This is a genomic window from Streptomyces klenkii (assembly GCF_003626645.1).
Lineage (GTDB): Bacteria > Actinomycetota > Actinomycetes > Streptomycetales > Streptomycetaceae > Streptomyces > Streptomyces klenkii.
On record NZ_RBAM01000003.1, the window covers coordinates 343,576 to 400,201 of the forward strand.

Annotated in this window: 50 protein-coding genes and 1 pseudogene (2 of these 51 running past the window's edge); 34 read left to right on the plus strand and 17 right to left on the minus strand. The window is 73.1% G+C overall.

Going from position 1 to position 56,626, the window contains the following annotated elements; translation table 11 throughout:
• Window positions 1-384, plus strand: the 3' end of a protein-coding gene (nadA, locus tag D7231_RS08260) for a quinolinate synthase NadA (RefSeq protein ID WP_120754286.1). 804 nt of this gene lie to the left of the window's left edge; 384 of the gene's 1,188 nt are visible here — the last part of the coding sequence; its start codon lies off the left edge, out of view; its stop codon occupies window positions 382-384.
• Window positions 385-432: 48 nt separating this feature from the next.
• On the opposite strand, the gene D7231_RS08265 is transcribed toward nadA, so the two are convergent.
• Both D7231_RS08265 and D7231_RS08270 read right to left on the minus strand, forming a co-directional pair.
• Window positions 433-1,128 carry a response regulator gene (locus D7231_RS08265; RefSeq protein WP_120754287.1) on the minus strand — a complete coding sequence of 232 codons (696 nt, stop codon included), beginning with the start codon at window positions 1,126-1,128 and terminating at the stop codon, window positions 433-435.
• A 21-nt stretch (window positions 1,129-1,149) separates the two neighbouring features.
• A complete protein-coding gene (locus D7231_RS08270) occupies window positions 1,150-2,367 on the minus strand; it encodes a bifunctional adenosylcobinamide kinase/adenosylcobinamide-phosphate guanylyltransferase (RefSeq protein WP_194960969.1) in 1,218 nt (405 codons plus the stop codon).
• Between the two features lie 139 nt (window positions 2,368-2,506).
• On the opposite strand from D7231_RS08270, the gene D7231_RS08275 reads away from it, so the two are divergent.
• A complete protein-coding gene (locus tag D7231_RS08275) occupies window positions 2,507-2,716 on the plus strand; it encodes a hypothetical protein (protein WP_120754288.1) in 210 nt (69 codons plus the stop codon).
• A gap of 55 nt (window positions 2,717-2,771) precedes the next feature.
• Here the strand turns inward: D7231_RS08275 and D7231_RS08280 are convergent, their stop codons facing one another.
• From D7231_RS08280 to D7231_RS08290, 3 genes are all read right to left on the minus strand, one after another.
• On the minus strand, window positions 2,772-3,839 hold the full coding sequence (locus D7231_RS08280) for a S1C family serine protease (RefSeq protein ID WP_120754289.1): 1,068 nt from the start codon (window positions 3,837-3,839) through the stop codon (window positions 2,772-2,774).
• 288 nt (window positions 3,840-4,127) lie between these two features.
• Window positions 4,128-4,838: a class I SAM-dependent methyltransferase gene (locus D7231_RS08285; RefSeq protein WP_120754290.1), complete on the minus strand. Its 711-nt coding sequence runs from the start codon at window positions 4,836-4,838 to the stop codon at window positions 4,128-4,130.
• Window positions 4,839-4,924: 86 nt separating this feature from the next.
• The gene (locus tag D7231_RS08290) at window positions 4,925-5,551 is read right to left on the minus strand and encodes a DUF3043 domain-containing protein (RefSeq protein WP_120754603.1); all 627 of its coding nucleotides are present in this window, start codon (window positions 5,549-5,551) and stop codon (window positions 4,925-4,927) included.
• A 289-nt stretch (window positions 5,552-5,840) separates the two neighbouring features.
• Here D7231_RS08290 and D7231_RS08295 point away from each other — a divergent pair, with 289 nt between their 5' ends.
• From D7231_RS08295 to D7231_RS36445, 6 genes are all read left to right on the plus strand, one after another.
• On the plus strand, window positions 5,841-6,641 hold the full coding sequence (locus D7231_RS08295; protein ID WP_120754291.1) for a PspA/IM30 family protein: 801 nt from the start codon (window positions 5,841-5,843) through the stop codon (window positions 6,639-6,641).
• Between the two features lie 57 nt (window positions 6,642-6,698).
• Window positions 6,699-6,977, plus strand: coding sequence for a PspA-associated protein PspAA (gene pspAA, locus D7231_RS08300; protein ID WP_120754604.1), 279 nt, complete (start codon window positions 6,699-6,701; stop codon window positions 6,975-6,977).
• 100 nt (window positions 6,978-7,077) lie between these two features.
• Window positions 7,078-8,304 (plus strand): sensor histidine kinase, encoded by a 1,227-nt coding sequence (locus D7231_RS08305; protein ID WP_120754292.1) that lies wholly within the window; start codon window positions 7,078-7,080, stop codon window positions 8,302-8,304.
• 361 nt (window positions 8,305-8,665) lie between these two features.
• Window positions 8,666-9,712 carry a nicotinate-nucleotide--dimethylbenzimidazole phosphoribosyltransferase gene (locus D7231_RS08310; RefSeq protein ID WP_120754293.1) on the plus strand — a complete coding sequence of 349 codons (1,047 nt, stop codon included), beginning with the start codon at window positions 8,666-8,668 and terminating at the stop codon, window positions 9,710-9,712.
• 75 nt (window positions 9,713-9,787) lie between these two features.
• Window positions 9,788-11,554, plus strand: coding sequence for a phosphatidylglycerol lysyltransferase domain-containing protein (locus tag D7231_RS08315; RefSeq protein WP_120754294.1), 1,767 nt, complete (start codon window positions 9,788-9,790; stop codon window positions 11,552-11,554).
• Window positions 11,551-12,288: a hypothetical protein gene (locus tag D7231_RS36445; protein ID WP_158673727.1), complete on the plus strand. Its 738-nt coding sequence runs from the start codon at window positions 11,551-11,553 to the stop codon at window positions 12,286-12,288. The genes D7231_RS08315 and D7231_RS36445 overlap by 4 nt, the downstream gene beginning before the upstream one ends.
• Here the strand turns inward: D7231_RS36445 and D7231_RS08325 are convergent.
• Complete coding sequence (locus D7231_RS08325) at window positions 12,255-12,992, minus strand: hypothetical protein (RefSeq protein WP_120754295.1); 738 nt, start codon at window positions 12,990-12,992, stop codon at window positions 12,255-12,257. The genes D7231_RS36445 and D7231_RS08325 overlap by 34 nt on opposite strands.
• Window positions 12,993-13,066: 74 nt before the next feature.
• Between D7231_RS08325 and D7231_RS08330 the strand changes: the two genes are divergently transcribed.
• From D7231_RS08330 to D7231_RS08360, 6 genes are all read left to right on the plus strand, one after another.
• Window positions 13,067-13,864 (plus strand): adenosylcobinamide-GDP ribazoletransferase, encoded by a 798-nt coding sequence (locus D7231_RS08330; RefSeq protein WP_120754296.1) that lies wholly within the window; start codon window positions 13,067-13,069, stop codon window positions 13,862-13,864.
• A 175-nt stretch (window positions 13,865-14,039) separates the two neighbouring features.
• Window positions 14,040-15,569 (plus strand): leucyl aminopeptidase, encoded by a 1,530-nt coding sequence (locus D7231_RS08335; RefSeq protein WP_120754297.1) that lies wholly within the window; start codon window positions 14,040-14,042, stop codon window positions 15,567-15,569.
• A 318-nt stretch (window positions 15,570-15,887) separates the two neighbouring features.
• A complete protein-coding gene (gene lpdA / locus D7231_RS08340; RefSeq protein ID WP_194960971.1) occupies window positions 15,888-17,276 on the plus strand; it encodes a dihydrolipoyl dehydrogenase in 1,389 nt (462 codons plus the stop codon).
• A 49-nt stretch (window positions 17,277-17,325) separates the two neighbouring features.
• Window positions 17,326-19,113, plus strand: coding sequence for a 2-oxoglutarate dehydrogenase, E2 component, dihydrolipoamide succinyltransferase (sucB, locus tag D7231_RS08345; protein WP_120754299.1), 1,788 nt, complete (start codon window positions 17,326-17,328; stop codon window positions 19,111-19,113).
• 230 nt (window positions 19,114-19,343) lie between these two features.
• Window positions 19,344-19,967 (plus strand): GntR family transcriptional regulator, encoded by a 624-nt coding sequence (locus tag D7231_RS08355; protein WP_120754300.1) that lies wholly within the window; start codon window positions 19,344-19,346, stop codon window positions 19,965-19,967.
• Between the two features lie 192 nt (window positions 19,968-20,159).
• The gene (locus D7231_RS08360; RefSeq protein ID WP_120754301.1) at window positions 20,160-21,125 is read left to right on the plus strand and encodes a helix-turn-helix transcriptional regulator; all 966 of its coding nucleotides are present in this window, start codon (window positions 20,160-20,162) and stop codon (window positions 21,123-21,125) included.
• 53 nt (window positions 21,126-21,178) lie between these two features.
• Here D7231_RS08360 and D7231_RS08365 read toward each other — a convergent pair whose 3' ends face one another.
• Window positions 21,179-22,120, minus strand: coding sequence for an SDR family oxidoreductase (locus D7231_RS08365; protein WP_120754302.1), 942 nt, complete (start codon window positions 22,118-22,120; stop codon window positions 21,179-21,181).
• Window positions 22,121-22,290: 170 nt separating this feature from the next.
• On the opposite strand from D7231_RS08365, the gene D7231_RS08370 reads away from it, so the two are divergent.
• Entirely contained in the window at window positions 22,291-22,809 is a 519-nt protein-coding gene (locus D7231_RS08370) for a DUF4240 domain-containing protein (RefSeq protein ID WP_120754303.1), read from the plus strand.
• A 23-nt stretch (window positions 22,810-22,832) separates the two neighbouring features.
• On the opposite strand, the gene D7231_RS08375 is transcribed toward D7231_RS08370, so the two are convergent.
• Window positions 22,833-23,327 carry a GNAT family N-acetyltransferase gene (locus D7231_RS08375; RefSeq protein WP_120754304.1) on the minus strand — a complete coding sequence of 165 codons (495 nt, stop codon included), beginning with the start codon at window positions 23,325-23,327 and terminating at the stop codon, window positions 22,833-22,835.
• Between the two features lie 63 nt (window positions 23,328-23,390).
• Here D7231_RS08375 and D7231_RS08380 point away from each other — a divergent pair, with 63 nt between their 5' ends.
• Together D7231_RS08380 and D7231_RS08385 are read left to right on the plus strand one after the other, a co-directional pair.
• Entirely contained in the window at window positions 23,391-24,299 is a 909-nt protein-coding gene (locus tag D7231_RS08380) for a TIGR01777 family oxidoreductase (RefSeq protein WP_120754305.1), read from the plus strand.
• Between the two features lie 173 nt (window positions 24,300-24,472).
• Window positions 24,473-25,825, plus strand: coding sequence for an NAD(P)/FAD-dependent oxidoreductase (locus tag D7231_RS08385; protein ID WP_120754306.1), 1,353 nt, complete (start codon window positions 24,473-24,475; stop codon window positions 25,823-25,825).
• A 166-nt stretch (window positions 25,826-25,991) separates the two neighbouring features.
• On the opposite strand, the gene D7231_RS08390 is transcribed toward D7231_RS08385, so the two are convergent.
• Window positions 25,992-27,431, minus strand: coding sequence for an NsdA family TPR-like regulatory protein (locus D7231_RS08390; protein WP_120754605.1), 1,440 nt, complete (start codon window positions 27,429-27,431; stop codon window positions 25,992-25,994).
• Window positions 27,432-27,694: 263 nt separating this feature from the next.
• Between D7231_RS08390 and lipB the strand changes: the two genes are divergently transcribed.
• The 4 genes from lipB (at window position 27,695) to D7231_RS08410 (ending at window position 30,845) form a co-directional block, all read left to right on the plus strand.
• Window positions 27,695-28,531 (plus strand): lipoyl(octanoyl) transferase LipB, encoded by an 837-nt coding sequence (gene lipB, locus D7231_RS08395; protein ID WP_120754307.1) that lies wholly within the window; start codon window positions 27,695-27,697, stop codon window positions 28,529-28,531.
• Window positions 28,532-28,670: 139 nt separating this feature from the next.
• Window positions 28,671-29,636, plus strand: a complete 966-nt coding sequence (lipA, locus tag D7231_RS08400; RefSeq protein WP_120754308.1) for a lipoyl synthase — start codon at window positions 28,671-28,673, stop codon at window positions 29,634-29,636.
• A 248-nt stretch (window positions 29,637-29,884) separates the two neighbouring features.
• Window positions 29,885-30,145: an SCO2195 family GlnR-regulated protein gene (locus D7231_RS08405; protein ID WP_120754309.1), complete on the plus strand. Its 261-nt coding sequence runs from the start codon at window positions 29,885-29,887 to the stop codon at window positions 30,143-30,145.
• 10 nt (window positions 30,146-30,155) lie between these two features.
• On the plus strand, window positions 30,156-30,845 hold the full coding sequence (locus tag D7231_RS08410; protein WP_120754310.1) for a DUF4191 domain-containing protein: 690 nt from the start codon (window positions 30,156-30,158) through the stop codon (window positions 30,843-30,845).
• A gap of 102 nt (window positions 30,846-30,947) precedes the next feature.
• Here D7231_RS08410 and D7231_RS08415 read toward each other — a convergent pair whose 3' ends face one another.
• Entirely contained in the window at window positions 30,948-31,415 is a 468-nt protein-coding gene (locus D7231_RS08415) for an RDD family protein (protein ID WP_120754311.1), read from the minus strand.
• Between the two features lie 221 nt (window positions 31,416-31,636).
• On the opposite strand from D7231_RS08415, the gene glnA reads away from it, so the two are divergent.
• Entirely contained in the window at window positions 31,637-33,046 is a 1,410-nt protein-coding gene (gene glnA, locus D7231_RS08420) for a type I glutamate--ammonia ligase (RefSeq protein WP_120754312.1), read from the plus strand.
• 62 nt (window positions 33,047-33,108) lie between these two features.
• Here glnA and D7231_RS08425 read toward each other — a convergent pair whose 3' ends face one another.
• The 3 genes from D7231_RS08425 to D7231_RS08435 form a co-directional block, all read right to left on the minus strand.
• Window positions 33,109-34,017 (minus strand): DUF8017 domain-containing protein, encoded by a 909-nt coding sequence (locus D7231_RS08425; RefSeq protein WP_120754313.1) that lies wholly within the window; start codon window positions 34,015-34,017, stop codon window positions 33,109-33,111.
• A gap of 16 nt (window positions 34,018-34,033) precedes the next feature.
• Window positions 34,034-34,789, minus strand: coding sequence for an SDR family oxidoreductase (locus tag D7231_RS08430; RefSeq protein ID WP_120754314.1), 756 nt, complete (start codon window positions 34,787-34,789; stop codon window positions 34,034-34,036).
• A 133-nt stretch (window positions 34,790-34,922) separates the two neighbouring features.
• Window positions 34,923-35,204: a hypothetical protein gene (locus tag D7231_RS08435; RefSeq protein ID WP_120754315.1), complete on the minus strand. Its 282-nt coding sequence runs from the start codon at window positions 35,202-35,204 to the stop codon at window positions 34,923-34,925.
• Between the two features lie 121 nt (window positions 35,205-35,325).
• On the opposite strand from D7231_RS08435, the gene D7231_RS08440 reads away from it, so the two are divergent.
• Both D7231_RS08440 and D7231_RS08445 read left to right on the plus strand, forming a co-directional pair.
• On the plus strand, window positions 35,326-35,700 hold the full coding sequence (locus D7231_RS08440; RefSeq protein WP_120754606.1) for an arsenate reductase family protein: 375 nt from the start codon (window positions 35,326-35,328) through the stop codon (window positions 35,698-35,700).
• A 97-nt stretch (window positions 35,701-35,797) separates the two neighbouring features.
• Complete coding sequence (locus D7231_RS08445) at window positions 35,798-37,651, plus strand: glycoside hydrolase family 15 protein (RefSeq protein ID WP_120754316.1); 1,854 nt, start codon at window positions 35,798-35,800, stop codon at window positions 37,649-37,651.
• A gap of 47 nt (window positions 37,652-37,698) precedes the next feature.
• Here D7231_RS08445 and D7231_RS08450 read toward each other — a convergent pair whose 3' ends face one another.
• Window positions 37,699-38,451 carry an SDR family NAD(P)-dependent oxidoreductase gene (locus D7231_RS08450; protein ID WP_120754317.1) on the minus strand — a complete coding sequence of 251 codons (753 nt, stop codon included), beginning with the start codon at window positions 38,449-38,451 and terminating at the stop codon, window positions 37,699-37,701.
• A 34-nt stretch (window positions 38,452-38,485) separates the two neighbouring features.
• Window positions 38,486-39,112 (minus strand): HAD-IA family hydrolase, encoded by a 627-nt coding sequence (locus tag D7231_RS08455; RefSeq protein ID WP_120754318.1) that lies wholly within the window; start codon window positions 39,110-39,112, stop codon window positions 38,486-38,488.
• Between the two features lie 183 nt (window positions 39,113-39,295).
• Between D7231_RS08455 and sph the strand changes: the two genes are divergently transcribed.
• The 9 genes from sph (at window position 39,296) to D7231_RS08500 (ending at window position 51,755) form a co-directional block, all read left to right on the plus strand.
• Window positions 39,296-40,273 carry a sphingomyelin phosphodiesterase gene (gene sph / locus D7231_RS08460; RefSeq protein ID WP_120754319.1) on the plus strand — a complete coding sequence of 326 codons (978 nt, stop codon included), beginning with the start codon at window positions 39,296-39,298 and terminating at the stop codon, window positions 40,271-40,273.
• Window positions 40,274-40,356: 83 nt separating this feature from the next.
• Window positions 40,357-41,319 (plus strand): DUF6891 domain-containing protein, encoded by a 963-nt coding sequence (locus tag D7231_RS08465; protein WP_120754320.1) that lies wholly within the window; start codon window positions 40,357-40,359, stop codon window positions 41,317-41,319.
• A 388-nt stretch (window positions 41,320-41,707) separates the two neighbouring features.
• Window positions 41,708-42,316, plus strand: coding sequence for a winged helix-turn-helix domain-containing protein (locus D7231_RS08470; RefSeq protein ID WP_120754321.1), 609 nt, complete (start codon window positions 41,708-41,710; stop codon window positions 42,314-42,316).
• Between the two features lie 183 nt (window positions 42,317-42,499).
• Complete coding sequence (locus D7231_RS08475) at window positions 42,500-43,807, plus strand: sensor histidine kinase (protein ID WP_120754322.1); 1,308 nt, start codon at window positions 42,500-42,502, stop codon at window positions 43,805-43,807.
• A 154-nt stretch (window positions 43,808-43,961) separates the two neighbouring features.
• Window positions 43,962-44,609 carry a response regulator transcription factor gene (locus tag D7231_RS08480; RefSeq protein WP_120754607.1) on the plus strand — a complete coding sequence of 216 codons (648 nt, stop codon included), beginning with the start codon at window positions 43,962-43,964 and terminating at the stop codon, window positions 44,607-44,609.
• Window positions 44,610-44,796: 187 nt separating this feature from the next.
• Window positions 44,797-47,952, plus strand: coding sequence for an alpha-N-acetylglucosaminidase (locus tag D7231_RS08485; RefSeq protein WP_120754323.1), 3,156 nt, complete (start codon window positions 44,797-44,799; stop codon window positions 47,950-47,952).
• A 168-nt stretch (window positions 47,953-48,120) separates the two neighbouring features.
• Window positions 48,121-48,927: a tyrosine-protein phosphatase gene (locus D7231_RS08490; RefSeq protein ID WP_120754324.1), complete on the plus strand. Its 807-nt coding sequence runs from the start codon at window positions 48,121-48,123 to the stop codon at window positions 48,925-48,927.
• Window positions 48,928-49,025: 98 nt separating this feature from the next.
• Window positions 49,026-50,969 (plus strand): hypothetical protein, encoded by a 1,944-nt coding sequence (locus D7231_RS08495; RefSeq protein ID WP_120754325.1) that lies wholly within the window; start codon window positions 49,026-49,028, stop codon window positions 50,967-50,969.
• A gap of 84 nt (window positions 50,970-51,053) precedes the next feature.
• A complete protein-coding gene (locus D7231_RS08500; protein ID WP_120754326.1) occupies window positions 51,054-51,755 on the plus strand; it encodes a TetR/AcrR family transcriptional regulator in 702 nt (233 codons plus the stop codon).
• Between the two features lie 22 nt (window positions 51,756-51,777).
• On the opposite strand, the gene pulA is transcribed toward D7231_RS08500, so the two are convergent.
• Window positions 51,778-54,351: a pullulanase-type alpha-1,6-glucosidase gene (gene pulA, locus D7231_RS08505; protein ID WP_338419826.1), complete on the minus strand. Its 2,574-nt coding sequence runs from the start codon at window positions 54,349-54,351 to the stop codon at window positions 51,778-51,780.
• Between the two features lie 43 nt (window positions 54,352-54,394).
• A pseudogene (locus D7231_RS08510) lies at window positions 54,395-55,771 on the minus strand (alpha-amylase); the annotation flags it as partial.
• Window positions 55,772-56,051: 280 nt separating this feature from the next.
• Here D7231_RS08510 and D7231_RS08515 point away from each other — a divergent pair.
• Window positions 56,052-56,626: the 5' portion of an extracellular solute-binding protein gene (locus D7231_RS08515; RefSeq protein ID WP_120754329.1), read on the plus strand. It continues 727 nt past the right edge of the window; the window shows 575 of its 1,302 coding nt (coding positions 1-575); it begins with the start codon at window positions 56,052-56,054; its stop codon lies beyond the right edge, outside the window.

Below are 56,626 nucleotides of genomic sequence, written 5' to 3' on the forward strand. Positions count from 1 at the left end.
GTGCGCGAGCGCATCCCGGGCGTCAACGTCCTGGTGCACCCCGAGTGCCGGCACGAGGTCGTGGCCGCCGCCGACTACGTCGGCTCCACGGAGTACATCATCAAGACCCTGGAGGCGGCCCCGGCCGGCTCCAAGTGGGCCATCGGCACGGAGCTGAACCTGGTCCGGCGCCTGGCGAATCGATTCGCCGGTGAGGGTAAGGAGATCGTCTTCCTCGACAAGACGGTGTGCTTCTGCTCGACCATGAACCGGATCGACCTGCCGCACCTGGTGTGGGCCCTGGAGTCCCTGGCGGACGGCAAGGTGGTCAACCGGATCGAGGTCGACCCGGAGGTGGCGGCGTTCTCGAAGCTGGCGCTGGAGCGGATGCTGGCGCTGCCGTAGCCGCAGCCGTGCCGGGGCCCGCGCGGGCGGGCCCCGCTCCCCGGGCGGCTAGTCCGTCCTCGGCCGGACCAGGCCCGACTCGTAGGCGATGACCACGAGTTGGGCCCGGTCCCGCGCCCCCAGCTTCGCCATCGCACGGTTGACGTGCGTCTTGACGGTCAGCGGGCTGACCTCCAGCCGCTCGCCGATCTCGTCGTTGGACAGCCCGCCCGCGACGTGCACCAGCACCTCCCGCTCCCGCCCCGTGAGCGCGTCCAGCCTGGCCGGCGGGCCGCCCTCCGGCCGCGCGGACTCCCCCGGCTGGGCCAGGAACCGCGCGATGAGCCCCTTCGTCGCCGCGGGCGACAGCAGCGCCTCCCCCGCCCGCGCCACCCGGATCGCGGCCAGCAGTTCCTCCGGCTCGGCGCCCTTGCCGAGGAAGCCCGAGGCGCCCGCCCGGAGCGACTGCACCACGTACTCGTCGACCTCGAAGGTCGTCAGCATCACCACGCGCACGTCCGCGAGGGCCGGGTCCGAGCAGATCGCCCGGGTCGCGGCCAGGCCGTCCATGCCGGGCATGCGGATGTCCATCAGGACCACGTGCGGGGCGTGCCGCCGGGCCAGGTCCAGGGCCTCCGCGCCGTCGGCGGCCTCCCCCACGACGGTCATGTCCGGCTCCGAGTTCACCAGGACGCGGAACGCGCTGCGCAGGAGGGCCTGGTCGTCGGCGAGCAGGACGCGGATGGGGCGGTCGGGATCAGCCATGGGACGTAAGCGTACGGAGCGTCAGCGCAGCGCGAGGGCCTGCCCCGCGACCACCAGCAGGACGTGCTCGCACTCCACGGCGACCCTCGTGTTCAGCCGGCCCAGCTCGTCGCGGAAGCGGCGGCCCGACGCCGTCGCGGGCACGACGCCCGAGCCCACCTCGTTGCTCACCAGCACCACCGTGCGCCGCGTGGCCCGCACGGCCGCCACCAGCTCCGCCACGCGCACGGCCAGGGCGTCCTTGCCGCCGTCGGCCCACGACTCGTCGTCCCACGCGCCGACGGAGTCCATCGCGTCGGTGAGCCACAGCGACAGGCAGTCCAGCAGCAGCGGCGGGCCGTCGGCGGCCAGCAGGGGTACGAGGTCGGTGGTCTCCGCCGTGCGCCAGGAGCCGGGCCTGCGCTCGCGGTGCAGGGCCACCCGCGCCGCCCAGTCGGCGTCCCCCGGGCGGGTGCCGCCCGTGGCCACGTAGAGCACGTCGGGGAAGGACTCCAGGCGCCGCTCGGCCTCCACGGACTTGCCCGAGCGGGCGCCGCCCAGCACCAGGGTGCGCCGGGGCAGGTCCGGCACCGCGTGGTAGTCGCCGACGACGAGCGTGGTGCCGTCGGGCACGGTGCGGGCGCCGGCCGCGGCGAGCTGCCGGTGCAGCTCGCGGCCGGGCGGCACGTCGTGGTCGAGGTGGACGGCGATCACGTCCGTCGTGGCCGTGATCGCGCCCGCGGCCCGCAGCCGGGCGAGGGCGTCCGGCCGGCCGACGGCGTCGAGCAGCACCATGTCGTAACGGACGGCCGGGGCGGCCCCGTGGCCCGGGCCGTTGTTCAGGCCGGCGGGGGCCGCGCCCGGCGGGAGGTAGAGCAGGCGCTCGCCGTCCGCGGCGGTCACCTCGTAGCCCGTGCCGGGGGCGTCCAGGGCGACCGCGCGGATCCGGTGGCCGCTGATCACGGCCAGTTCGCGGCCGTCGGGCACCCGGCCGGGCGCGGGCAGGCCCGCCGGGAACTCGACGGCGGGCCCGTCGTGCGGGTGGGAGAGCAGGACCTGCCGGACGCCGGCGATGGACCGGCCCGCGCGGGCGGCGGCGAACGCCGGGCCGGGGGTGAGGTCCAGCAGCAGCGCCCCGTCGACGAGGACCGCGGTCGCGGCCCGCGCCTCGTCGCCCACGGCGGTGGCACAGGAGGCGCAGGGGCAGTCGGGGCGCGGCAGCCCGTCGGGGGCTCCGGTGCCGAGCAGTGTCAGTTCCACGCACTGATCGTCTCGCGTCCGCGGGCCGTGAGCGCGCGGGGCTCACCCTTTCTCGCCGCCGACGGCCCGTTAGGCTGCGCGGCACAGCACGTATGCAGGACCCATCCGGCAGTTTCTCTGTGCGACTCAGGAGGCGGACATGGCGTGGACGTGGCGGTTCGAGGCGGCCGACGGGACCGAGGTGGCTCCGGCGGTGGAGCCGGAGGAGTTCACCACGCAGGGGGACGCCGAGTCGTGGATCGGCGAGGTGTGGAAGGAGTTGCTGGACGGCGGTGCCGAGAAGGTGACGCTGTTCGAGGACGAGTCGGAGATCTACGTGATGAGCCTGCGGGCGGCGGCCGAGGCCTGACGCGTACCAACTGCCTGCCGTCCCGTGCGGGGCGGCAGGCGGTTCCGTCCCGGTGTCACATCTCGCCGAGGGTGACCGTCGTGGTGCGGGCGGCGCCGTTGCGGTCGTAGGACACGTCGGTTCTGTCGCCGGGCCTGAGGCCCGCGAGCGCCTCGGACAGGGACTGCATGGTGGTGATGTCGGTCGTGCCGACGCGGGTGAGGACGTCCCCGGCCCGCAGCCCGGCCCGGTCGGCGGGCCCGTTCTGGTTCACGGAGACGACCTCGACGCCCGCGGGGGTGAAGTCGGGGCCGACGATGGTGCGTGCGGTGATGCCCAGTGCGGCGCGGCCGGAGTCGGTGACGCGGCCGCTCTTGACGATCTGCCCGGCGACCGTGCGGACGGTCGCGGCGGGGATGGCGAAGCCGATGCCGGGGGCGGCGCCCTGGCCGAGCTCCGGGTCGGTGGCGGCGAGCGTGGGAATGCCGATGATCTGGCCCGCGAGGTTGACGAGCGCGCCGCCGCTGTTGCCCGGGTTGATCGCGGCGGACGTCTGCACCATGTTCGCGATGGTGGCGCCCGTACCGCCGCCGGTACGGCCCTCGCTGACCGTGCGGCCGACGGCGGAGACGATGCCCTGAGTCACGCTGCTGGACAGGCCGAGCGGGTTGCCCATGGCGAGCACGATCTGGCCGACCTCGACCTTCGTGGAGTCGCCGAAGGTGGCGGGCTTGAGGGTCTTGGGGACGTCGTCGAGCCGGACGACGGCGAGGTCCTGCTCGGGGTAGCTGGAGACGAGCCGGGCGCCGACGGCTCCGCCGCCGGTGGCCAGGGTGACCTTGAAGGACTGCGCGGAGCCGACGACGTGGGCGTTGGTGACGATGTTGCCCTTGTCGTCGTAGACGACGCCGGAGCCGAGGCTGTCGCCCGCGGTGATCTGCACGACGGAGGGCAGGACGTCCTTGACGACCTTCTCGTAGGCGGCTTGCAGGTCTCCGGCGGAGCCGGGGACGGTGGGGGCGCCGGACGCGGCGCGTTCCTTCTGCGAAGGGCGGGGCGAGGTGGTGGAACAGCCGGCGGTCAGTGCCGCGGCGCAGACGACGGCGGTCACGAGAAGCGCGACGCGGGCGCGTGAGCCATCCATGTCTCGGAGTATCGCCCGCGGGCGCCACCGTGTCCCGGCCGATCCTACGAATGGGTGGTAGGGGGGTTCGCTCCCCGGGGCGGTTCGGCACCGCCGGTCACGCCGGTGGGGGTGACTCGCTGTCGCGGCGGAGAAATGTTGCGCGGCAACGACCGGGCGCGGGCCCCGGCAGGTCAAGGGGCGGCGCCGCGCCCCTTGAATCCGCCGCGGCGGCGATCAACCCCCACCGGGGAACCCGGCGGTGCCGGGCCGAGCCGCACCCGTACGCAACGCGCCCCGGGCGGAGCCCTAGCCGCCCCTGACGCCGCACAGGTGCAGCAGCGCCGCCACCGCGCGATACGGATCCGTACGCCCCGCTCGCTCCTCCGCGAGGAGAAGGCGGTCCAGGGCCGCGCCGGCCGGGGCGGGGCCGCCGTCGGGCACCAGGTCGGTGAAGACCCGCACCCCGTACCAGCCGTGCAGCGGCGCCCCGATGCCGGCGAGCGTGCCGCTGAGCGTCTCCAGGCGGTCGGCGCGGACCTCCAGGCCGATCCGGTTGACGTACGCGGGCGAGTCGAACGCGGCGAGCGCCGTGTCCCAGTCCCCGGCGAGGCCCGGCCGCATGGCCAGGGCGTCGGCGTTGCGCACGAGCAAAGAGAGCAGCCCGCCGGGCGCGAGCACGCGGGCGAGCCCGGCGAGCATCGGATCCGGCTCGGGCACGTACATCAGGACGCCGTGGCAGAGCACGATGTCGAAGGAGCCCGGCGTGAAGTGGGCGCCGGTCTCACGGCCGTCGCCCTCGATGAGCCGCACCCGCTCGCGGATGCCCTCCGGCTCGGCGGCCAGCGCCTCGCGGAGGGCGCCGAGCATCACGGGATCGGACTCCAGGCCGGTCACCTCGTGCCCGGCGCGGGCCAGCCGCAGCGCCTGCGTGCCCTGGCCGGGGCCGACGTCGAGGATGCGCAGCCGCCGCCCCACGGGGTAGCGGGCGCTTATCTGCTCGTCGAGCTGGCGGGCCACCAGCTCCTGACGGACGGTGTTCCGTAAGCCCCCGAGGCCCCGCAGCCAGCCCTCCGCGCCGGCGCCGAAGCCGGGAGCGAAGGCGCTCAGGACTTCTCCCCGCGCGGCTTCTCCCCGCGCTTGACCTGCGGCTTGGGCAGACGCAGGCGACGCATCTGGAGCGTGCGCATCAGGGCGTAGGCCACGGCACCGCGGGTGTTCTCGTCAGGGAAGCGCTGCTTGAGGACGCGCTTGAGGGAGATCCCGGTGATCAGGGAGTTGATCACGATCAGGGCGATCACGATCATCCACGCGAGCAGCACGTACGTCTGGAACGCGCCGCGGTTGACCATGCTGAGGATCAGGATCACCACGGCGAGCGGCAGGAAGAACTCGGCGACCGAGTACCGCGAGTCCACGAAGTCGCGGGCGAAGCGGCGGACGGGGCCCTTGTCGCGCACGGGCAGGTAGCGCTCGTCGCCGTTGGCGAGGGCCTCGCGCTGCTTGGCCATGTCGACGCGGCGGGTCTCGCGGGCGCGCTTGGCCGCCTCCTTGCGGTTGGCGGGCGTCGACGCCATCGCACGGCGCTGCGTATTGGCCTCGCTGCGCTTGGGGGTCGGGCGGCCCTTGGGGGCCTGCGGGTCACGGGGCTGCTGGGACGTCTCGGGCCTGCCCGCGGTCACCTTGGCGGCGGCGGCCTGCTCATCCTTGGAAGTGGAACGGCTTCGGAACACGAAACCCAAGGGTACGGGGTACGGCAAGGGGGGCGCGGTCCGCGGCGGGGAACGATCCGGCAACGGCGGCCGTTTCCCTGGTTGTTCCCCGGTTCTCCCCGGGGCGATCCCCAGGTCGTTCCCCGGGCCGGCGTCTACTCCCTGCGCCGGAGGGCGGCGGCCTCGTGATCGTCCTGGAGGAGGAGCGCATCCGCGCCCGAACAGTGCGGTAATGGAAGCAGGGCCCGTACTGTGGGGTCTGCAAGGTGTGCTGGAGCCGTAGTCCGTCAGAAGGGGGCGCGCGAGGCCCATGAGCGGTGTCATGAAGCGTATGGGAATGATTTTCCGCGCGAAGGCCAACAAGGCCCTGGACCGGGCCGAGGATCCGCGCGAGACCCTCGACTACTCGTACCAGAAGCAGCTGGAGCTGCTCCAGAAGGTGCGCCGCGGCGTCGCGGACGTCGCCACGTCCCGCAAGCGCCTCGAGCTCCAGCTCAACCAGCTCCAGGGCCAGTCCTCCAAGCTGGAGGACCAGGGCCGCAAGGCCCTCGCGCTCGGCCGCGAGGACCTGGCCCGCGAGGCCCTCTCCCGCCGTGCGGCCCTCCAGCAGCAGGTCAGCGACCTGGAGACGCAGCACCAGACCCTCCAGGGCGAGGAGGAGAAGCTCACCCTCGCGGCGCAGCGCCTCCAGGCCAAGGTCGACGCCTTCCGTACGAAGAAGGAGACGATCAAGGCGACGTACACCGCCGCCCAGGCCCAGACCCGGATCGGCGAGGCCTTCTCCGGCATCTCCGAGGAGATGGGCGACGTCGGCATGGCCATCCAGCGCGCCGAGGACAAGACGGCGCAGCTCCAGGCTCGGGCCGGCGCCATCGACGAGCTCCTCGCCTCCGGCGCGCTCGACGACCCCACGGGCATGGCCAAGGACGACCTCACCGCCGAGCTGGACCGCCTCTCCGGCGGCTCGGACGTGGAGCTGGAGCTCCAGCGGATGAAGGCGGAGCTGGCCGGCGGCAGCGCTCCGAAGCAGGCCATCGAGGGCGGCAACGGCGCCGGCGGCCAGGCCGCGCAGCGCTCCGAGCAGGAGCGGCCCCGCTTCGACAAGCAGTAGTTTCGCGGTGTGAGCACCGCTCACCCCGGCACCGACCCGACCGAGGGAGAGACCGTCATGATCGTACGGATCATGGGGGAAGGGCAGTGGAAGCTCGCCGACAGCCACTTCGCGGAGCTCAACAAGCTCGACGACGAGCTGCTCGAAGAGATGGAGGGCGGTGACGAGTCCGGCTTCCGGCGCACCCTCGGGTCGCTGCTCGAGGCCGTGCGCCGGCTGGGCACGCCGCTGCCCGACGACGCCCTGGAGCCGTCCGAGCTGATCCTGCCCGCTCCCGACGCCACGCTCGACGAGGTCCGGGAGATGCTCAGCGACGACGGTCTCATCCCCGGCTGACCGGCCGGGCCCGCTCCGCCCGCCACCGGTGACTCCAGCACCCGCCGCGCCCCCGTCCCCCGTCCGGGAGACGGGGGCGCGGCCACGAGACGGGATCCCGATGAGCTCCCTCGCCGTCCCCGGCATAGCCCGCCCGCACCGGTGGCTGCGGGCGCACCCGCTCGCCGCCGACACGCTGCTGGCCCTCTTCGCGTACGGGGTCGTCGTGATCGGCTCGTACGCGGGCCGCGGCCACGCCTCGCCCGCGCCCGGGCCGGGCTTCCTGCTGCTCTCCGCGCTCGCCTGCGGGGCGCTGGCGGTGCGGCGGTCCTTCCCGCGGACGGTCCTCGGCGTGACGTCGGCGCTGACCCTGGCCGAGATCGTCGTCCACCGGGGCGGCCAGCCGCGCACGCAGATCGCCATGGCCGTCGTCGTCGCGCTCTACACGATCGCCTCGCGCACCGAGCGGCCGGCGGCGTGGCGGTTCGCCCTGGCCACGGTCGCGGTGCTCACCTGCGCCGTCATGCTCTTCGGGATGCCGCCCTGGTACTCCCCCGAGAACCTCGGGCTCTTCACCTGGACCGCGCTGGCCGGCGCCCTGGGGGACGCCGTCCGCAGCCGGCGGGCCTACGTCGCGGCGATCGAGGAGCGGGCGGTACGGGCCGAGCGGACGCGGGAGGAGGAGGCGCGGCGGCGGGTGGCGGAGGAGCGGCTGCGGATCGCGCGCGAGCTGCACGATGTCGTCGCGCACCACATCGCGCTGGTCAACGTCCAGGCCGGGGTCGCCTCGCACATCATGGACAGCCGCCCCGACCAGGCCAAGCAGGCCCTCGCGCACGTACGGGAGGCCAGCCGCTCGGCGCTGTCGGAGCTGCGGGCGACGGTCGGGCTGCTGCGGCAGTACGGCGACCCCGAGGCGCCGACGGAACCGGCGCCGGGGCTGGGCGTCCTCGGCCGGCTCGTCGACGGGTTCGCCCGGGCCGGGCTGAAGGTGTCCGTCACGGGCGCGCCCGGGGAGGCGCTGCCGGCCGCGGTCGACCTGGCGGCCTACCGCGTGGTGCAGGAGGCCCTGACGAACGTGCACAAGCACGCGGGGGCGGGGGCGCGGGCGGAGGTCACCCTGAACCGGGGCGCCGACGCGCTGACGGTGACCGTCGTGGACGACGGCGCGGGGTGCGCGCCGCCGGCCGGTGCCCCGGCCGGCGGACACGGCCTGCTCGGCATGCGCGAACGCGTCACGGCCCTGGGCGGCACGTGCGAGGCCGCTCCCCGCGAGGACGGCCCCACGGGCTTCCGCGTCCACGCAACGCTCCCCCTACGGGGGCCGCTGGGCCCTGACGGGGCATGACCCACCGAGGCCGCTCAGACCGGCCGGTCAAGGGCGCCCACGCCCTTGAACCCGCCGCCGCGGTGCGAAGCCCCCACCGGACGTAACCGGCGGTGCCGGACGGGCCTTCGCCCCGGGGTCGATCGGCACCGCCGAATCCCCCGGCGGGGGCTGAGCGCCGCTGCGGCGGAGGGATTGTTGCCGGGCGGCATCCGATCGAACCGCTCACACCGGACGTAACCGGCGATGCCGGACGCCGGCCGATCGGGACCGCTCACACCGGCCCGTCAAGGGCGACCGCGCCCTTGGCCCCGCTCGCCCGCCGCAGGCTTCCCCGTGCCGTCCAGGTCTAGCCGGGCCCCGGCCGGGTAGGCTCCGGCGGATGAGCGGTCTGAATCTTGATGACTTCGCCACGCTGATCGAGCGCCCGGACCCGGGCGTCCGGCGGGACGCGGAGGAGCGGCGGGAGCGCCTCGGGCTGCGGCCCGCCGCGCTGGGGCGGCTGGACGAGCTCGCCGAGTGGCTCGCGGCCGCGCAGGGGGCCGTGCCGGTCAAGCCGGTGGAGCAGGTCACGGCGCTGGTGTTCGCGGGCGACCACGGCGTGGCGAAGCTGGGCGTGTCCGGCGGCCCGGAGGAGGGCGCGGCGGAGCTGGTCAAAAGGGCTCTCGCGGGCGAGAGCGCGGGCGCCGTCCTCGCCCGCCGCGCCGGCGCGCGCCTCCGCATCGTCGACATGGCCGTCGACTGCGACCCCGCCGAGCTGCCGGAGGAAGTGACCCGCCACCGCGTCCGGCGCGGTTCCGGCCGTCTCGACATCGAGGACGCGCTGACGGCCGAGGAGGCGGAGGCCGCGTTCCGTACGGGCATGGCGATCGCCGACGAGGAGGCGGACTCGGGCACCGACCTGGTGGTCCTGGGCGACCTGAGCGTGGGCGGCACCACCGCCGCGGGCACGCTGATCGGCGCGCTGTGCGGCACGGACGCCTCGGTGGTGACGGGCCGCGGCGGCTTCGGCATCGACGACCTGGCGTGGATGCGCAAGTGCGCGGCGATACGCGACGGCCTGCGCCGGGCCCGCCCGGTCCTGGGCGACCAGCTGGAGCTGCTGGCGGCGACGGGCGGCGCGGATCTGGCCGCCGCCACGGGCTTCCTGCTCCAGAGCGCGGTCCGCCGGACCCCGGTGATCCTCGACGGAGTCGTCTCCGCGGCGTGCGCGCTGGTCGCGCAGCGGGTCGCGTTCCGCGCCCCGGACTGGTGGCTGGCGGGTCAGGCCAGCGGCGACCCGGCGCAGGCGAAGGCGCTCGACCGGATGGCGCTCAACCCTTTGCTCGATCATGGCGTCACTGTGGGCGAAGGGACGGGGGCGCTGCTCGCTCTGCCACTGGTGCAGGCGGCCGCGGCCCTGGCGGCGGAACTTCCCGAGCGCGGCTGACCTCCCCGGCGGCCGGCGTGGGGGGAGCACGGAAACGGAACCCGTCGCAGACAGTGCCCTGAACGGTTGTCTTTCATGGGAGAAGTCCGCTTGACTCCGGATGAGGTCGCGCCGGGCGGCCAGAGGCCACGGCGCGCCGCCGCTTTCGCCGTGTGGTACCTGCGCTGCGTCACGTTCGTCAATCTGCTCAGCGCGGTGTGGGTGTCGTTCGGCGCGGGCATCCGGCACCACAACGAGGACGAGTTCTTCACGCCGTACTTGCTGACGGCGGGCTTCGCGTCGGCGCTGTGGTCGTTCGTGATGGCGGTGACGCTGCGCCGGCGCAAGCGCGCCTCCTGGATCCTGAACCTGGTGCTGTCCGGGCTGTTCCTGGTGTTCATGGCGACGCTCATGTTCGACCCGGAGTTCAACGAGCATGCGCTGAACTGGTTCTCGCTGGTGGCCACCGGCCTCTTCGTGGCCGCGCTGCTGGCGGGCCGCACGGAGTTCTACGCCAAGGGCGACCGGTCGAACCCGAAGCTGGCGGCGATCGTCGCGGTGGTGGGCCTGCTGGTCACCTCGCTGACGGCGGCCCTGCTGGTGCGGGCGGCGAACGACGCCCCGGACGAGTTCCGGGCGTCGTTCTTCGACCGCTGGCACTACGGCTTCATGCGGCTGATCTCGCTCCAGGTCGACGAGAGCGCCTATCCGGGCCTCAGCGTCCCGGGCTGGGTGGACGTCACGATCAACGCGATGAGCACGCTCCTGCTGCTGCTCGTGGTGTACGCGGCGTTCCGGGCCCGGCGCGCCACCGACCCGCTCACCGCCGGCGACGAGGAGAGGCTGCGCGCCCTGCTCGACCGGCACGGCGACCGCGACTCGCTGGGCTATTTCGCGCTGCGCCGCGAGAAGAGCGTGATCTGGTCGCCCAGCGGCAAGGCGGCGGTGACGTACCGCGTGGTGGGCGGGGTCTCGCTGGCCTCCGGCGATCCGATCGGCGACCCCGAGGCCTGGCCGGGTGCGATAGAGCCGTGGCTGGCGGAGGCGCGCGAGCACGGCTGGATCCCGGCGGTGATGGGGGCGAGCGAGGAGGGCGGCACGATCTACGCGCGCCACGGCCTGGACGCCCTGGAGCTCGGCGACGAGGCGATCGTGGACACCGCGGAGTTCACCCTCGACGGCCGCGCCATGCGCACGGTCCGGCAGGCGTACAACCGCGTCAAGCGCGCGGGCTACACGGTGCGGATCCGGCGCCACGAGGACATCCCCGACGACGAGATGGCGCGGCTGCTGACGCGCGCCGACGACTGGCGCGACGGGGCGACCGAGCGCGGCTTCTCGATGGCGCTCGGCCGGCTCGGCGACGCCCTCGACGGCCGCTGCGTGATGCTGGAGTGCCATGACGGCGAGGGCGAGCTGCGGGCGCTGCTGAGCTTCGTGCCGTGGGGGCCCAAGGGGCTGTCGCTGGATCTGATGCGGCGCGACCGCGACTCCGAGAACGGCCTGATGGAGTTCATGGTCATCGAGCTGTTGCAGCAGGCGAAGGGGCTCGGCATCACCCAGGTGTCGCTGAACTTCGCGATGTTCCGGTCGGTCTTCGAGCGCGGCTCGCGGCTGGGCGCGGGGCCGGTGCTGCGGGCGTGGCGCTCGCTGCTGAGCTTCTTCTCCCGGTGGTGGCAGATCGAGTCGCTGTACCGAGCAAATGCGAAGTACCGCCCCATCTGGGAGCCTCGTTTCATGCTGTTCGAGAAGAGCAGCGATCTGCTGCGGATCGGCATCGCGAGCGCACGCGCCGAGGGCTTCCTGGAGGCCCCCGGCCTGCCCAAGTGGCTCAACCGCAAGCACCTGGAGAGCCGGCGATGAACCGGGCGGCGCTGCGTCGCGCCGCGCGCACCGAGTGGGGCCCGCTGGCCGGGACCGTCCGGCGGACGCTCGTACGCAAGGGGATCCGGGCGATCCCGATGACGCTCGCGGCCGTCGCGCTGACGGCCGTCTTCCAGATCGTCCAGAACCAGTCGTGGGGCTTCGAGCCGGTGCAGAAGATCGGCTCGGTGCAGGCGCAGCTGACCTGGTGGGTCGCCCTTCTGCGGACGCCGCTGTCGTTGTTCGTCCCGGCGCTGGACCTGCCGGTGTGGGGCGCGCTGGCGCAGGTCCTGCTGGTCTTCGGCATCGCGGAGATCTGCCTGGGCCGGTGGCGCACGCTGGCCATCTCGTACGTGGCGACGCTCGCCGGGACGATGTACGCGCGGCTGGCGATCCACATCGGGCCGGACTCGGTGTTCGGGCTGCCGGCCGAGGCCGCGAAGGTCGTGGACACCGGCCCGTCGGCGGCCGTCGTGGGGCTGGCGGTCTTCGTCACCTGGCGCTACCGGGCCTGGTGCACCTGCGCCGTGGTCGTCGTGGCGATGGTGACGGAAGCGCTGCTCAAGCCGAATCTGGCGGGCAAGGAGCACATCGCGGCCGTGGCCGCGGTGCTGGTGGTGTGCGCGGTGGACGAGGTGCGGCGAAGACGGCGCGCGGCCCGCGCGGACGGGGGCGTTCCGCCGTGCGGGCGCGGTCACGGTCAGCGGTCGGGGGCGCCGGCCAGCAGATCGTGAATCCTGTTGCGGACCGCTTCCCAGCGCGCGTCGTGCCGGTAGGCGCGCACGCGGGCCCGGCGGCGGGCGCGCGGGCGGTGGCGGTAGAAGCGCCGGGCCCACGGTGAGCCGGGGCGGGCCAGGCGGACGGCCCCGACGAGGGCCACGAACGGCACCACCGCGCCGAGCAGGGCGATCCGCGGCTTGCCCTTGGCCAGGGCGAACAGCGCGATCAGGAAGTTGATCAGGACGTTGACGACCACGAGGCCGCGGTCGTGCAGCTCCTCCGGGGTCAGCTCGTTCACCCCGAACGGCAGGAATCCGGCCAGGACGAGGCCGACGAGGGCCGCCGTCAGGACGACGATCTCCACGCTCTTGCGGCCCTGCTCCGTCCAGTAGACGTCGTCCAGGTGCAGGACGAGTGCGAACTCGTCGAGGACGAGGCCCGCGCCCGTGCCGAACAGGACGGCCGCCGCCATGGCCCCGAAGCCGTGCCGGCCCGAGGCGACGGCCCCGAAGCCGCCGATCACCGTGAGCACGACGCCCGGCACGACGTGGTGGACGTGCAGCCCGCCCGGGCTGATGTTGCGGAAGGGGCCCCGGCCCGCGCGGATCAGGCGGGTGATGACGCGGGTCACGAGGAAGGTCAGGACGAACGCGCTCAGGGCGAGCAGCAGGGGCAGCTTGCCCGGTTCGACGATGTTGCGGCTCAACCACTGGCCCATGACGCTCGCACCCGCTCCCGATCGGCCCTCACCGGCAACCTACTGCCCGTGGGTGGCCGGATAGTGTGCCCGCGATGACCGACACGACACCCGGGCGCGCCACTGCCGGCGACGCCCTCCGCTTCGCCTTCGGCACGCTCACCGTGCTGCCCGTCCGCCTCACGCGCTGGGACCGCGCCGCGGCGCGCGGCGGCATGCTCGCGGCGCCGCTGGCTGGGCTGGCGGTGGGAGCGGCTTCCGCGGCGGCCGGCCTGCTCCTCCTGGCCCTGGGCTCGGGCCCGCTGCCGGCGGCGGTGGCGGCGGTCGCCGTACCGGCGGTCCTCACCCGCGGCCTGCACCTGGACGGGCTGGCGGACGTCGCCGACGGGCTGGGCAGCGGGAAGCCGGCGGACGACGCGCTGCGCATCATGAAGCAGTCGGACATCGGGCCGTTCGGCGTCGTCACGCTCCTCCTCGTCCTGCTGGCGCAGGTGGCGGCGCTGTCCGGGGCGTACGCGGCGTCGCCGCTGCGGGGCGCGCTCGCGGCGCTCACGGCGGCCGTGACCGCCCGCTGCGCCATGACGCTCGCGTGCCGCCCGTCCGTGCCGGCGGCCCGGCCGGAGGGGCTGGGGGCCGCTGTGGCGGGCGCGGTACCGGCCGGCGGTGCGGCGGCCGTGGCGCTGGTGGTTCCGGCCTCCTGTGCTGCCTGGGGCGCCTTCCTGGGCCCGTACGGGGCGGCCCACGCGGCCGCTGCGGCCGCTGCGGGCCTCCTGTGCGCGGAACTCCTCCTGCGGCGCTGCGTACGCCGCTTCGGCGGCGTGACGGGAGACGTCTTCGGCGCCCTCGCGGAAACGGCGGCGACGGCGGCGCTGGTGGCCCTGACCCTGGGCTAGGCGGGCACCGGCGGCCGGGCCGTCCGCCGGGCCGCGTCGCCGGCCCGGCCGAAACCGGCCAAGTCGACACGACACCGCCAAAGCCCCCGGCAGAGGCACCGCATACGATGCCCGGGGTGCGGCCGGCCCACCCGCTCGGCCGAGGAAACTCAACGGAAGTAGGGACCCCACCACCGTGTCTGCTCTGACTCTCAGCACTTCCAGTGCGGCGACGCTGCGCGCGGACGCCATCGTCGTCGGCGTGGCGAAGGGCCCGAAGGGCCCCGTCGTCGCCCCCGGCGCCGAAGCCGTGGACAAGGCCTTCGACGGCAAGCTGGCCGGCGTCCTGGAGACGCTCGGCGCCACCGGCGCCGAGGGGGAGAGCACCAAGCTCCCCGCCCCTTCCGGGCTGAAGGCCCCGGTCGTGCTGGCGGTCGGCCTCGGCGACGCCCCGGCGAAGGACGACTCCTTCGGCTACGAGGCCCTGCGCCGCGCCGCGGGCACCGCGGCCCGCGCGCTGACCGGCACCAAGAAGGCCGGCTTCGCCCTGCCCGTCGAGGACGCCGAGGCGGCCTCCGCCGTGGCGGAGGGCGCCCTGCTGGGTGCCTACTCCTACCGCCCGGGCGGCAACGGCTCGGCCAAGAAGGACGACAAGGCCGCTAAGAGCGCTCCGCTCGCCGAGATCGCCCTGCTCGGCGCCAAGCCGCGCGACAAGGCGTTCAAGGCCGCCGCCGACCGCGCCGTGACCGTGGCGGACGAGATCAACAAGGCGCGCGACCTGGTCAACATGCCGCCGAACGACCTCGACCCGAAGACGTTCGCCGCCGCGGCCCAGACCGCCGGCAAGGAGTTCGGCCTCAAGGTCGAGGTGCTGGACGAGAAGGCCCTGCTCAAGGGCGGCTTCGGCGGCATCATGGGCGTCGGCCGCGGCTCGGACGCCCCGCCGCGCCTGGTGCGGATCGCCTACACCCACGCGAAGGCGGAGAAGACCCTCGCGTTCGTCGGCAAGGGCATCACGTACGACTCGGGCGGCATCTCCCTGAAGCCGGCCGGCCACAACGAGACCATGAAGTGCGACATGGCCGGCGCCGCCGCCGTGTTCGCCGCGGTCGTGGCGGCCGCCCGCCTGGGCCTGAAGGTCAACGTGACGGGCTGGCTCGCCCTCGCGGAGAACATGCCGTCCGGCTCGGCCACCCGCCCGGGCGACGTCCTGAAGATGTACGGCGGCAAGACCGTCGAGGTCCTCAACACGGACGCCGAGGGCCGCCTGGTCCTGGGCGACGCCCTGGCCCGCGCCTCGGAGGAGAACCCGGACGCGATCGTCGACGTCGCGACCCTGACGGGCGCCATGGTGCTCGCGCTGGGCAACCGCACCTTCGGGATCATGGCCAACGACGACGCGTTCCGCACGTCGCTGTACGAGATCGCCGAGGAGGTCGGCGAGCAGGCGTGGCCGATGCCGCTCCCCGCCGAGCTGCGCAAGGCCATGGACTCCCCGGTCGCCGACTTCGCCAACATGGGCGAGCGGATGGGCGGCGGCCTGCTCGCGGGCATCTTCCTGAAGGAGTTCGTGGGCGAGGGCATCACCTGGGCCCACCTGGACATCGCGGGCCCGGCGTACCACGAGAGCGCCCCGTTCGGCTACACCCCCAAGGGCGGCACCGGCTCGGCGATCCGCACCCTGGTCCGGCTCGCGGAGCACACCGCCGCCGGCGACCTCGGCTGAGCCTCCCGCGAGGCTCGCACCGGGCTCGTACGCGCTCCGTACGGCCGCCCGGCCCCGCGGCTTTTGCCCGGGGCCGGGCGGATTCCGTTCGCCCGTAACGAAAACCCCGGCCCGTACGCGCGAGTAACCCCCGAACGTGACGCAACAGTCGCCTCTCGGACCGGCCCGGCGTCCCGCCGTCCGTCAACAAATGCGAAGATGTTGTCTCGGCAGGACAGGGCCCCCTTAATCACAGGGCCGAAGAAACGCGGCCGAACGACAGCCGCCGCCCGGTCATCGGTGACCGGATCCGGCGTATCCATGCATGGAGGACGTGACGTGGCGAACGACGCCAGCACCGTTTTCGACCTAGTGATCCTCGGAGGCGGTAGCGGCGGTTACGCCGCTGCCCTGCGCGGAGCGCAGCTGGGTCTGGACGTCGCCCTGATCGAGAAGAACAAGCTTGGCGGGACCTGCCTGCACAACGGCTGCATCCCCACCAAGGCGCTGCTGCACGCCGGTGAGGTCGCGGACCAGGCTCGCGAGAGCGAGCAGTTCGGCGTCAAGGCCACCTTCGAGGGCATCGACATCGAGGGCGTCCACAAGTACAAGGACGACGTGATCGCCGGCCTGTACAAGGGCCTGCAGGGTCTGGTCGCCTCCCGCAAGGTGACGTACATCGAGGGCGAGGGCCGCCTGTCGTCCCCGACCTCCGTCGACGTGAACGGCCGGCGCGTCCAGGGCCGCCACGTGCTGCTCGCGACCGGCTCCGTGCCGAAGTCGCTGCCGGGCCTGGAGATCGACGGCAACCGCATCATCTCCTCGGACCACGCGCTCGTCCTGGACCGCGTGCCGAAGTCCGCGATCATCCTGGGCGGCGGCGTCATCGGCGTCGAGTTCGCCTCCGCGTGGAAGTCGTTCGGCACCGACGTCACCATCGTCGAGGGCCTGAAGCACCTCGTCCCGGTCGAGGACGAGAACAGCTCCAAGCTGCTGGAGCGCGCGTTCCGCAAGCGCGGCATCAAGTTCAACCTCGGCACCTTCTTCCAGAAGGCGGAGTACACCGCCGACGGCGTCAAGGTCACCCTTGCGGACGGCAAGGAGTTCGAGGCCGAGGTGCTGCTGGTCGCCATCGGCCGCGGCCCGGTCTCCCAGGGCCTGGGCTACGAGGAGCAGGGCGTCGCGATGGACCGCGGCTACGTCCTGGTCGACGAGTACATGCGCACCAACGTGCCGACCATCTCGGCCGTCGGTGACCTCGTCCCGACCCTCCAGCTCGCGCACGTCGGCTTCGCAGAGGGCATCCTGGTTGCGGAGCGGCTGGCCGGTCTCAACCCCGTGCCGGTCGACTACGACGGCGTGCCGCGCGTCACGTACTGCCACCCCGAGGTCGCTTCGGTCGGCATCACCGAGGCGAAGGCCAAGGAGCTGTACGGCGCCGACAAGGTCGTCGCTCTGAAGTACAACCTCGCGGGCAACGGCAAGAGCAAGATCCTCAAGACCGCGGGCGAGATCAAGCTCGTCCAGGTCAAGGATGGTGCCGTGGTCGGCGTCCACATGGTCGGCGACCGCATGGGTGAGCAGGTCGGCGAAGCCCAGCTGATCTACAACTGGGAGGCGCTGCCGGCCGAGGTCGCGCAGCTCATCCACGCGCACCCGACGCAGAACGAGGCTCTGGGCGAGGCTCACCTGGCCCTGGCCGGCAAGCCGCTGCACTCGCACGACTAAGTCCCGAGCGCACCACCATCCGCACTATTCGTAAGGAGCAACCGCAACCATGGCGGTTTCCGTAACCCTGCCGGCGCTCGGCGAGAGCGTGTCCGAGGGCACCGTCACCCGTTGGCTCAAGGCCGAGGGTGAGCGCGTGGAGGCCGACGAGCCGCTGCTCGAGGTCTCCACCGACAAGGTCGACACCGAGATCCCGGCCCCCGCGTCCGGCATCCTCGCCTCCATCAAGGTGGCCGAGGACGAGACGGTCGAGGTCGGCGCCGAGCTCGCGATCATCGACGACGGCACCGGCGCCCCTGCCGCTGCCCCCGCCGCCGAGGCTGCCGCTCCGGCCGCCGAGGAGGCCCCCGCCGCTCCGGCTCCGGTCGCCGAGGCCCCCGTGGCCGAGGCGCCCGCCGCTCCGGCCGCTGCCGAGGCTCCGGCCGCCGGCGCCGCCGAGGGCACCGACGTCGTCCTGCCCGCGCTGGGCGAGTCGGTCACCGAGGGCACCGTCACCCGCTGGCTGAAGCAGGTCGGCGAGACGGTCGAGGCCGACGAGCCGCTGCTCGAGGTCTCCACCGACAAGGTCGACACCGAGATCCCGGCCCCGGTTTCCGGCGTGCTGCTGGAGATCGCCGTCGGTGAGGACGAGGTCGCCGAGGTCGGCGCCAAGCTGGCCGTGATCGGTGCCGCGGGTGCGGCTCCGGCCGCTGCCGCTCCGGCCGCCCCGGCCGCTCCCGCCGCCGCCCCGGCTCCGGCTGCTGCTCCGGCTGCTCCGGCCGCCCCGGCTCCGGCTGCTGCCCCCGCCGCCCCGGCTGCTCCGGCCGCCCCGGCTCCGGTCCCCGCGCCGGCCGCTCCGGCCGCCCCCGCGGCCCCGGCTGCCCCGGTCGCTCCGGCTCCGGCCGCCGCTGCCGCCGTCACCGACGGCGCGTACGTCACGCCGCTGGTGCGCAAGCTCGCCGCCGAGAACGCCGTGGACCTCACCTCGGTCCAGGGCACCGGCGTCGGCGGTCGCATCCGCAAGCAGGACGTCCTGGCCGCCGCCGAGGCCGCCAAGGCCGCCGCCCCGGCGCAGGCCGCCCCGGCCGCCGCCGCTCCGGCCGCGCCGAAGGCCGCCCCGCTGCAGGCGTCCCCGCTGCGCGGTCAGACGGTCAAGATGCCGCGCATGCGCAAGGTCATCGCCGACAACATGATGAAGGCGCTGCACGGCCAGGCCCAGCTGAGCTCCGTGGTCGAGGTGGACATCACCAAGATCATGCGGATGCGCAACAAGGCCAAGGACGCCTTCGCCGCCCGTGAGGGCGCCAAGCTGTCCCCGATGCCGTTCTTCGTCAAGGCCGCCGTCCAGGCGCTGAAGGCCCACCCGGTCATCAACGCCCGGATCAACGAGGACGAGGGCACCATCACCTACTTCGACTCCGAGAACGTCGGCATCGCCGTCGACTCGGAGAAGGGCCTGATGACCCCGGTCATCAAGGGTGCGGGTGACCTCAACATCGCGGGCATCGCCAAGAAGACCGCGGAGCTGGCCGGCAAGGTCCGCACCGGCAAGATCAGCCCGGACGAGATGTCCGGCGCGACCTTCACGATCAGCAACACCGGCTCGCGCGGTGCGCTGTTCGACACGGTCATCGTGCCCCCGAACCAGGTCGCCATCCTGGGCATCGGTGCGACCGTCAAGCGCCCGGTGGTCATCAACCACCCGGAGCTGGGCGAGACCATCGCCGTCCGCGACATGACGTACCTGACGCTCTCCTACGACCACCGTCTGGTGGACGGCGCCGACGCCGCCCGCTACCTGACGGCGATCAAGGAGCTCCTGGAGGCCGCCGAGTTCGAGGCCGAGATCGGCCTGTAGTCCTCGCGGCACCGCAGGGCATCAGCAGGGCGCGGCCCCGGCTCGTTTCGTACGAGCCGGGGCCGCGCCCTTGTGCACCGCCGGGGCCGCGCCCTTGTGCACCGCCGGGGCCGCGCCCTTGTGCACCGCCGGGATAATGGCGTCACCGCCTCACCTCCGCGCCCGCACCACCCCACAGCAACCCGCAGCACCCGCACCACCCCGCACCATCCCGCTGAGGAGCTCCTCCCATGGCCACACCCGTCGTGCACTCGCTGCGTGAGCAGATCCGCGAGCACATCCTCGAAGGGATCGTCGGCGGGCGCTGGCAGCCGGGCGAGCGGATCGTCGAGCGGCGGATCGCCACCGAGCTCTCGGTGAGCCAGACGCCGGTGCGCGAGGCGCTGCGCGAGCTGGAGTCGCTGCGGCTGATCGAGTCCTCGCCCAACAAGGGCGTCCGGGTCCGCGAGCTGACCGCCACGGACCTCAAGGAGAGCTATCCCGTACGGGCGGGCCTGGAGCAGGTCGCGGCGGAGCTGGCCGCGCCGGTGCTGGCCGAGGACGTCTCCGCGCTGGAGCCGGAGGTGGCCGCGCTGTACGAGGCGGACCGGGCGGGCGACGGCGAGGCGCAGGTGCGGCACACGGTCGCCTTCCACCGGGAGATCGTGAAGGCCGCGGGCAACGCCGTCCTGCTGCACACCTGGGAGTCGCTGGGCATCGAGGTGTGGACGACGCTGTCGATCCGCTGGCTCAGCCCGGAGCCGCGCACGCACGCGGAGGAGCACGCCGAGATCGTGGCGGCGTTCCGGCGGCGCGACCCGGCGATCGGGGAGCTGCTGAAGGCCCATGTGCTGAGCTGCGCGCCGAGGATCTGAGTCCCTGCCGGGCCCTGTTGGGCCCCAAGGATTGATCGATCATCGATCAGGGGCGTACAGTCTCGTTCGAGCCGTCCCGCGTCGCCCTGTCCTGTGTCGCGGAACGGCTCAGAAGTGACGACAGGAGCCCGTGCGTCTTCCTGCCCTGGCTGCGCACCGGCTCCTGTCGCCACTCCCCTTACCCTGTGAGCCATGCGCGCCGCACGGCTGATCAAGCTGGTCCTGCTGTTGCAGTCCCGGCCGTCCATGACGGGCACCGAGCTGGCCCGGCAGCTGGAGGTCTCCGAGCGCACCGTCGCCCGGGACGTCCTCGCGCTGTCCGAAGCGGGTGTCCCCGTCTACGCCGACCGCGGGCGCGCGGGCGGCTACCGCCTCGTCGGCGGCTACCGCACCCGCCTGACGGGCCTCGGCCGTACGGAGGCGGAGGCGCTGTTCCTGTCCGGGGTGCCCTCCGCGCTGCGCGAGATGGGCCTGGCCGACGCGGCCTCGGCCGCCCGCCTCAAGGTCTCCGCCGCCCTCCTGCCCGAGCTCCGGGACGCCTCGGCGTCCGCGGCCCAGCGCTTCCACCTCGACGCGCCCGGCTGGTGGCGCGAGGGCGACCCGCCGGCCCTGCTGCCCGCGCTCGCGGACGCGGTCTGGGACGACCGCACCGTCACCGCCCGCTACCTGCGCAAGGGCACGGAGGCCGAGCGCGAGCTGGAGCCGTACGGGCTCGTGCTCAAGGGCGGCATCTGGTACGTCGCGGCCCGCGCCGGCGAGCAGTTCCGCGTCTACCGGGTGGACCGCTTCACCTCCGTGGTCTCCGGGGCGGACCGCTTCGAGCGGGACGAGGCGTTCGACCTGCCGGCCTTCTGGGAGGAGCGGGCGGCGGAGTTCGCCCGCTCGATCCTCCGCGACCGGGTCGGGCTGCGCCTCACCCCGGAAGGGGCGAGGCGGCTGCCCCACGTGACGGACCGCGTGGCGGCCACGGAAGCCCTGGAGGCCGCGGGCGCACCGGACGAGCGGGGCCGGGTGACGGTCACCTTGCCGGTGGAGTCCCTGGAGGTGGCTTACGACCAGCTGCTGGCCCTCGGCCCCGAGGCGGAGATCCTGGCCCCTCCCGCGTTCCGCGAGCGCTTCGCGGAGGCGGCGGCACGGACAGCGGCCCTGTACGGCTGAACAGCCCGGACAGTTCAAGCCCGCCCTGGGCGAGCCCTATCCCCCGAGTCACGTCACCGGTAATCCGCCTCCTGCGGGTCCTCCCCCGCGTCCAGGGCCGCGATGTAGCCCCAGGCGTCCGGCTGCGTGCCGTCGGTGTCGGTGAAGCCGTAGGCGCGGGCCAGCTGTCCGCTGGACAGCGACTGCCCGTTCCAGCGCGAGACGCCGGGGTCGCCGGCGAGCGCGGCGACCGCGCGCCCGACGTAGGCGGGGCTCTCCGAGATGCAGAAGTGCGGGTCCTCCTTCAGGGCGTCGCGCCAGGTCTCCTCGGTCACCTTCTTGTACGTGTCGAGCATCGCCTCCGACCGCAGGTATCCGGGCGTGAGGCTGACCGCGCTGCAGCCGACGCCCCGGAGCTCCTCGGCGAGCCCCATGGCCATGCGGATCGGCGCGTACTTGGCGAGGTCGAAGGCGAGGTGGCCGCGGTACCTCGCGTTGTAGCCGGCCGTCCCGTCGGTCATCTCGACCACCAGCCCGCCGGGCCGCCGGCTCAGCAGCGGCAGCGCGTGGCGGCTGGTGATGAGGTGGGAGTCGATGCCGAGCCGCAGGATGCGCAGGTCGGCGTCCAGGTCGTGCTCCCACGACTTCCTGCTGAAGGCGTCGGGAAAGCCGACAAGGTGGTCGCCTCCCCACAGGCCGTTCACGAGCACGTCCAGCCGCCCGTGGTCCCGCTCGATGCGGGCGACGACGGCCTCCACCTGCCCGGGTTCCAGATGGTCCGCGGGCACGGCGATGCCCGTGCCGCCCGCCGCCGTCACCAGTTCGGCGGTCTCCTCGATCGTCTCGGGCCGCCCGACCTCGCTGCGGTGCTCGCGCGTGGTGCGCCCGGTCGCGTAGACGACCGCGCCGGCCCTGCCGAGCTCGACCGCCACGGCCCGGCTCGCGCCGCGGGTGGCTCCCGCCACGAGCGCCACCCTGCCCGCGAGCGGCCGGTCGTCCTGTGTGCGCGTACCCATGTCCTCGGGTCTCCTCTCGTCGGTACGGCCGTGACCCTGTCACCGAATCAAGACACCCTCTGTCCTGTTTCGCGCGTCACACCACGCCCGGTGTGACGCCCCGATAACGAGACGGCCGCATCCGCTGCGCTCCGCGTGCGGCGTGGGGTGCTTGGCCCGATGCTGGTGGCGTGGACGAGACGGAGTTCTGGGAGCTGATCGACGCGACGCGCGAGGCGGCCGACGGCGACGCCGAGGACCAGGCGGACATGCTGGTCGACCGGCTGATGCAGCTCGACCCCGAGCGCGTGGTGGACTTCGCCCGGCACTTCGAGTCCCGCTACAACCGCTCGTACACCTGGGACCTGTGGGGCGCGGCCGTCATCCTGCTGAGCGGCGCGAGCGACGACGCCTTCGACTACTTCCGGTGCTGGCTGATCGGCCAGGGCCGGGAGGTCTTCGAGGGCGGGATACACGACCCGGACCACCTCGCCGAGTTGCTGGAGGACTTCGACGAGGAGGTCGACGGGGACGGCGAGGACCTCGGCTACGCGGCCGACGAGGCGTACGAGCAGCTCACCGGGGCGGAGACGCCGGACCTGGGGCTGCCCGACCAGCCGGCGGAGCCCACCGGAACGCCCATCGACCCGGAGGACGAGGCGGCGCTCGCCGAGCGCTTCCCCCGCCTGTGGGCGCGCTTCAGGGAGTAGCCACACCCCGGTAGGGGCGCGGCTCAGGCAGTGAGCAGGCGGCCCATCAGCACGTCGTCGACGTAGCCGCCGTCCAGCAGGAACTCCCCCGGCAGCACGCCCTCCACGGCGAAGCCCTCCGCCTCGTAGAGGCTGCGGGCGGGCGCGTTGTGCGCGAGGACGCGCAGCGTGATCCGCGTCGCCCCCTGCCGGCGCGCCTCCTCCATCGCCGCCCGCACCAGCGCCCGGCCGAGGCCGTGCCCGCGGAAGGCGTCGTCCACGGCGAGGCCCTGGATCTGGCGCACGTGGGCGTTGACGGCGAGCGGCGTGGGCGGCACCAGCCGTATGTACCCCGCGTGCCGGCCGCCGGCGTCGGCCACCAGGATGTGCCCGGGCCGGTTCCGCTCGGTGAAGAAGGGCCCGTAGGGCGGCTCGGGCCGCGGCTGGACGGCGTGCAGCGTGGACCAGGTGCGGGCGTCGAGCTCCGCCAGCGGGCCGTCGTCGGCCTCCGTGGCCGCGCGGATGATCAGGTTCTCCATGGGGTCACTGTGCCAGGCGTGCCCCGCCCCTCCTGAGTCATTTTTTACGGGCCCGGGGGCAGGATGGGCCGTATGCGGATCGCGATCACCGGTTCCTCCGGGCTCATCGGCACGGCGCTCGTGCGCTCCTTGTACGCGGACGGCCACGAGGTGGTGCGCCTCGTGCGGCGCCCGGCCCGCGCGCGGGGCGAGGTCTCCTGGGACCCGGTGCGCCAGACCGTCGACGCGGCCGGGCTCGCCGGCTGCACGGGCGTGGTGCACCTGGCGGGCGCGGGCGTGGGCGACCACCGCTGGACCGCCGCCTACAAGAAGGAGATCCGGGACAGCCGGGTCCTCGGCACCGCCGCGATCGCCGAGGCCGTCGCCTCCCTCGACACCCCGCCGCGGGTGCTGGTCAGCGGCAGCGCGATCGGCATCTACGGCGACACCGGCGACCGGCTCACCGACGAGAACACCCCGCCCGGGCACGGCTTCCTCGCCGACGTCTGCCAGCAGTGGGAGGAGGCCACCGTGGCCGCCGCCGAGGCGGGCGTACGGACCGTGTACGCGCGTACGGGGCTCGTCGTGTCCCGGCGGGGCGGGGCGTGGAAGAAGCTCTTCCCGCTCTTCCGGGCGGGGCTCGGGGGGCGCATGGGCAGCGGCCGGCAGTACTGGAGCTTCATCGCCCTCCAGGACCACGTCGCCGCGCTCCGGCACCTCCTGGAGGACACGTCGCTGTCCGGACCCGTCAATCTGACCGCGCCGCATCCGGTCACCAACCGTCAGCTCACCGAGGTCATGGGGCGGGTGCTGCACCGCCCGGCGCTGCTCCCCGTGCCCGCCCCCGCGCTCCGGCTGGCCCTCGGCGAGATGGCCTCCGACGTGCTGGGCAGCCAGCGGGTCGTGCCCCGGCGGCTGCTGGACTCCGGGTTCTCCTTCGCGTTCCCGGACGCCGAGAGCGCCGTACGGGCCGCGCTGGCGGACACACGGTGACCACGGACCGCGCACGGGGCCGCTCGCCGTGCTACCCGCTGTGCGACCGTGCCCTGTCCGTGCGCGACTGTTATTGACCGAATTTCTCTCTACGGTCATGTCAAATCGCGCATCGGCGCTGCCCGTTGAGGGCATCAGGGCACCGAGCGAGCGGACCGAATCCGGGAGGGCACGTGCTCAGCAGCGCACGCGACACCGCTATCGACGCCGACGTCGTCATCGTGGGAGCCGGCCTCGCCGGGCTCTCCGCGGCCCACCGGCTCACGGCCGCCGGGGTATCGGTCGTCGTCCTGGAGGCCGCCCCCTACGTCGGCGGGCGGATGACCACCGACCGGGCCGACGGCTTCCTGCTGGACCGGACGGCCCAGCTGCTCAACACCTCCTTCCCGGAGCTGCTCCGCACGCCCGGCCTGGACGCCCTCGTGCTGCGGCCGTTCACCCCGGGAGTGCTCGTCCACGCCGACGGGCGCAACCAGCGCACGGGCGAACCGCGCTCCACGAAGCGCGCGTTCCCCACGGCACGGGCCCTCGCGACCGCCGCCCGCGCCTCGCGGACGGCACGGGCGGCGCGGGCGTCCCGGGCCGGCGGCCTCGACCAGGCCCGCCTGGGCACCGCGCTGGGCCGCCTCGCGGCGCTGCCCGCCCACCGCGTCCTCGCCCGCCCCGACCGGCCCACCGCCGAGACGCTCGCCGGGCGCGGTCTGCCGGCCCGCACCGTCGAGGGCTTCCTGCGGCCCCTCCTGGCGTCCCTGCTGTGCGATCCGGACCTCACGACGTCGAGCCGCTGCGCCGACCTCGTGCTGCGGGACTACGCGCGTGGCCACCTCTGTCTGCCGGCCGGCGGGGCGGACACCGTACCGGCGCTGCTCGCCTCGCTGCTGCCGCCCGGCACGGTGCGGACCGGCGTCCACGCCAAGGCCGCCTGCACGACGTCCGTGTCCACCGCCGGGCACGGTGAGCTGCGCTGCCGCTCGGTCGTCGTGGCCACCGGTGCGCGCGCCGCGGCCGAGCTCATCCCGGGCCTGCGGATGCCCGGCTTCCATCCGGTGACGGTGCTGCACCACACCGCCCCCGAGGCGCCCTTGCGCGAGGCCTCGCTCATCATCGCGGCGGGGCGGCGCGGGCCCGTCGCGCACACCATGGTGGCCAGCGAGGTGGACCCCTCGCGGGCGCCCGCGGGGCGGCCCCTGATCACCTCGACGGTGCTGGGCGCGGCGGCCTCGCTGCCCACCGCCGAACTGGACCGCGCCGCGCGGGCCCAACTGGCCCGGGTCTACGGCACCCCGACCGGCGACTGGCAGCTCCTCGGCGCCCACCACGACCCCGAGGCCGTCCCGGCCATGCCGGCCCCGCACGACGTCCGGCGCCCGGTGCGGCTGCTGTCGGGCCTCTACGTCTGCGGCGACCACCGCGACACGAGCACGGTCCAGGGCGCCCTGTTCTCAGGCCGCAGGGCGGCCCTGGCAGTCCTCCGCGACCTGGGCATCCGAGCCCCCCAGGACTCCGAGGAACTCCAGGCGGCGTAGCGCCTCCGGCCTGGGCCCGCTCGTACAACACCGCTTGTTCGGCACCGCCGGTATCCCCGGTGGGGGCTGATCACCGCTGCGGCGGCTCCAAGAAGCCGGGGCTTCTTGGAAGAACATCCCGCCGCGACGGCGAGCAACCCCCACCGGAGGTGGCCCGGGGGCGGCCCTAAAGGACCGCCACCTTCTCCCGGTACGCCCGCACCGCCGCCGCGTCCCGGTACGGTTCGAGCCGCCGCTCGAAGTCCCGGATGTACTCCAGCGCCCGCACCGACCGCATCTCCGCCGCCGCCTGCGCGGCCTCCGCCCCCAGCTGGCACGCCTGCTCCAGCTCGCCGAGCCCGAGCCGCGCCGTGGCCAGCACCACCCGGCAGAAGAGCCGGCTGCGGGCGTACGCCTGGCTGCGGAGCTGCAACGAGCGCTCGGCGTGCTGCGCCGCGGCCCGGTACTGCTGGAGATCGCGGTGGCAGTGCCCGAACTCGTCCGCCAGCTGGGCCTCGTCGAAGAAGCGCGCCCAGTACGGCACGTCGTCGCCCGGGCGGGCGGACTCCAGGGCCCGCTCCGCCCGCGCCAGCGACGCCGAGCAGGCCCGTACCTCGCCGAGCACCCCGTGCCCGCGGGCCTCCACCGCGTGGAGCAGCGACTGCACCACCGACGGCGCGCTGGAGCCGACGCCCTGCTGGGCGACCCGGGCCAGCTGGACGGCTTCCCGGCCGTGGCCGAGGTAGACCGCCTGCCGGCTCATGGTGACGAGCACGTAGCTGCCGTAGGAGCGGTCCCCCGCGGCCTGGGCGAGCCGCAGCGCCTGGACGAAGTACCGCTGCGCCAGCCCGTGCGCGGCGATGTCGTACGACGTCCATCCGGCGAGCCGGGTGAGGTCGGCGACGGCGGCGAAGAGCCGGCGCCCGGTCGCCTCCCCGTACGTGCCGCGCAGCATCGGCTCGGCCTCGTGCTCCAGGTACCGCACGAGGGCCTGGCGGGCGTGCCCGCCGCCGTACGCGTGGTCGAGCGTGCGGAAGAGCTCGCCGACCGAGCGCAGCGCCGCGATGTCGCCCATCGAGACCCGGCCGCCGGGCCCGCGCTCGACCTGCCGCTGGCGGGGCTGGTGCGCGCGCCCCTGGGCCGGGACCCGGCCGCCCTCGGCGGCGGGCGCCCCGCGGGCGACCCGCTCGTCGGCGCGGCCGATCAGCCAGTCCCGGCTGGGCACCACGAGCCCGGCCGGGGTGAAGGCGATCTTCCGGAGCTCGGTGTGGCTGCCGGAGTCCTTGCGCCAGAGGCCGCTGACGATGTCAATGGCTTCTTCCGGGGACGCGGCGAATTCGAGCCCCGCGTACACCGGGGCGCAGGCGTCCAGGCCCAGGTCCTGCGCGGACAGCCGCCGCCCGAGCCGCCGGGTGAAGACCTCGGCGATCAGCGCCGGGGTGGTGCCCCGGGGCTGCTGGCCGCGCAGCCAGCGGGTGACGGACGTCTTGTCGTAACGCAGGTCGAGGCCGTGCTCAAGCCCTAACTGATCGACTCGCCGAGCCAGCCCTGCGTTGGAGAAGCCCGCCTCCGCGATCAACGCGGCGAGCTGACGGTTGGGGATGCGCTGCGGGGGTCGTTCCGTCATCAGCCTGCCGGTCTCCCTGATCTCGTTCTGGAACGGCGCGAACTTAGCGGTCCCCAACGCCCTGATCGCTCCCTTCGCCCCGCATTCATCCGATCGTGTGAGGACAGATCAAATACACCCGGACGGCGCTCCGGACCCCCTCACCCCGCCGTGGCGGTCCGGGACCGCCCCTCAGCCCGCCGTGCACCGCCCGCCTGCGGCGATGTCGGCGGGCGGCCGTACAGTGGCAAAGGAGCAAGTCGAAGAGAAGCTGAGGAGCCGCCGTGAGTGAGCTGCGCTTCGTCCACCTGGGCTTCGGGGCGGACGCCGTCGAGTATCAGGAGGCGTGGCAGGAGCAGCGGCGGGTCCACGCCGCCCGGTTCGCGGACGAGATCCCGGACACCTGCCTGCTGCTGGAGCACCCGGCGGTCTACACCGCGGGACGGCGCACGGAGGACAGCGAGCGCCCCCTGGACGGCACCCCCGTGGTTGACGTCGACCGCGGCGGGAAAATCACCTGGCACGGCCCGGGCCAGCTCGTCGGCTACCCCATCCTCAAGCTGCCGCGCCCGGTGGATGTGATCGCGCACGTCCGCCGCCTGGAGGAGGCACTCATCCGCGCCTGCGCGGAGCTGGGCCTGGAAACCACGCGCGTGGAGGGCCGCAGCGGCGTCTGGGTGCTGGGCGACCCCGTCGAGCAGCGCCCCGCGATCGGCGGCCTGTCCCTGGACTTCGACCCGCGGCTGACGGACGAGGAGTTCGACCCCCGGCTGAACGGCCCGGAGTACGCCCCGTCCAACGCCGGCCAGCGCCGCGAGGACCGCAAGCTGGCGGCGATCGGCATCCGGATCGCCAAGGGCGTGACGATGCACGGCTTCGCGCTGAACTGTGATCCTGACAACACCTGGTTCGACCGGATCGTGCCGTGCGGCATCCGGGACGCGGGCGTGACCTCCCTCTCGAACGAGCTGGGCCGGCGGGTGTCCGTGGCCGAGGTCCTGCCGGTGGTGGAGAAGCACCTGCGGGAGATCCTGGAGTCGGCGGAGCCGCGGCCGCGCCCCGTAGCAGCGGGGGCGGCGAGCGGCACGGCCGGGGTGACCGAGGCGGCCGGGGCGAGCTAGCCCGCGGGGCCGGTGGGGAGCCGGTGGGGGAATGTGCCCGGGCCTTCATGAGTTGCCCAGGGCACAGGAATGACGAGCGTAGGAAATAACGGGCGTACCCTGGTGTCCGCCGAGGAATCGAAGTCATAGGGAGCCGGACGTGTCGGCAGTCGCACCCGACGGACGCAAGATGCTGCGCTTGGAGGTCCGGAACGCCCAGACCCCCATCGAGCGCAAGCCCGAGTGGATCAAGACGCGGGCGAAGATGGGCCCCGAGTACACCTCGCTCCAGGGCCTGGTGAAGCGCGAGGGCCTGCACACCGTGTGCCAGGAGGCGGGCTGCCCCAACATCTACGAGTGCTGGGAGGACCGCGAGGCCACGTTCCTCATCGGCGGCGACCAGTGCACCCGGCGCTGTGACTTCTGCCAGATCGACACCGGCAAGCCCGAGGCCCTGGACCGGGACGAGCCGCGCCGCGTCGGCGAGTCGGTCGTCACGATGGACCTGAACTACGCCACGATCACCGGCGTCGCCCGCGACGACCTGGCCGACGGCGGCGCCTGGCTGTACGCGGAGACCGTGCGCCAGATCCACCAGCAGACCACGGAGCGCGAGGCCGGCCGGACCAAGGTCGAGCTGCTCGCGCCGGACTTCAACGCGGTCCCCGAGCTGCTGGACGAGGTCTTCGCCTCGCGCCCCGAGGTCTTCGCGCACAACGTCGAGACCGTGCCCCGGATCTTCCGCCGCATCCGCCCCGGCTTCCGCTACGAGCGCTCGCTCGAGGTCATCACCAAGGCCCGCGAGGCCGGTCTGGTGACCAAGTCCAACCTGATCCTGGGCATGGGCGAGGAGCGGGCCGAGGTCAGCGAGGCGCTGCGCGACCTGCACGAGGCGGGCTGCGAGCTCATCACCATCACCCAGTACCTGCGGCCGTCGCCGCGGCACCACCCGGTGGAGCGCTGGGTGAAGCCGCAGGAGTTCGTCGAGCTGAAGGACGAGGCGGAGGAGATCGGCTACGCCGGCGTCATGTCCGGCCCCCTGGTCCGTTCGTCGTACCGCGCCGGTCGCCTCTACCAGCAGGCGATGGAGCGGCGCGCGGCCGCCCCGTCGACCCAGGCGGTCTGACCTGCGGCTCCGGCCCTGCGCACACTCATGGACGCGGCCCGTGTCTCCCCTGCCGGACGGTGGGGGAAGGTACGGGCCGCGTCAACGTTTCATAGGTGTTTGACCAAGAGGTCATCCATTGGTAACACCGTTCCGTGACGATGGGGGTACGCACAGCAGTTCCCGGTACGTACATCCCTTCCCCGCCGGTACGCACCTCCAGCCCCCCGCTGCCCACTGATCACTTCCGCTCCCGAGGGGACAACGACATGCAGGCCGCGCCCGCCCACGCAGCCGTGGCGACAGCCACCCGCGCCGCTTCCGCCCTGCCCACCACGCTCGCCGTGCGCCCCCCGTCCGTCACCGGGGCCCTGCGGGCCCTGGAGGGGCTGCTGATGCGCGGCGGCCAGCGCACCGCGCGGCGGAACGCCTGGACCGCGGTGCTGGAGGACCGCCGCCGGGCCAAGGACCGGCGCGAGGCGCAGCACGTGCTGGAGGCCGTGGCGGCCCCCGGTCCGCAGGCGACGTAAACTTCGCCTTATGGCGAGGAAGGCAACACCTGAGACTGAGAAGCAGGGGCGACTCCAGCAGATCGTCCTGTCCTACAAGATGACGCGAGAGGCTGACCCGAAGGTCGGTCTTGTCGTCGCGGGCGTGGGCATCGTGACCCTCGGTGTCCTGCTCGCCGTGGGCTTTGCCATCGGCCACCCGGTCTACCTGGGCATTCTCGGCGTTCTGCTGGCGTTCCTCGCGATGGCCATCGTCTTCGGGCAGCGCGCCCAGCGCGCCTACCAGAACAAGATCGAGGGCCAGCGCGGCGCGGCCGCGGCCATCATGGAAGGCCAGATGGGCCGCCAGTGGACGACGACGACCGCCGTCGCGTTCAACCGCGACGAGGACATGGTCCACCGCGCGATCGGCAAGGCCGGCATCGTGCTCATCGGCGAGGGCAACCCCGGCCGGGTCAAGGCCCTGCTGGCGGCCGAGAAGCGCAAGATGGCGCGCATCGTGACGGACGTCCCGGTGCACGACTTCATCATCGGCAACGGCGAGGGCCAGCTGCCGCTGAAGAAGCTGCGCACGACGCTGGCGAAGCTGCCGCGCGTGGTCCCGGGCGACAAGGTGACGACGACCACCGACCGGCTGCGGGCCATGGGCGACCCGATGAAGAACATGCCGATCCCGAAGGGTCCGCTGCCGAAGGGCGCGCGGATGCCGAAGGGCCGCTAGAAGGCACATCGCTGGAAGGCACACAGCAAACGACGAGGGCGGGGCGGAAACCTTTACGGTTTCCGCCCCGCCCTCGTCGTTGCTCTCTTGCCGGCCGTTCTGTCAGATCCGCACCTGGACGGCGCGTGCGAGCCGGTCGTGGAGCCCGCGGGTGTCGCGGTCCCAGATGACGGCCGGGATGACGACGACGAGGAGTACGCTGCGGAAGAGGACGCGGGGCAGGGAGAGCCGGCCCCCGCCCTCGGCGACGACGCGCAGCCCGAGGAGGCGCTTGCCGGGGGTGCAGCCGACCGTACCGACGGTGACGACACTGAGTACGAAGAAGATCAGCAGCGCCCAGTTCCCGGCCTGCTGGGGCTTGCCGTCCGCGAGGAAGGCGTAGGCGATGAGCATGCACAGCGCCCAGTCGATGAAGACGGCGCCGAGGCGCCGCCCGAGCGGGGCGATGGCGCCGGGCCCGTCCGCCGGGAGCCCGAGGCGCTCGCCCCGGTGCCCGAAGTCGACGCCCATCTCCTCGGCGGCCGCGCGCGGGCCGGAGAGCCATGAGCCGATTGCTTGCCTGTTGTCCACCCGTCCACGGTACTGCGCCCGCATTCGTTCCCTTCCGCCCGGGGTCGGAAGGCCGTGTTACACAGCACATCCGGGCCGCACCCCGGTTAACCTCGGCGAAACAAATGGGTCATGCCCGGGAAATCCCGTCTCTCTAGGGTCGGCCGCAGCGCGCCGGTGCGATACGGACCGCGCCACCGAAGCAATCCCCGACCGCGTACGGCCGGGCTAGGAGGAGTTGGATGTTCCAGAACGCCGACGAGGCCAAGAAGTTCATCTCGGATGAGGACGTCAAGTTCGTCGACGTCCGATTCTGCGACCTGCCTGGCGTGATGCAGCACTTCACGATCCCGGCCGCGGCCTTCGACCCGAACGAGGAGCTCGCCTTCGACGGCTCCTCGATCCGCGGTTTCCAGGCGATCCACGAGTCCGACATGGCCCTGCGCGCGGACCTGTCCACGGCCCGCATGGACCCGTTCCGCCGGGACAAGACGCTTAACATCAACTTCTTCATCCACGACCCGATCACGGGCGAGCAGTACAGCCGCGACCCGCGCAACATCGCCAAGAAGGCCGAGGCCTACCTCGCCTCCACGGGCATCGCGGACACCGCGTACTTCGGCCCGGAGGCCGAGTTCTACGTCTTCGACAGCGTGCGCTTCAACACCGCGGCGAACGAGTCCTTCTACCACATCGACTCCGAGGCCGGCGCCTGGAACACCGGTGCGGTCGAGGACAACCGCGGTTACAAGGTCCGCTACAAGGGCGGCTACTTCCCGGCCCCGCCGGTCGACCACTTCGCCGACCTGCGCGCGGAGATCTCCCTGGAGCTGGACAAGGCCGGCCTCCAGGTCGAGCGCCAGCACCACGAGGTCGGCACCGCCGGCCAGGCCGAGATCAACTACAAGTTCAACACGCTGCTCGCCGCCGCCGACGACCTGATGCTCTTCAAGTACATCGTGAAGAACGTCGCCTGGCGCAACGGCAAGACCGCCACCTTCATGCCGAAGCCGATCTTCGGCGACAACGGCTCGGGCATGCACGTCCACCAGTCCCTGTGGAGCAACGGCGACCCGCTCTTCTACGACGAGCAGGGCTACGCCGGCCTGTCGGACACCGCCCGCTACTACATCGGCGGCATCCTCAAGCACGCCCCGTCGCTGCTGGCCTTCACCAACCCGACGGTGAACTCCTACCACCGCCTGGTCCCCGGCTTCGAGGCCCCGGTCAACCTGGTCTACTCCCAGCGCAACCGCTCCGCCGCCATGCGCATCCCGATCACGGGCTCCAACCCGAAGGCCAAGCGCGTCGAGTTCCGCGCCCCGGACCCGTCCTCGAACCCGTACCTCGCCTTCTCGGCCCTCCTCCTGGCCGGCCTCGACGGCGTCAAGAACAAGATCGAGCCCGCCGAGCCGATCGACAAGGACCTCTACGAGCTCGCCCCCGACGAGCACGCCAACGTCCCCCAGGTCCCGACGTCCCTCCCGGCCGTCCTCGAGGCCCTCGAGGCCGACAACGAGTACCTCCAGGCCGGCGGCGTCTTCACCTCCGACCTGATCGAGACCTGGATCGACTACAAGCGCACCAACGAAATCGCCCCGATCCAGCTCCGCCCGCACCCGCACGAGTTCGAGATGTACTTCGACATCTAAGACGCCGGGCTGACCAGTGCGGGCCGCTACCCGAATCCGGGTGGCGGCCCGCATTCGTTGTGCTACTTGGCGGGGTCCATGAGGCGGACCGTGCTGAGGATTTTGCGGACGGTGTCGTCCGGGAGTTCGTTCTTGACGTCCTTTGCGGCGAAGAGGGTCCAGGACGTGTATTCGTTGCCCTTGGGGTTTTTGAAGACGAAGGCGGTGGCCTTGCCGTCGGAGGCGCACTTGTTCTTCTTCGGGACGCCCGAGGCGGCGGACGTGACCAGGGTGCCGGAGAGGCCGGACTTGGTGGTGTACTGCTCCGCCGGGGCGGATTTGATCTTCTTCTTGTCGGGCTGGGTGTAAAAGCCGTAGAGCCAGGCCTCGGCGTTGGCGCGGGCGGCGGCCTCGGGGTCCTGGCCGCGTTCGCTGCGGGAGCCGGCCGCGGCGAGGGCCATGTTCTCCTTCTTGTCACCGCTGCCGGAGCTGCACCACGCCGGGTCGAGCATCGCCGGTGCCATGAAGGCGACGAGCGGCTTGTCTTCGGGGTCGTCGTTCTCGGCGACGTAGGTGACCCAGTCGGTCTGCTTGCGGTCCCATTCGGGGGGCACGTCGAAGGCGACGCCCTTCGCGGGGTTCGTGACGACCTTCCAACCGGGGACGACCGGCTTGGGGTCGTGGTCCGCGCGCGGGTTGTCGGTGCCGGCCGACGCTCCGGGGTCCGTGCTCGGGGCGGGCGACGAGGGGCTCGTGGCGGGCTTCGGGTCCTTCGCCTCGGCGTCCTTGTCGCCGCCTAGGACGAGGAAGCCGGTGACGCCCGCGGCGATGACGACCGCCGTCGCCGCGGCTATGGCTATGACCTTCGTTCTGTTTCCCCCGCCTCGTGGTGGCTGCGGCGGCGGCCCGTACGGGCTCGGCTGCTGATACGGATTCGCTTGCCCGCCCTGCGGATGCCGCGGGTCCCCCGGAGACTGCTGTCCTTGCCACATAGGGGGAAACCCTATGTCAGCGGGTGGTGTAGCCCCCGTTGATGAAGAGGGTCTGGCCGTTGAGCCACCAGCCGTCCGTCAGCAGGAACTTCACGTACGGGACGATGTCCTCGATCTTGGTGAGGTCGCCGTTCATGGACGAGGACTTGTGGTACGCGACGGAGTCGTCCGTCTCGGCCGGGTAGAAGAACGGGGTGTCCATCGGGCCGGGGGCGATGTTGTTCACCGAGATGTTCCGCCCGAAGAGCTCTTTGGAGAGGGCGCGGGTGAAGTGCTCGACGGGGGCCTTGCTGCCGGCGTAGACGGAGTAGAGGCCGGTGTACGCGGCGAGCAAGGAGGTCACGACGGTGACGATGGAGCCGTCGCGTTCGAGGCGTTTCGCGGCCTCGCGCATCATGAAGTACGCCGCCTTGCTATTGACGGCGAACATTTTGTCGAACTCCTCCTCCGACGTCTCGGTCATCGGCTTCTTGATGACCATGCCGGCGGTGTTCACCATGTGGTCGACCTTGCCGAACGCCCGCACCGCCGCGTCGAAGAGCTTCTCGACCTCGGCGACCTTCGTCAGGTCGCCCTGGTGGGCGAAGGCGTCGCCACCGGCCTTCTTCACGTCCGCGACGGTCTGCTCCGCCTTGTCGCGCGACGAGTCGCTGTTGTAATGGACGACGATCTTGGCGCCGTCCCGGGCGAGCTCGCGGGCGACGAGGCCGCCGAGGTTCTTCGACGCGCCGCCGATGACGACGACCTTGTCCTTGAGCGTACGAGCGGGCATGGGCCTCTCCCGGTGACGGTCAGTGGTCAGTGATGACCAGTGACGACATGACGAGCCCCTTGCCACGTTATGGGCAAGTCCGGGGGTTCGCATGCGGGCGCCGGCCGCGCCGGGAGAGGCCCTGCTGCACCTGTCAGTAGTTGGCGGCGTCGTGGATGAGGGAGCGCACCGCCCGGCACGTCGTGTCGGAGGGCGCGTGGACCCCGATGCTGACCGCCGTCGCCCTTATCCGGCGGTTGCTCGCCTGCTCCGGGCGGTACACCCCGGAGTGCAGGAGCGCGATCGCGAGGCGCATGGCCTTCAGCTGGCGGTTGTGGGACTCGTACCACGCGCGCGGCCGGCCCGCGGGCATCGGCTTCTTCGGCAGCGTGGCAAGGCTCGGGAGATCGGGAAGAGTGGGTGCGGCTACGGCCATCGACGTTCCTCCTGGAGGGGGGTCACAACCTCTCTCGTATGCCTTCAATTTTACTGCCCCCCACTGACAATCGCCCCAGCTCAGGCGGGATTTGACGGGGGTGCGCGGTACGGTGTGGGGCATGGAGATCTGGATCAATCCCGCCTGTTCGAAGTGCCGGAGCGCCATCAGCCTGCTCGACGCCGAAGGGGCCGGGTACACCGTGCGCCGCTATCTGGAGGACGTCCCCGGCGAGGACGAGCTCCGCGCGATGCTCGACCGGCTCGGCCTGGAGCCGTGGGACATCACGCGCACCCAGGAGGCGCCGGCGAAGGAGCTCGGCGTCAAGGACTGGCCGCGCGACGCGAGCGCGCGCGAGCAGTGGATCAAGGCCCTGGCCGAGCACCCGAAGCTCATCCAGCGGCCGATCATCACCGCCGACGACGGCACGGCGGTGGTGGCGCGTACGGAGGAGGCCGTACGGGAGGCGCTGTCACGGTCACAGCCCGCCGGCTGACCGGAGGACACGGGCAGAGACAAGCGCAGGCAGGCATCCGGCCGCCGTCGGCGGTATAACGGGTGGTGTGGCATGCCGCTCCGCGGAGGAGGGGCCCATGAAACCCGGCTACCTGCCCATCGAGGACCACGGGATCATCGGCGATCTGCACACCGTGGCGCTCGTCGGGGTGGACGGCACGATCGACTGGTGCTGCCTGCCCCGCTTCGACGCGCCCTCCGTCTTCGGGTCCCTGCTCGACGCCGACCGCGGCGGGTTCTTCCGCGTCACGGTGCGTGGCGCGGAGCGCACCAAGCAGATGTACATGCCCGACTCGAACGTGCTGCTGACCCGGTTCCTCGGCCGGGACTCGGTGGCCGAGCTGTACGACTTCATGGTGCCCGACCACCCGTCCTGCCCGGCTTCGGGCACCCGCCAGATCGTGCGGGAGGTGCGGGTGCTGCGCGGCCGGGCCGTGATCGACGTGTGCTGCCGGCCCGCGTTCGACTACGGCCGCGCCCCGCACACGGTCACGCCCGTCCCCGGCGCGGGCGCCGTCTTCGCGGGCCCGGCCGGCTTCCTCGTGCTGCGCTCCTCCGTGCCCCTGACGCCCGGCGACGGGGGCTCCGCCCGCGCGACGGTGACGCTGGAGCCCGGCCAGTCGCTGGAGCTCGCCGCGCAGTGGGACGGAGAGGGTGCCGTACGGGAGGGCGTGGTGCGCCCGCTGGACTGCGCGGAGGCCACGCGGCTGCTGGACACGACGCTCCAGTACTGGGACGGCTGGCTGCGGCAGTCGCAGTACCGGGGCCGCTACCGCGAGGTCGTCGAGCGCTCGGCGCTGGCCCTGAAGCTGCTGGTCTACCAGCCGACCGGCGCCCTGGTCGCCGCCGCGACCACCTCCCTGCCCGAGGCCCCGGGCGGCGGCCGCAACTGGGACTACCGCTACACCTGGGTCCGCGACGCCGCCTTCACGCTCTACGCGCTGATGCGGCTGGGCTTCACGGAGGAGGCCGCCGCGTTCATCGACTGGCTCCACCAGCGCTGCGCGCAGGCCCCGCCCGGCACCGGCTTGCAGGTGCTGTACGGCATCGACGGCCGCCCCGACCTGCCCGAGACGATCCTGGACCACCTCTGCGGCTACAACGGCGCGCGCCCGGTCCGGATCGGCAACGCCGCGGCCGGCCAGACCCAGCTCGACATCCACGGCGAGCTCATGGACTCCGTCTACCTGTACAACAAGCACGCCGAGCCCATCTCGTACGAGCTGTGGGAGGCGCTCGCCCGCCAGCTCGACTGGCTGCAGAAGAACTGGGAGGAGCCCGACGACGGGATCTGGGAGACCCGCGGCGGACGGCAGCGCTTCACGTACTCCGCGCTGATGACCTGGGTCGCCTTCGAGCGGGCCATGCGCATCGCGCGCCACCGCGGCATGCCGGCCCCCGTCGAGCAGTGGCGGGACACGGCGGCGGCCGCGTACCGGTTCGTGCAGGACCGCTGCTGGGCGCCGGACCTCGGCGCGTACTGCCAGTACCCGGACAGCCCGACGCTGGACGCCTCGCTGCTGGTGATGCCGCTGGTGAAGTTCTCCGGGCCCAAGGACCCGCGGTTCCTGTCCACGGTGCGGCGGATCGAGGAGGAGCTGGTCAGCGACAGCCTGGTGCACCGCTACCGGACCGACGGCAGCGACGGCCTGGACGGCGGCGAGGGAACGTTCAACCTGTGCTCGTTCTGGTACGTCGAGGCGCTCGCCCGCTCCGGGCGGATCGGCGAGGCCCGCTACGTGTTCGAGAAGATGATCACCCATGCGAACCACCTCGGGCTCTACGCCGAGGAGATCGGGCCCGCGGGCGAGGCGCTCGGGAACTTCCCGCAGGCCTTCACCCACCTCGCGCTGATCAGCGCCGCCACGAACCTGGACCGCGCCCTGGCCACGCACCACGGGCCGGCGGCGCGGCACTGGCACATCCGCTGAGAGGTACGCCGCTGCTGTGCCACGCGGCGCGGTGGCGGTGCGATGCCCTACGTGATCCCCGACAGCCGTCTCTCCACGGCCTTCGGGTCGGCCCTCCACACCCGCCCCACCTCGGCGGCGAACGCGTCCGGGAAGATGTCCTCTTCGCCCGCCTCCAGGCCGTCGAGCACGGCGGCGGCGACCTCGGCGACGGGCGCGCGCGGGAAGTCCCCGAACGCGGGCTCGTTGCGGGCGACGTAGTCGAGCATGTCGGTGTCGACGGGCCCCGGGAAGACGGCGTGGACGGCGATGCCGCGCGGGGCGAGGTCCGCCCGTACGGCCTGCGTCATCAGGTGCAGCGCGGCCTTGGAGGCCGGGTATCCGCCGAGCGACGGCGTGCCCCCGAAGGCGCCGATGCTGATGACGTTGGCGACGGCCCCGCCGCCGTTGCGCTCCAGGACGGGCACGAAGGCCCGGAGGACGCGCAGGGTGCCCAGGCAGTTGGTGCGCATCACGTCCTCGACGGCGCCGAGGTCCATGTCGAGGAGGTGGCCGACGGCGTGCGTGCCGGCGTTGTTCACGAGCAGGGTGACGTCGGAGGCCGCTTGCGCCGCGGCGTCGATCGTGGCGGGCACGGTGAGGTCCAGCGCCAGCGGAAGTACGCGGTCCGGGGCTTCGGCCACGACCGGTTCGAGGGCGGCCGGATTCCGCGCGGCGGCGTGGACGCGCCGGGCGCCGCGCGCCAGGAACGCGGAGACGAGCGCCCGTCCGATGCCGCGGTTGGCGCCGGTGACGAGCACGGTGGAACCGTCGATCTTCACTGAACTCTGCGTTCCTTTCGGTGGAGCCGGCCGGTCACCTCAGCGGGATCCGGAACAGCTCTTCGAGCTTCTTCACCGTCTCCGCGGGATCGGCGTCCAGGACGGTGGTCATGCCGAGGTCCTGGGCGGGCGGCAGGTTGCGGGCCGAGTCGTCCACGAAGACGCAGGCCTCGGCGGGCAGCCGCAGCTCCTTCAGGACGAGCGGGTAGATCCCGGGCTCCGGCTTGCGGAGGCCGTGGTCGCCCGAGAGCACCACGGCGTCGTACAGGGTGCCGAAGCCGTAGCCCTGGTAGGGGTCGTAGGGGCCGGAGCCGAGGCTGTTGGACAGGATGCCCACCTTGACGCCCGCGCGGCGGGCCGCCTGGCCGGCCGCGAGCATCAGGGGCTCGGGGCGGAGGTCGGCGAGGACCCGGCCGATCAGGTTGTCCGGGGCGACGCCGAGCAGTGCGGCGGTGCGTTCGTTCCACTCCGGCTGGCCGATCCGGCCGAGCTCCAGCTGCGCGTAGATCTCGCGCCCTTCCGGGTCCGTGGAGATGACCTGGAGGAACGCGTCGGGCGCGAGGCCTTCGCGCAGGCAGAAGGCCCGGGTGCACTCGGCGATCGGGGTGGTCAGGACGCCGCCGAAATCGAGCACGAGACCCTGGTGCGGGGGCGGGGGCATGGGAACTCCTCACGGTGGGTGGTGCACCGCATCTCTTCCACTCTTCCAACGCACTCAACGACTCATGCGCGAACGCGACACGAAGACAGGACACGAGGGCGGAACACTAAGTCGTCGCCCCGCGTAGGGGAATTGATCACCGTAAGGATGTCGGGAAGTAACAGTGGCTGATTTGATGTTGCTATGCCGAACCTCAAGCCCGCGCTCACGATCACGCTCGCCACCGTCGCGTTCGCCGCTGCGGTGCCTTCGACGGCCGCTCAGGCCGCCTCGACCGCCGATGTTCCGGAATTGAAGGTGCTCACCTACAACACCTTCCTCATGAGCAAGAACCTTTACCCCAACTGGGGTCAGGACCACCGCGCCAAGGAGATACCGGCCGCCGGTTTCTTCCAGGGAAATGACGTCGTCGTCCTCCAGGAGGCCTTCGACAACGGCGCCTCCGACGCGCTCAAGGCGAACGCGGCGGGCTCGTACCCGTACCAGACGCCGGTCGTCGGGCGCGGCAAGGACGGCTGGGACGCCACGAGCGGGAATTACTCGTCCACCACGCCGGAGGACGGCGGGGTGACGGTGCTCAGCAAGTGGCCGGTCGTCCGCAAGGAGCAGGTGATCTTCAACGACGCGTGCGGTGCGGACTGGTGGTCCAACAAGGGTTTCGCTTACGTCGTGCTGAATGTGAACGGCGCGAAGGTGCACGTGGTGGGGACGCACGCGCAATCGACCGACGGCGGTTGCGCGGCGGGTGAGGCGGCGGCGGACCGGGCGAAGCAGTTCCGCCAGATCGGCGCTTTCCTCGACGCGAAGAACATTCCCGCGAACGAGCAGGTCATGGTCGCCGGTGACTTGAATGTGGACTCGCACGGGAGCGAATACGCGGCCCTGCTCGCGAATGCGGATCTCGCCCCGGCGACGGAGCGCACCGGCCACCCGTACTCCTTCGACACGAAGGAGAACTCGATCGCGGCCTACCGCTATCCGACGGACGGCCGCGAGGACCTCGACTACGTCCTGCACCGCAACGGCCACGCGCGCCCGGCGTCCTGGAAGAACACGGTGGTCAAGGAGTCGTCCGCACCGTGGACGGTCTCCAGCTGGGGCAAGGACTACACGTACACGAACCTCAGCGACCACTACCCGGTCATCGCCGGGAAGTCCTGACCCGCCTCGTTGTCAGTGGGGGGTGTCAGGATGCTCCTACGCGGGTCGCCGAACGGGGGGCGGCCCATCCGCGAGGGGGATCCATGCTGTCATCCGCGCTGCCCATCACCGTCAACACCGAGTCCGGAGAAGTACGTTCGCACGTCAGCGCCGAGGAGCTGGCGGGAGTCGTCGCGCGGCTGGGCGGGGAGGGCGACCGCTTCGCGGTGGTCGAGCGCATAGAGCGGGCGGCGGCGGACGCGGAGGGCGGCCAGGACCACTACATCCAGACCTGGCACGAGGACGGCGGGCCGTACGAGGTGGAGTACCGCGAGGGCACGGCCGAGCGGCACTTCGGGGTGCGGATGGAGAGCGCCGGCGAGGTGACGGCCGTGTTCGTGGCGTGGGCGCGGGGCGAGGAGGGGTGGGCGGACGGGTACGCCTGGGAGCAGGTCCGGTTTCCGGAGGAGGAAGGCGAAGACGCTGCGGAGCCGGATCCGGAGCTGCTGGCCGAGGCGGAAGCGGAAGCCGGACGGCTGATCCGGTGCGGGTTCGGCACGGCCGAGGAGATCACCGAGGCCGTCTCCGACCACTTCCACGCCGACGGCGCCACCCCGCTCTCCGTGCCGGCTGCCCGCCGGATCGTGCGCCGCCTGTGGCGCGAGCGGCTGGCCGAGCAGGAGGGCTGGCCCGAGGTGACCGACGCCGACCGGGTCGCGGAGGCGTTCGCGGCGCTGAACGGCAGCGGTGTCACGGCCCGGATGCACTTCGCCTGCTGCGGCAACTGCGCCTTCACGGAGATCGGCGGCGAGGCCGCCGAGGGCGATCACGGCTTCGTGTTCTTCTACCACGACGACACCCGGCACGCCGCCGACGGCGGCGGCCTGCTGCTGACCTACGGCGCGCACGAGGACGAGGGAGACCAAAAAGAAGCCTCCGCCGCCGTGGGGCAGGAGGTCGTGGCCGCGCTCACCGCGGCCGGCCTGTCCTCGAAGTGGGACGGTGATCCGGACCGGGCGATACGGGTCGAGCCGCTGGAGTGGCGCAGGCGGCTGCCGGCGGCGTGATCGCCTCGCGGGGGCCGGTCCGCCCGCCCCCGCTTTCCGGAGTCGATTGCTCCGTATTTTCCGGACCCTTCGCGGGTGGCGGGCATCACGCCAAGGTTGCGTATCCGCCTGCACCCGGAGTCTGCTGCGCCGTCGCAGGTCATGCTTCAATAGGGGCATGGCCAGCTTCCAGAACACCGCGACGGGTCGTTTCGACCTCGAGCCCTTCTGGCCTTCCCGTCAGCACGACGACTTCGACCGAGTGTGTTGCCGCGCGACTTCCGCGCAGGCCCTCTCCTCCCGCTGACCCCCACGTCGAAGTCAGCCGCCGGTCCCCGGTCCCGGCCAACGGCCCCGCGCACACGCACGTCCCCTCGACGGTCTCTCGCGCGAAAGAGCTGAGCTCTCCATGACGAACCTCCGTACCCTCACCGTGCCCGCCCCGTCCACCGCGGCCACCGCCACGGCCGGCTCCGCCGCCCCGCACGCCACGACCCACTCCCCGCACCCCTCGCATACCGCGCACCGTCACCGACTCCGGGCCGTCTCGCCGGACGAGGTGCCGCCGGTCGCCGAGCTGCTGCACTCCGGCGCGGCCACCTGGATGCCGGCGCCGCAGCACACCGTGCCGTCGCTGCCCGGCCAGCCGCCGATGATCGGCTATCTGGTGCTCGTCCCGGCCGAGCAGCAGGCCCCCGAGGCCGCGCCCGCCGCCACCCGCGGGGACGCGCTGGTGAGCATCGACCCCGAGCAGCGCACGGCCAGCGTGGCCGGGCGCCGGCTCGACCTCACGTACCTGGAGTTCGAGCTGCTGGCCCACCTGGTCGCGCACCCCCACCGGGTGCACACGCGCGACCAGTTGGTGACGACCGTGTGGGGCTACGGCCACGTGGGCGACGGCCGGACCGTGGACGTCCACGTGGCCCGGCTGCGCCGCAAGATGGGTGCCGAGCACCGCGCGTCGATCGTGACCGTCCGCCGGGTCGGCTACAAGTACGCGCCGCCGGCCGGCTACTGATCCGAACCGGCTGCCCGGCGCCCCCGAAGACCCGGTTCCGTCGGCAAACCCCGAGGTCAGAGGGTGGGGCTAGGTACACCATCGCCGGGGCGGCACCCCCCGTGACGATCATGAAGCGGTCGTCCACACTGGTTCCCGGGCCCGGTCCGCGGGCCCGGGAGCACAGCACCAGGGGGACACCGGATGAAGAAGATCGGCAACGCACTGCTGAGCGCGGCGCGCGGCCTATGGCTGGCGATCTTCGGCTTGGTGGCGTCGATCCTGCTGTTCGTGCTGACCGTGCTCTCGATCGCGTTCACACTCCTGGGCATCGGCCTGTTCACCACCCCCGTGGCCGTGGGGGCCCATAGGGCCCACGCCTCCCTGCGCCGCCGCCAGGCGAAGGCCTGGGCAGGGGTGGAGATCCCCGAGCCGTACCGCCCGCTGCCCGCACGGCGCCCCGGCCTCGCCGGCCAGGTGGAGCTCTGCACGGCCCTGCTCAAGGACCCCGCCACCTGGCGCGACCTGCTGTGGCTGCTGGTGGACGCGACGGCCGGCACGCTGCTGGCCATCCTGGCGCCCGTCCTCGTGCTGTACCTGCCGTGGGGGATCGTGCTGGCCCTCGGTGTCTGGGAGCCGATCGAGCGGGCCGGCGGTGGTCTGTGGTTCACGTTCCTCCACATCACCGACCAGTCCACCGCCCATCTGGCGGCCCCGCTCGGCCTGGTCTGGGGAGTCCTGGGCGCCTTCCTCGCCCGGCCCCTGCTGCGCGCGGACTTCCTGCTGGCCAAGCAGCTGATCGCGCCCGGCCCGGCCACGGCCCGGGAGCTCGAACTGGCCCGGCGCGTGGACCGGCTCACGGAGTCCCGGCACGACGCGGTGGACGACTCGGCGGCCGAGCTGCGCCGCATCGAGCGCGACCTGCACGACGGCGCGCAGGCCCGCCTGGTCGCCATGGGCATGAGCCTGGGCACGATCGAGGCGCTGATCGAGAAGGACCCGGCCCGCGCCAAGCAGCTCGTCGCCGCGGCCCGTACCAATTCCGCCGAGGCCCTGGCCGAGCTGCGCGACCTGGTGCGGGGCATCCACCCGCCGGTGCTCGCCGAGCGCGGCCTGGCCGACGCCCTGCGGGCCCTGGCGCTGCGGATGCCGCTGCCCGTCGAGGTGGACGTCGAGCTGGCGGGCCGGGCCGAGGAGCCGGTCGAGACGGCGGCGTACTTCGCGGTCAGCGAGGTGCTCACCAATGCCGCCAAGCACTCGGGTGCCCGGCGGGTGTGGCTCGACGTGCACCACGCGGAGGGCATGCTGCGGATCTCCGTGACGGACAACGGCCGCGGCGGGGCGGTCGCCCCGGCGGACGCTGCCACGAGAGGTGCGGCAGCGCGCGCGGCGGGCTCCGGGCTCGCCGGCATCGAGCGGCGCATCGGCACCCTGGACGGCGTGCTGGCCGTGAGCAGCCCCGCCGGCGGGCCGACCATGGTCACCATGGAGATTCCCTGCGTCCTGCGCTGACGCGCCGGCGGAGAAAGAGGGCCGGGGCCGCCGCCCCGGCTCCCCGCGCGTCCGCGGCATCGGCGACGATGAGGGCGAACCACCTGCCCGCCCCCGCCCGCCCGGGCCACCCGGAGCGCCCGGGGGCGCTGTCCTCGCCGACGTTGGAGTGCCCGTGCGCGTTGTGATCGCCGAAGACCTGTTCCTGCTGCGGGACGGTCTGGTCCGGCTGCTGGAGGCGTACGACTTCGAGATCGCGGCGGCGGTGGAGAGCGGCCCCGAGCTGTCCCGGGCCCTCGCCGAGCTGCGGCCGGACGTGGCGGTGGTGGACGTACGGCTGCCGCCGTCGTTCACCGACGAGGGCTTGCAGTGCGCGCTCGCCGCGCGGCGGGAGACGCCGGGCCTGCCGGTGCTGGTGCTCTCCCAGCACGTGGAGCAGCTGTACGCGCGGGAGCTGCTCGCGGACGGCAGCGGCGGCGTCGGCTATCTGCTCAAGGACCGGGTCTTCGACGCCGACCAGTTCGTGGACGCGGTCCGCAGGGTCGCGGCGGGCGGTACGGCCATGGATCCGCAGGTCATCTCCCAGCTGCTGTCGCGGCGGGCGCAGGACCGGCCGATGGGCGGGCTGACGCCGCGCGAGCGCGAGGTGATCGAGCTGATGGCCCAGGGCCGGTCGAACGCGGCGATCGCCGCGCAGCTGCACGTGACCGAGCGGGCGGTGGCGAAGCACACGTCGAACATCTTCGGGAAGCTCGGTCTGCCGCCGTCCGAGGACGACAACCGCCGCGTCCTCGCGGTGCTGGCGTACCTCGACCGGGGCTGAACGGCTCCTGACCGCCTAATGACCACCTACTGACCGAATCCGAGCCACTCTCCACCGGGGCTGACCGGCCGACCGCTCGGCCGATCACGGCTGAACGCCGAGCGCGCCCCATTGCTCCCTCTGGTGACGCCGGTTAACGTGCGCCGCGCACGCGTCCGTTGTCGCATTCAGCACAGTGGAGAGCGCTATGACCGATCAGCCGACCCGTCAGCCGACCGATCAGCCGAAGCCGTCGAGACGCCTGCTGCTGGGGGCCGCGGGTGCGCTCGGTGCCGGGGCCGCCCTCGCGTCCCACGCGCCGCCCGCCCGGGCCGCGGACCGCCCGCCGTTCGGCACCGCCCCCGCCGCCGCGGCCCTCGTGCGGCTGCTGGGCGCCGGGCACGCGGAGCAGTTCCAGCTGACCGCGCTCGCGCCCACCGAGGGCGAGGGCCGGGAGGACCGCTTCGAAGTGACCGGCCGCACGGGGCGGATCGAGGTCGCCGGCACGAGCCCGGCGGTGCTGCTGACAGGGGTGCACTGGTACCTCAAGTACGTGTGCGGAGCGCACATCACCTGGGGCGCGCGCCACGCCGACCTGCCGCGCAGCCTCCCCGCCCCGGCCCGCCCGCTGAGACGGGCGAGCAGGCTCCGGCACCGCTTCGCCCTCAACGACACCAACGACGGCTACACCTTCCCGTACGCCGACTGGCCCTACTGGGAGCGGATGATCGACGTCCTCGCCCTGCACGGCTGCAACGAGGTCCTCGTCATCAGCGGCCACGAGGCGGTCTACCAGCGCGTCCTCCTCGACTTCGGTTACAGCGACGCCGAGGCCCGCGCCTGGCTGCCCGCCCCGTCCCACCAGCCGTGGTGGCTCTTGCAGAACCTCAGCGGCTACGGCGGCCCGCTCGGTCAGAAGCTCATCGACTCCCGCGCCGCCCTCGGCGCCCGGATCACCGCCCGGCTGCGCGAGCTGGGCATGGCGCCCGTGCTGCCCGGCTACTACGGCTCCGTGCCGGAAGGTTTCTCCTCCCGCAACGCCGACGCGCGCGTCGTCCCGCAGGGCACCTGGCACGGCTTCCGGCGCCCGGACTGGCTGGACCCGCGCTCCGGCGCATTCGCCCGCGTCGCCGCCTCCTTCTACGACCACCAGGCCCGTCTCCTCGGCCCGGCCGGGCACTTCAAGATGGACCTGCTGCACGAGGGCGGCACGGCGGGCGACGTGCCCGTCGCGGCCGCCGCGCAGGCCGTCGAGAAGGCGCTGCGCACCGCGCACCCGGACGCGACGTGGGTGATCCTCGGCTGGGAGGACAACCCGCTGCCGGAGCTGCTGGGCGCCGTGGACCGCCGGCGGATGCTGATCGTCGACGGCGTCTCCGACCGCTTCACGGGCGTCACCGACCGCGAGAAGGACTGGGGCGGCACCCCGTACGCCTTCGGCAGCATCCCCAACTACGGCGGGCGCACCACGCTCGGCGCGAAGACGCACGTGTGGGACGAGCGGTTCTTCGCGTGGCGCGACAAGCCGGGCAGCGCCCTGGCGGGCACGGCGTACATGCCCGAGGGCGCCGACCGCGATCCGGCGGCCTTCGAGTACTTCTCCGAACTGGCGTGGCTGGAGAGCGCGCCGGGCCGGGCGCAGTGGTTCGGCGCGTACGCCGCGTTCCGCTACGGCCGCGGGGACAAGGCCGCGCGGGAGGCGTGGACGGTGCTGGGCGAGACCGCGTACCGGCAGAACGCCCCCGGGCGCAGCGACCCGCACGACAGCCTCTTCGCCGCCCGCCCGGCCCTCGGGGCGGACCGCGCCGCCGAGTACGCGCCGGGCGCCCCCGCCTACGACCCCGTCCGCTTCGACGCCGCCCTCGGCGGACTGCTCGGCGTCGCGGCGGGCTTGCGCGGCGCGGACACGTACCGCTACGACCTGGTCGACGTGGCCCGCCAGGCCCTCGCCCACCGCAGCCGGCAGCTCCTCCCCCAGCTCAAGGAGGCGTACGCGCGCAAGGACCGCGCCGCCTTCCGCGTCCTGTCCGCGCTGTGGCTGAAGCTGATGCGGCTCGCCGACGACGTCGCGGGCACGCACCGGGCCTTCATGCTCGGCCCCTGGACCGCCGCCGCCCGGGCGATGGGCTCCGACGCCGACGAGGCCGCCGAGCTGGAGCGCACCGCGCGGGTGCTCATCACCGTGTGGGGCGAGCGGAGCACGTCCGACGGCGGCAAGCTGCACGACTACGCGAGCCGCGACTGGCACGGCCTCGTGGGCGACTTCTACCTGCCGCGCTGGCGGCGCTGGCTGGAGGAGCTGGACGACGCCTTGCGGGTGGGGCGGGCGCCGCGGGCCGTGGACTGGTTCACGGTGGAGGAGTTCTGGACGCGCGAGCGCACCGACTACCCGCAGCGGCCGGTGGGCGACCCGTACCGTACGGCGGCGCGCGTGCGGGACACGTTGGCCGCCCTGCCCTACCAGGGGACGCTCGCGAGCACGCTCGACCCCGTGGCCGTCGCGCCCGGCGGCACGGCGGCGCTCTCCGCCGCGCTCACCAATGCCAACGGCTTCCGCGCCACGGGCCGCGTCGACCTCGCCGTCTCGGGCCTGCCCGCGGGCGCGCAGGGCCCCACGTCGGTGCCGCGGCTGGAACCCGGCACCACGCTGTCGGCCCGCTGGCGCGTCACCGCCCCCGCGGCGCCGCTGGAACGGCCGTTGCAGCCGCTGCCGTACGAGGTGAGCGCGCGCTACGGGCCGCAGGGCGAGGAGCCCGTGCGGGCCGTGCGGGCCGGAACGCTGTTCCTGGCCGGCCCGCTGTCCGCCGGCTGGCGCACGGTCACCAACAACGCCGCCGTCTTCGGGCAGTTGGGCGGGGACCGCTTCGCGATCGACGGTTCCGGCGACGACCTGTGGAAGCGGACCGAGGAGTTCGGCGCGGTGTACCGGGCGGGGGCGCTGGGCGTCGGCGCGAGCGTCCGGGTGCGGGTCCTCAGCCAGACCGACACGAACAACTGGGCCCGTTCGGGCATCATCGCGCGGAACGCGCTCGGCACGCGGTGGTCGGCGGGAGCGGTGAACCTCGCGGTGACGCCCGGGCAGGGCGTCGTCCTGTCGTACGACGCGAACGGCGACGGCACGTTCGACGCCTACCGGCAGGTGGCCGGCGTCCGCGCCCCGGTCTCCCTGCGGCTGACGCGCACGGGGCCCGGCGAGTTCGCCGCGGAGTACGCGACGGACGGCACGACGTGGCTCCCGGTCGCCACGGCGAAGGTCCCCGGCACGGCCGCCGCCCAGGATATCGGCCTGTTCCTGACGGCGGGCAACGACGGCAGCGGGGCGAGGGGGACGGCGCAGTTCGCCGGCTGGTCGATGACGCCGTAGGCGGCCCCGGCGGCGCGGGGCGCCCGACCGCCCTTGGCCTCGACGTCGCGCTACGTGAGGGGTGCGGGCGCGAGCTTCGGCTCTGTTGGGCACAATAACAGTAGATAAACGGCAGATATCTGATCAATATCAGACACGCTGTGCGCTACAGACACAGGAGACGCCCGCATGCCGCAGTTCGACGCCTCGACCATCATCAACCTCCGTGACCTCGGAGGCATCGCGCTGACCGGCGACTCCGCCGTCCGCCCCGGCCTGCTGCTGCGCTCGGGCCAGCTCGACCGGCTCGACCCCGCCGCCGACCCCGCGGTCGCGGCCCTCGGCATCCACACGGTCGTCGACCTGCGTACCGAGCACGAACGGGAGGAGCGGCCCGACCAGGTCCCGGCCGGGGCCCGGCTGATCGTCGCCGACGTCATGGCCGGCAGCGTGGCGGCCCGCGCCGCCGCCGCGGGCGACGGCGTACCGGCCAGGCTCGACTCCGTGCTGGGCAGCCCCGCCGTCGCCGAGGAGCACCTGGGCAGCGGCAAGGCCGAGAAGCTGCTCTGCGACTCGTACCGCTCCTTCGTCACTTCGGAGTCCGCCTGTTCCGCCTACGCCCGCCTGCTGTCGGCGCTCGCCGAGCCGGACTGCGGCCCGCTGCTGTTCCACTGCACGGCGGGCAAGGACCGCACGGGCTGGGCGGCCGCCGTGATCCTGCTGCTCCTGGGCGCGGACGAGGAGACGGTCCGCGCCGAGTACCTCGCGGTGAACCCGGCGGTGCGGGCCGCCTTCGCCCCGCTCAGCGACCGGTTCACCGCCGCGGGCGGCGACCCGGAGATCGCCGACGCCATCCTCGGGGTGCGCTCGGCGTACCTGACGGCGGCGCTGGAGGAGATGGAGCGCACCTACGGCGGCGTGGAGGCGTACGTCCGCGGCGGCCTGGGCATCCCCGACGACGCGGTCGACCGCATCCGGGCCCGCTGCATCGCCTGACGCATCCCGGGGCCGGGGGCACACCCGGGGGGCGAGGTGACACCGGGGCACGCCCAGGGGTGAGGTGACCATCTCACCATTCACTCGTTCTATGGATCGTGGAGCAGCAAGCGACAGCCCCCCGCCCCCTCCCCGGCCCCGTCGACGTCGAGCAGGCCGAAGCCGCGCTCATCGAGCACTACCCGCGCCTGGTGCGCCTCGGGTATCTCGTCCTGCCGCCGTCGCTGGGCCGCAACCGCCGCGTGCTGACCGCGCACGCCCTCGTCCAGCGGGCCCTGCCGCGCAACCGCGTCGCGGCGGACGAGCAGGCCGGGCTCGCGGTGCCGGCGCCGCGCGGGCCCGGCGGATCCCCGGGCGACCCCGGCTACGCCTACGTGCGGCTGCGGGTGCTGCGGTCGGCGCTGGAGGCCGGCCGGCCGCGCGGGCGCTGGCAGTTGCCGCGCCCGGGCCAGCTGCCGCCGCTGCTGCCGCAGGTGTGGGGGCTGCGGCTGTTCCCCCGCTCGGGCGGCGCCGACGAGCTCGCCCTGGACCAGGGGCTGGCCACCCTGTCCGGCCCGGGCCGGGCGGCGTACGTGCTGCGCGCCCTGGAGCTGCCCGCGGACCGTGACGTCCGGCAGGTGCTGGCCGCGGCGGGCGTCGAGGACCCGGGGGCCGCGGTGCTCGAAGCGGACGGGCTGCGCACCCCGCCCGGCAGCCGGGACGGCTCGCTGCTGGAATCCATGGAGTTCGACCCCTGCTCCCTCCAGGCGCGGCCCACCGATCTGATGCGCCGCCGCCACCACACCCGGGCGGCACTCGCGGCCGTCGCGGCGGCCGCGGTGTGCGGGGTCCTCGTGGCCCTGCCGGGCGACGGCTGGGGCCCGGACGGCGCCGCCGCCCCGCCCTACGCGCAGAACGCCGCAGCGCAGCAGGCCCTCGACCCGGCCAAGCTGACGAAGGCGGCGCCGGGCGCCTGGAAGACCGCGGACCGCCCCGGCTTCGCCGCCTGGCCCGCCCGCGGCAACCGCCTCGGCGACGAGGAGCTGCTGCGCCGCGCGCTCGCCGTCTGGGCCCGCCCGGGCCGTACGGTCCAGGTCACGGCCACCCCCGGCACCCCGTCCGGCCCGGCCGCCGGCCCGCCCCAGCTGCTGTACGCGGGCGAGGTCGGGCAGGCCGCGGTCGTGCTGCTCCACGACGGCCTGCGCGTCGTGCGCTACGCCGAGTCGAAGGACGGCGACACCGGCGCCGCGGCCCTGGACTTCGCGCGGACGGACGCCGCGGACGCCGGCACGGCGACGGCCGTCGTCGTGGGCCGCGCCGACAACAACGTCCGCTATCTGACCGCCCCTTGGGTCGACGACGTCTCCGTGCGCGACCTCCTCAGGCCCGGCGACGCCCCGATCCCGCTGCACCGCGACGCCGACGGCGTGACGGACCCGACGCCCAGCCCGGCCCCCGGCAACGACTGCAACGGCTGGCCCGCCCTGCAGATGGGCGGCCGCCTCGTCACCGACCTCGGCGAGCTGGCCCCCGCCCTCCTCACCACGGGCACCCCCGCCGCCCCTCGCGACGTGAGCGGCGACGGCGGCCGGGCCGGCTGGGCCCACGCCGCCTGCCACCTCCAGACCATGCGGGGCCAGGGCGTGCGCTCGGTCAACGCCTGGCCGTTCGCGGCCCAGCAGCTGCCCGGCGGGGCCGGCAGCGCCGAGTGGACGTGCGCCCGCGCCGAGACGTGGCGGGGCGCGGGCAGCCGGGCACTCGCCCTGTTCCAGCCGCCGGGCACGCGGGCCGGGGCGCCGGCCACCGTCGTCGCCCGCGCCGAGTCCACGCCCGCCTGCGGGGCCCGCGACCCGCACGTCCTCGCGGGCGTGCTGTGGAAGGCCGCGAGCGGCACGTGGTACGCCCTGGCGGCCGGCGGCGGCGACGTCCGGTCCATCACGGCCTCGGGCGGCGTCCACGGCACCGCCGCCGGCGACCGGCTGGCCGTCCCGGCGAAGGCCGGGGCCCAGGCCGAGCTGAGCGCCCGCCTCGCCGACGGAAAGCGGATTTCCACTCTGCGATAGCGCCGCTCCAAGAGCTGAAATACAGTCAGCAGGCCGGAAACCAAGGCGGGATGGCGGTTTCCGGTCTGCCCTAAGATGACCGCCATGAAGACCGGGATACGTCGCAGGATGGGTGTCGAGCAGCGCCGTGAGCAGCTGATCTCGGTCGCGCTCGAACTCTTCGGCCGGCGGGCCCCGGACGACGTCTCCATCGACGAGATAGCAGCGGCGGCCGGGATCTCCCGGCCGCTCGTCTATCACTACTTCCCCGGCAAGCAGAGCCTCTACGAGGCTGCTCTCAGCCGCGCCGCGGAGGAGCTCGCGGCCCTCTTCGACGAGCCCCGCGAGGGCCCCCTCGGCGCCCGGCTGCTGCGCGTGATGAATCGCTTCTTCGACTTCGTGGAAGTGCACGGCACGGGCTTCTCCGCCCTCATGCGCGGCGGCCCCGTGGCGGGTTCCGGCCGCACGTGCGCCATGATCAACAGAGTGCGGCGGGCCGCGTACGACGAGATGCTCGCCCACCTGGGCATCCCCTCCCCCGGCCCGCGCCTGGAGCTCGCCCTCCGCTCCTGGATCTCCCTCACGGAGACGACGGCCCTGCTCTGGCTCGACGGCCGCCGCGTCCCCCGCGGCGACCTGGAGGTGCAGCTGGTCCACGCCTTCGCGGCGCTCGCCGCCGTGGGCGCGGCGAGCGACGACGACATGGCGGCCGTGCTGCACCGCATCCTGGAGGACGAGCCGGCCGACGGGCCCTTCGCGGACCTCGTCGACCGTCTCGGCGCGGCGGCCCCTCAGCCGGCCCGCTGACGCACCGGCGGTTCCGGACGCCCTAGCCGGCCTTGAAGACGGCGACGGTGCGGGCGGGGACGGTGAACGTGCCCGTCGCGGGCGCATAGGCCGCGGCCTTGACGGCGGGGTCCGCGCCGGACGCCTGCACCGGGTGCAGGGCGTAGGACGTGCCCGAGAGCGCCGCGACGCGCTGGTCCTGCGACTGCGGAGTCGCGTTGAAGACGACGACCAGGTCACCGAGGCGCATGGTGACGACGCCGGGCGTCTCGTCCGGGCCGGACAGCGGGAACGACAGCGCCGCCTGGACGGCCTCGGTGGTCGCGAGGCCGAACGCCTTCTCCGTCGTACGGATGCGCAGCAGGTCGCGGTAGGCGGCGGAGGCCGCCTCGACGGGCCCGCAGCCGGCCTTCAGGGCCGGGTCCGCCAGCAGGGGCCGGGCGTAGGGCCACTTGGTCTCGTTGTCGCGGGCCGGGGGCAGGCCGCGGCCGAAGCCGTTGCCGTCGGCGCAGTCCCAGTGGATCGCGTTGAACCAGTCGCCGCTGTCGTACGAGTTGCGGTCCAGCGACTTCGAGCGCAGCCGGTCCGTGCCGGCCTGGGAGAGCGCCGGGCCTTGCGACAGGGCGGCCGTGGCCATGGCGAGGACCTGTGCGCGGGCCCGGTCGGCGGGCCGTGTGGACTGCGGGAGCTTGAAGGCGAGGGCGTCGTAGAGGGTCTCGTTGTCGTGGGCGTCGGCGTAGGCGAGGGCGTCGCCGGGGGCGGCGGCGTAGCCGGCGGGCGAGCCGTTGTAGTCGACGTCGGCGCCGCGGACGCCGCGGCCCGCGGAGTCGGTGAAGCGGTAGCCGGCGAGGTTGCCCGTCAGGCCGACCTTGAGGAGGTCCTGGTCGTGCAGGAGCCGGGCGCGCTGCTCGGCCGGGGTGCCCTGCGGGGCGGCGTTGGGGTCGTTGAAGAGCCCGGAGGCGAAGCCCTGCATGCGCGGGTCGGCGTCGAAGGGGCCGCCGCCGCGGACGGCGTCGCGGGCGCGGTCGGAGAAGGTGGCGATGCCGGTGCCGGCCATGTTCTTCTGCGTGGCCTGGACGAAGCGGGCGTCGTTCGCGGCCTCGCCGAAGTTCCAGCCCTCGCCGTAGAGGATGACGGACTTGCCGTCGACGCCGTCCTTGCCCGGGGTGAGCGCGTCGAGGGCCTTGCGCACGGCCAGGATGTTGGCCTTGGGGTGGTGGCCCATGAGGTCGAAGCGGAAGCCGTCGACCTTGTACTCCTTCGCCCAGGTGACCACGGAGTCCACGACGAGCTTGCCCATCATGGCGTGCTCGGGCGCGGTGCCCGCGCAGCAGGTCGACGTGGCGACGCCGCCGTCGTCCATGAGGCGCTGATAGTAGCCGGGCACGATCCGGTCGAGGACGGACTTGTCGTCCTGCCCGGCCGCGGCGGTGTGGTTGTAGACGACGTCCATGACGGTGCGCAGGCCGGCGCCCGCCAGGCCCTGGACCATCCCCCGGAATTCGCGGGTGCGGGCGGGGCCGTCCGGGTCGGAGGCGTACGAGCCCTCGGGGACGGTGTAGTGCAGCGGGTCGTAGCCCCAGTTGTACGCGTCGCGCGCGGCGGTGCCGCGGACGCACTCCTGCTGGCGGTCCGAGTCCGCGGGGAGGGCGGCGAGGTCGCAGGGCGGGGTCGCCTGGTCGGCGCGGCGCTCGGGGACGGTCGCGAAGTCGAAGGCGGGGAGGAGGTGGACGTAGGAGGTGCCGGCGGCGGCGAGGGCCGACAGGTGGCGCATGCCGGGGGACGTGCGGTCGGTGAAGGCGAGGTAGCCGGCTCTTTGATCGAAGTCGCGTATGTGCAGTTCCTGGATCTGCGCGTCGCGCAGCGGTACGGCCTTCGGCTTGCGCAGGCCGCGCCAGCCCGGCGGGGCCAGGGCCGGGTCGGCGAGGTCGGTGACGAGACTGCGGGCGGAGTCGGCGGTCAGGGCCGTGGAGTACGGGTCCGTGACGAGGTTGGTGACCACCTTGCCGGCGGCCGGGGCGTGCACGGTGACGGCGTAGCGGTAGGGCTTGCCGGCCCAGTCGCGGCTGCCGGACGCGCTCCAGACACCGCTGCCGGCGTCGCGGTGCATGGGGAGGGTGCGGCCGTCGAGTTCGAGGGCCACGTTCCGGGCCGTGGGGGCCCAGACGGAGAGGGTGGGGCGGCCGTTGCGGAACGACGGGCCGAGGGTGGCCTTGGTGGCCACGGCCGCGTACAGGTCATCGAGGACGCCGGGTGTCTGGACGCCGGTGGTGACGTCGCCGGCGACGGCCGTGAGGGCGCCCCTGAGCGCGGCCCGCTCCTGATCCGGGGTCTCCTTGACGCTGTAGGCGTCGTATCCGGCGAGGTGGGGGAACTTCGTGCGTTGGGCGGCCGTGAGGCCGCCGGGCCGGGCGGTGAGGGTGAAACTGCCGCCGTCGTGGAGGAGGCGGTGGGGGGAGGTAGGGTCGCCCAGGCCCTTCGGCCAGGCGACGGTGGTGCGGTCGATCCACTGGGCCTTTGCCCCGGTGGGGGGCGGGGATTCGGCGTGGGCGACGCCGGTCCCGGCCAGCGGGAGGGCGAGGCCTATGGCTGCCGCGAGCGTGGCTAGGCGTTTCACGGAAGGCTGCTCCTTGGCTGAGGTCAATGAGGCCGGGCTAACCGCACGTGCGCGCACCCTCGTGTAGTGCCAGTGCCGTGTTCGGTGCCACCGTTGCCGTGAAGCGGCCGTCGGAACCCACCGTCACCCGTCGTCCGCTCTGCACGTCGCAGTAGTCGCCGCCCGGCAGGGACGTCTCGAACGTGCGGGTCAAGGCGGACGCCTCGTGGTTGACGACGACATAACCCTTGTCGCCCCGGCCGAAAGCGATCGCCTGGTAGCCGTTGTCCCACCAGTGGCCGACCGCCTCGCCCCGCACCGCATTGCGGAAGGCGACCATGCTGCGGATCTCGGGCCACTTGTGCTGGCACTTCCAGCCGTCCTGCCAGCACGCCGCCACCGCGCCCCCGTTGGGCGGCCCGGCGTCGCGGTCGGTGAACTCGTAGCCGGAGTGGACGTCGGGTGAGCCGTAGGGCCAGGCGAGCATGAAGACGTTGGCGAGGGTGTAGTCCGCGCCGTCCTTGTAGGTGAGGGTGTCGCCGCCCCGCTCCGTGTCGTGGTTGTCGACGAACACGGACGCCTGGCCGCCCGGCAGGTAGCCCCAGCCCTCGCCGTAGTTCTTGAGGTAGGCGAGCCGCTCGCGCTGGAACACCCGCTTGAGGTCGCGCGCGTAGCGGAACTCCTGGGCGTCGCCGGTGCCGAGGTACTCCTCGGGCTGGACGGCCTCGCCCGCGCCGTAGATGGTCTCCTGCTTCCAGTACACGCCGCTCCGGCTCAACCTCGCCTTGATCGCCGCGAGGTCCGCCGCCGGGATGTGCTTCGCGGCGTCGATGCGGAAGCCGTCGGCGCCGAGCGACAGCAGGTCGTTCAGGTACTGGGCGATGCGCCCGCGGACGTGTTCCTCGCCCGTGTCGAGGTCGGCGAGGCCCACGAGTTCGCAGTCCTGGACGTTGCGGCGGTCGCGGTAGTCGCTGACGACGGTGGTGCAGTCGTCCATGTCCTGGCGCTGGTACGTGCCGGGGTAGTCGTACTTCGTATACGCGGAGCCGCCGGTTCCGGTGCCGGAGCCGGCGGCCATGTGGTTGATGACGGCGTCGACGACGACCTTGACGCCCGCGCCGTGGCAGGAATTCACCATGTTCGCGAAGGAGGTCCGGTCCCCCAGCCTGCCCGCTATCGCGTAGCCGACCGGCTGGTACGAGGTCCACCACTGCGGGCCCCGCACGTGCTCCTGCGGCGGGGAGACCTGGACGTAGCCGTAACCCGAGGGCCCGAGAACGTCCTTGCACTCCTTCGCGACCGCGTCGTACTTCCACTCGAAGAGGACGGCGGTGACGTCCTTCCCGCCGGGCGCGGCGGCCTCCGCCCGCGGGGCGCAGACGGTCACGGCGGCCGCCAGGGCGAACGCCGCGGAGAGGGCTCTTCGGACTGTCGCAGGCATGCCGGGCTCCTGGAAGTGGGGGAGGTGGGGGGATGCATGGAGCGTGATGCAGCAATGAAGGTTCTTGCGCAAGCCGTTCGCAAGCCAACCGGAACCTGCCGCCCCGAGACCGTACGAGGCCCGTAAGAGCCGGTCAACCCCCTGGACACGAGACGGTTACCACCGAGAAATCTCGCCGTTTCATGCTTGCAAGCCCTTTCGCAAGAGATTGCAGCCTGTTACCTTCCTCCACAGCTCGGGGCCGCCCGCGACGGTCGGCCTCCTTCATGAGGAGATCCATATGCGAAGAGGCATATCGGTCGCTGCCGTCGTCGGTGTGCTCGCGCTCACCGCGACCGCGTGCGGCGGTGACGGCGGGAGCGGGAACGACGGCTCCAAGGCGGCGAGCGACCCGGGCAGTGTCAGCGGCACGGTCACCTGGTGGGACACCTCGGACGCCACCAACGAGGCGCCTGCGTTCAAGAAGCTGGTCTCGGCCTTCGAGCAGAAGTACCCGAAGATCAAGGTCGAGTACGTCAACGTGCCCTTCGACCAGGCCCAGCAGAAGTTCAAGACCGCCGCCGCCACCGGCAAGGGCGCCCCGGACGTGCTCCGTTCCGACGTCGGCTGGACGCCCGGCTTCGCGCAGCTCGGCTACCTCAAGGACCTCACCGGCACCGCGGCCCTCGACAAGCCCGAGGACTTCCTGGAGGGCCCGCTGAAGAACGCGGCCTACCAGGGCAAGACGTACGGCGTCCCGCAGGTCACCGACACCCTCGGACTGCTCTACAACAAGGAGCTGTTCGCCAAGGCCGGCATCGCGGGGCCTCCGGCCACCTGGCAGGAGGTCAAGGACGCCGCCGCGAAGATCAAGGA

What these genes read in the sequence shown, in the direction of transcription:
- D7231_RS08470 (WP_120754321.1), top strand. Translation starts at nt 41,708, where the DNA reads ATGACGAACCTCCGTACCCTCACCGTGCCCGCCCCGTCCACCGCGGCC.
- D7231_RS08275 (WP_120754288.1), top strand. Translation starts at nt 2,507, where the DNA reads ATGGCGTGGACGTGGCGGTTCGAGGCGGCCGACGGGACCGAGGTGGCT.
- D7231_RS08375 (WP_120754304.1), bottom strand. Translation starts at nt 23,327, where the DNA reads ATGGAGAACCTGATCATCCGCGCGGCCACGGAGGCCGACGACGGCCCG.
- sph (WP_120754319.1), top strand. Translation starts at nt 39,296, where the DNA reads ATGCCGAACCTCAAGCCCGCGCTCACGATCACGCTCGCCACCGTCGCG.
- D7231_RS08360 (WP_120754301.1), top strand. Translation starts at nt 20,160, where the DNA reads ATGCGCGCCGCACGGCTGATCAAGCTGGTCCTGCTGTTGCAGTCCCGG.
- D7231_RS08265 (WP_120754287.1), bottom strand. Translation starts at nt 1,128, where the DNA reads ATGGCTGATCCCGACCGCCCCATCCGCGTCCTGCTCGCCGACGACCAG.
- D7231_RS08380 (WP_120754305.1), top strand. Translation starts at nt 23,391, where the DNA reads ATGGGCCGTATGCGGATCGCGATCACCGGTTCCTCCGGGCTCATCGGC.
- D7231_RS08485 (WP_120754323.1), top strand. Translation starts at nt 44,797, where the DNA reads ATGACCGATCAGCCGACCCGTCAGCCGACCGATCAGCCGAAGCCGTCG.
- D7231_RS08330 (WP_120754296.1), top strand. Translation starts at nt 13,067, where the DNA reads ATGACCGACACGACACCCGGGCGCGCCACTGCCGGCGACGCCCTCCGC.
- D7231_RS08315 (WP_120754294.1), top strand. Translation starts at nt 9,788, where the DNA reads ATGGGAGAAGTCCGCTTGACTCCGGATGAGGTCGCGCCGGGCGGCCAG.
- D7231_RS08390 (WP_120754605.1), bottom strand. Translation starts at nt 27,431, where the DNA reads ATGACGGAACGACCCCCGCAGCGCATCCCCAACCGTCAGCTCGCCGCG.
- D7231_RS08475 (WP_120754322.1), top strand. Translation starts at nt 42,500, where the DNA reads ATGAAGAAGATCGGCAACGCACTGCTGAGCGCGGCGCGCGGCCTATGG.
- D7231_RS08490 (WP_120754324.1), top strand. Translation starts at nt 48,121, where the DNA reads ATGCCGCAGTTCGACGCCTCGACCATCATCAACCTCCGTGACCTCGGA.
- D7231_RS08365 (WP_120754302.1), bottom strand. Translation starts at nt 22,120, where the DNA reads ATGGGTACGCGCACACAGGACGACCGGCCGCTCGCGGGCAGGGTGGCG.
- D7231_RS08280 (WP_120754289.1), bottom strand. Translation starts at nt 3,839, where the DNA reads ATGGATGGCTCACGCGCCCGCGTCGCGCTTCTCGTGACCGCCGTCGTC.
- D7231_RS08325 (WP_120754295.1), bottom strand. Translation starts at nt 12,992, where the DNA reads ATGGGCCAGTGGTTGAGCCGCAACATCGTCGAACCGGGCAAGCTGCCC.
- D7231_RS08455 (WP_120754318.1), bottom strand. Translation starts at nt 39,112, where the DNA reads ATGCCCCCGCCCCCGCACCAGGGTCTCGTGCTCGATTTCGGCGGCGTC.
- D7231_RS08410 (WP_120754310.1), top strand. Translation starts at nt 30,156, where the DNA reads ATGGCGAGGAAGGCAACACCTGAGACTGAGAAGCAGGGGCGACTCCAG.
- D7231_RS08465 (WP_120754320.1), top strand. Translation starts at nt 40,357, where the DNA reads ATGCTGTCATCCGCGCTGCCCATCACCGTCAACACCGAGTCCGGAGAA.
- D7231_RS08310 (WP_120754293.1), top strand. Translation starts at nt 8,666, where the DNA reads ATGAGCGGTCTGAATCTTGATGACTTCGCCACGCTGATCGAGCGCCCG.
- D7231_RS08440 (WP_120754606.1), top strand. Translation starts at nt 35,326, where the DNA reads ATGGAGATCTGGATCAATCCCGCCTGTTCGAAGTGCCGGAGCGCCATC.
- glnA (WP_120754312.1), top strand. Translation starts at nt 31,637, where the DNA reads ATGTTCCAGAACGCCGACGAGGCCAAGAAGTTCATCTCGGATGAGGAC.
- D7231_RS08305 (WP_120754292.1), top strand. Translation starts at nt 7,078, where the DNA reads ATGAGCTCCCTCGCCGTCCCCGGCATAGCCCGCCCGCACCGGTGGCTG.
- D7231_RS08435 (WP_120754315.1), bottom strand. Translation starts at nt 35,204, where the DNA reads ATGGCCGTAGCCGCACCCACTCTTCCCGATCTCCCGAGCCTTGCCACG.
- D7231_RS08405 (WP_120754309.1), top strand. Translation starts at nt 29,885, where the DNA reads ATGCAGGCCGCGCCCGCCCACGCAGCCGTGGCGACAGCCACCCGCGCC.
- D7231_RS08425 (WP_120754313.1), bottom strand. Translation starts at nt 34,017, where the DNA reads ATGTGGCAAGGACAGCAGTCTCCGGGGGACCCGCGGCATCCGCAGGGC.
- D7231_RS36445 (WP_158673727.1), top strand. Translation starts at nt 11,551, where the DNA reads ATGAACCGGGCGGCGCTGCGTCGCGCCGCGCGCACCGAGTGGGGCCCG.
- D7231_RS08445 (WP_120754316.1), top strand. Translation starts at nt 35,798, where the DNA reads ATGAAACCCGGCTACCTGCCCATCGAGGACCACGGGATCATCGGCGAT.
- sucB (WP_120754299.1), top strand. Translation starts at nt 17,326, where the DNA reads ATGGCGGTTTCCGTAACCCTGCCGGCGCTCGGCGAGAGCGTGTCCGAG.
- D7231_RS08295 (WP_120754291.1), top strand. Translation starts at nt 5,841, where the DNA reads ATGAGCGGTGTCATGAAGCGTATGGGAATGATTTTCCGCGCGAAGGCC.
- D7231_RS08500 (WP_120754326.1), top strand. Translation starts at nt 51,054, where the DNA reads ATGAAGACCGGGATACGTCGCAGGATGGGTGTCGAGCAGCGCCGTGAG.
- pspAA (WP_120754604.1), top strand. Translation starts at nt 6,699, where the DNA reads ATGATCGTACGGATCATGGGGGAAGGGCAGTGGAAGCTCGCCGACAGC.
- D7231_RS08355 (WP_120754300.1), top strand. Translation starts at nt 19,344, where the DNA reads ATGGCCACACCCGTCGTGCACTCGCTGCGTGAGCAGATCCGCGAGCAC.
- D7231_RS08430 (WP_120754314.1), bottom strand. Translation starts at nt 34,789, where the DNA reads ATGCCCGCTCGTACGCTCAAGGACAAGGTCGTCGTCATCGGCGGCGCG.